Below are 57,504 nucleotides of genomic sequence, written 5' to 3'. Positions count from 1 at the left end.
CACGGCACGCTGGCGGAAGCGTGGTTGCAGGGAAATGGTGTGACGAAGACCTTGTCTCAGGCGCGCCTCGTCGAGCTGTCCGTCAAACATCAATACCCCGATGATCTGCATCAGGTTGTTGGGTCTGTCCATGCGCAGCCAGGCGGTATCGACGCAGGAGATAAATTCACTCAATGGCATCTTTGTTTCCCTACAAAATGCATTTTCGAGCTCATCAGTCATGCCGAACGGCATATTGGCATGGGGCATGTGCACGGTGAAATGACAATAAAAAGAGACGGCTTGCAATTAAACAAAACAAAACAAAAAGAGTTGTGTGGTATTCAAGCAGCCCGAGGCAGAATTATTTATTCCCCGGTTAAATAATTGGCGCGTTTCAAAAATAGATATTCAAACAAGGCGTCTTGCGAAAATTTATTATCCGCGAGGCGCCTTGAAAAAGTTTTAAACAGATTTCGGACAAGGGAGCCGATGTTTCACATAATCGAGGATCTCCTGCTCCAGCACGCTGCGTACCGGCAACAGCATCAATCCCAGATGCACTTCAAGATGCAGGGAGTCTTCGTCGAGAGTGAGCAGCCCCTGTACCCCGGAGCCGCGAAAGCGCAGTTCCGTCTCATCCTCGTTCGCCCATTCGCAGTCAAGCTGGTAGCTCTCCCCCATATCCTGGGCGATGGCTTCGGCGGCCAGTCGCGCTGCCGCCAGGCCCAGTTCATGCCGGCGGCTGACCTGAATGGTGGAAAGTGGGTTGCTGCCGCTGCGCGAGTCATAGAGGAACATGGCGAATACCTGCTGGGAAATGTTTATTGATATTAAACACATGTTCACGACAAGTGAAAGAGGTGTGCCGATAAATGGGACTCACTTAACAGAGTCGGTGGTCTGCCACTGGGCACCCGGGCTTGCCATTTATTCCCGGCCGCCGGCGCGTTACACTTTCTCTGACGCTATGGCAAAGCCACTGATTTTTCGACCCTTTGTTTATCCCCAGGCCAGAGAGCACGACATGACCCATCAGGATGACGCGAGTATCCAGGAGCGGCTCTATAGCCAGCTCAACCGGGTTGCCTCCCTGCGCGAGCAGATCCGCACCCACCCGCAAGACAAGGCGGACCGGGACAGGCTGCGCCAGTGGCAGGCTGACCGGCTGGGGCGCACCCATCAGGATCTGCTGCAAAGCGATCGTTATGGCCCGGCCGCCGAGTTCTTCCTGACTGATCTCTATGGCCCCGGGGATTGTGCCCGCCGGGATGCGGACGTGATGCGGGTGATGCCGACCGCCGAGCGTTTCTTGCCCGAGTCCGGCCTCAAGGTGCTGGCCCAGGCGATCGAGCTCGATGCCCTCTCGGAGGAGCTCGACTATCTGATGGTAGTGGCGCTGCGCCGCATCGATGGCATCGACCCCATCAGCGCGAACTATTACGCCATCGCCTATCGCGCCGTGGGGGAAAGGGCGCGGCGGGAGCAGCAGATTGCGCTGGTGGGTGAGCTTGGCGCGACTCTGGACCGACTGGCCCGAAAGCCCCTGCTCGGTACCACTCTCAAGCTGGTCTCCGGACCTGCCCATCTGGCGGGGCTGGGCGAGCTCTTTTCCTTCGTCGAGCGCGGCTATCGGGTCTGCCACCAGATGGGGCGGGCCGATGAGTTTCTGGCCACCATTGCCAGCCGCGAGACGGCGATCATGGATGCCCTGTTTGCAGGGGATGCTGACGTGCTGGCGTAAACGGAGGGATTGGCGGGCAGTTAGCGCGCTGCGCCTCTTTTCCGATAGCCAAGGCAAGAAAAAGCGGGCCAGATGGGCCCGCTGTCGTAGTTGGGTTTTTTAGATGGCCTGTGCGCCGGCAGATCAGATCACCAGCAGATCCATGAAGGTGTGGACCGGGGTGCTGGCCAGCTGCTTGCCATCCTGGCAGAGGGCGAGGATCTCCCCTACCCGCTTGGCCGGAAAACGGGTCGCCAGATTGTGGCGGAATTTCTCCACCAACAGCGGGATCCCCTCCTCACGGCGGCGGCGGTGGCCGACCGGATACTCCACCTCCACCTTGGCGGTGTGGGTACCATCCTTGAAGAACACCTGGATGGCGTTGGCAATGGAGCGCTTGTCCGCTTCAAGATATTCGCGGCTATAACGTTTGTCCTCCTGTACCACCATCTTGTCTCTCAACGCATCGATGCGAGGATCGGCGGCGATATCGTCCTCGTAATCCTCGGCGATGAGGCGACCGAAGATGAGGGGTACCGCCACCATGTACTGCAGGCAGTGATCCCGATCCGCCGGGTTGTTGAGGGCGCCCACCTTGCTGATGATGCGAATGGCCGACTCATGGGTGGTGAGCTCGATGTGGTCGATCTCATCCAGCCGCCCCTTCACCTCACCATGGAGCTTCATGGCGCACTCTACCGCGGTCTGGGCATGGAATTCGGCCGGATAGGAGATCTTGAACAGCACGTTCTCCATCACATAGCTGCCGTAGCCCTGGTGCAGGGCGAACTGGTTGCCCTTGAACAGGACGTCGTAGAAGCCCCACTTGGGGGCGCTCAGCACGCCGGGATAACCCATCTCGCCGCTCATGGTGATGAGGGCCAGGCGCACCGCACGGGACGTCGCATCCCCCGCCGCCCAGCTCTTGCGCGAACCGGCGTTCGGCGCGTGGCGATAGGTGCGCAGGCTCTGGCCATCAACCCAGGCCTGGGAGACGGCGTCGATCACCTGATCGCGCGTCCCCCCCAGCATGTGGGTCACCACGGCGGTGCTGGCTACCTTCACCAGCACCACGTGATCCAGGCCCACCCGGTTGAAGGAGTTCTCAAGCGCCAGGACACCTTGAATTTCATGGGCCTTCACCATGGCCACCAGCACATCGGCCATGGTCAGCGGCGCCTTGCCCTCGGCCACGCGGGTGCGGGAGAGCCAGTCGGCGGTGGCCAGGATCCCCCCCAGGTTGTCAGAGGGGTGTCCCCACTCGGCAGCGAGCCAGGTGTCGTTGTAGTCGAGCCAGCGGATGATGGCGCCGATATCCCAGGCCGCCTTGACCGGATCGAGGCAAAGCTGGGTGCCGGGCACCCGGGCACCAAAGGGGACGACAGTACCGGGCACTATGGGGCCCAGATGCTTGGTACACTCGGGAAAGCGCAGGGCCAGCAGGCCACAGCCCAGGGTATCCATCAGGCAGTGGCGGGCGGTGTCGAGGGCCGCCTGGCTGGTAATGGGGTGGCTGCAGACGTAATCGGCAATATCGACCAGTACCTGGTCAGGATCGGGTCTGTGGTTGACGTCGACGTTGGCGGACATCGTGATTTCCTTATCGTTGTTGTAGAGAGACAAAATGACGGGGGGCCGGACCGACGTAGTCGGCGCTCGGGCGGATGATCCGGTTGTGCTCACGCTGCTCCATCACATGGGCGCACCAGCCAGTGACCCGCGAACAGACGAAGATGGGGGTGAACAGCTTGGTCGGGATCCCCATGTAGTGATAGGCGCTGGCATGGAAGAAGTCGGCGTTGGGAAAGAGCTCTTTTTCTTCCCACATCACCTTCTCCGCCTCGCAGGAGACGCGGTAGAGACGATCATCGCCGAAGGCTTGGGCCAGCTGTTCCGCCCACCCTTTGATAATGACGTTGCGCGGATCCGAGGTGCGATAGACCGCGTGGCCAAAGCCCATGATCTTCTCCTTAGCCGCGAGTTTGGCCAGCAGCTCGCGTCTGGCCTGGGCCTCGTCCTGCCAATCCTCGATCATCGCCATGGCCGCCTCGTTGGCGCCACCGTGCAGAGGCCCACGCAGGGTGCCGATGGCGGCGGTGATGCAGGAGAACATGTCGGAGAGGGTCGAGGCGCAGACCCGGGCCGCGAAAGTAGAGGCGTTGAATTCGTGCTCGGCATAGAGGATGAGGGAAACGTGCATGACGCGCCGCTCCAGCTCGCTCGGGGCTTTCTGGTGCAACAGCGCCAGGAAGTGGCCGCCGATGCACTCCTCGTCGGTATCCAGTGGGATGCGCACCCCTTCGTGGCTGAACTTGTACCAGTAGATGAGAATGCCCGGGAAGGCCGCCAGCAGGCGATCGGCCACCTCGTGTTCATGCTCGAAGCCATCTTCCGGCTCCAGATCTCCCAGCATGGAGCAACCGGTGCGCAGCACGTCCATGGGATGGGCATCGGCGGGAATACGCTCGAGCACCTCCAGCAGCGCGGCCGGCAGGGCGCGCAGGCGACGCAGTTCGCGTTTGTACTCCTGCAGTTGCTGCTTGCTCGGCAGCTCGCCCTTGAGCAGCAGGTAGGCGACCTCCTCGAACTGGGCGTTGTCGGCCAGCTCCTTGATGTCGTAGCCGCGATAGGTGAGCCCGGTGCCGCTCTTGCCCACGGTGCAGATGCTGGTCTCCCCCGCACTCTGTCCGCGCAGGCCGGCGCCGCCCAACGGTTTTTGCTGTCCCATTGCCTCTTCCTCCTAGTCCCTGGATGTGAACAGACGATCCAGTGTCTGTTCGTAGTGGTGATAACCGAGGAAGTCGTAGAGCGACTCCCGGGTCTGCATGGTCTCCACGACGGCGCGTTGGTGGCCATCCTGGCGAATGTGTTGATAGACGTTGAGAGCCGCCTGATTGGCGGCGCGATTGGCACTCAAGGGGTAGAGCACCATGTCGACCCCGTGGGCGGCGAGCTGCGCTTTATCAAACAGCTCGGTTTTGCCGAACTCGGTCATGTTGGCCAGGATCGGTACCCCGGCCGTCTGCTTGAAGAGATCGTACTGGCCAAGCTCTGTCACCGCCTCGGCGAAGATCATGTCGGCCCCGGCGGCCACGTAGGCGGCTGCGCGCTCCAACGCTGAGCCAATCCCCTCCACTGCCAGTGCATCGGTGCGCGCCATGATGACGAAGTGTTCATCCTCGCGGGCATCCACCGCCGCCTTGATGCGATCGCACATCTCCTCCAGCGAGACCACCGCCTTGTTGGGTCTGTGACCACAGCGCTTCTGGGCGACCTGATCTTCCATATGGACGGCAGCCACCCCTGCCCGCTCGAAGGCCCGCACCGTGCGGGCGATGTTGAAGGCGCCGCCCCAGCCGGTGTCGATGTCCACCAGCAGTGGAACACGGGTCGCCGCCGTGATCCTTTCAGCATCGGTCAAGACGTCGTTCAGGCTGGTCATGCCAAGATCCGGCAGGCCGTAGGAGGCATTGGCCACCCCGGCACCGGAGAGATAAAGGGCCTGAAAACCGCTACGCTCGGCCATCAGCGCCATGTAGGCATTGATGGTTCCGACGATCTGCAGGGGGCGTTCATTGGCGAGGGCGGTGCGAAAACGCAGGCCCGCCGAGGGGGGCAAACTGGACATCATGACTCCTTTCATCTGTCTGGTTAACTCATCTAATATCACGTTTACGTTAACGTCAATCATACTTTCGTGGCAGACCCGCGTCAGGCAAGACAGATGACGGCTTTTAAGGTAAATTTCACCAATTCCTTCAACAGGTTGAATCGTATGATGGAGCCCGGTTCCGTGATCGTTTGCCCGGCGTGTGACTTGCTCATTCAGCGCAAGGCACTGCCGCTGCGTCGCCATGCCCACTGCCCGCGCTGTCACCAGCATCTCTACGGCCGTTACGCCTTTCGCCCCTCGCAACTGATGGCGCTCACCATCACGGGTTTCATGCTGCTTCCCTCCGCTTTTTTTGAACCCCTGCTCTACCTGCGCCTCGCAGGCGTCAATTCGGACGCCAACCTGCTGCGGGGGATCATGGTGCTGTTTGAAGAGGGAGAGCTCTGGGTCGCCAGTCTGGTGCTCTGGTGCGCCGTGCTGGCGCCGGTGGGGTTGCTTGGGGGGATCTTTGCTCTCGCCTCCGGGCTCGCCAAGCGCTGGCATCTCCTGGCGCCGACCTTGAAGGCAGTGGAGGTGTTTCGCCATTGGGCCATGCTGGAGGTCTACATCGTCAGCCTCCTGGTGGCCCTGTTCAAACTGGTCGATATCGCCGATGTGCGCCTCGGCGGCGGTTTGCTGAGCCTTGGCATCCTGATGCTGCTCAACATGACCCTGCTTATCCTGTTTGATCCCGCCCCCTACTGGGAACGTATTCCTCTCAAGGAGCCGCAACGTGACCAGCGCCCGTGAACTGGGACTGTGCCGCTGCCACACCTGCGGCCTGCTGGTGCGCTATCAGGTCGGTAGCGTTTGCCCACGTTGCGCCAGCAAATTGCAGGTGCGGATACCCCGTTCCCTGGCCTGGTCATGGGGCTTTCTGGCGCTCGCCACCTTCATGTTGCTGCCCGCCAACCTCTTACCCATCACCCATTTTTACAACAAGGGGTTGCTGCAGTCCGACACCATCTTCAGCGGCATTATGGCCCTCTATCGCAGCAAGATGGGGGGCATTGCCACCATAGTGCTGACCGCCAGTATCCTGGTGCCGGTGGGCAAGATCCTGGGGCTGGGCTGGATCTGCTGGCAGTTGCAACGCAGCAAGCCGGTGCGTCGCAAGCGGCAGCTGTTGATGTACCGGGTGATCGATTTCATCGGCCGCTGGTCGATGCTGGATCTGTTCGTCATCTCCCTGATGGTCGCTCTGGTGGATCGCGGCGTCATGCTTAGCGTACGAGCCGGCCCCGGTGCCACGGCCTTTGCCGGGGTGGTGGTACTGACCATGATGTCGGCCCGCATGCTCGATACCCGCTTGCTGTGGGACAAAGCGGCCCGTTGAATCATTCTCTGTGTTTAGTCGATGCGCTGTCGAAGGCAGCCAATAAGGAGTCACTATGATCGGGGCTGAACCCGTCATTGAAAAGCGTCGCTGGTTATCGCCGGTCTGGTTGTTACCCCTCATTGCCCTGCTGCTGGCAGGCGGCTTTCTCTATCAGCAGATAGCGAGCCGGGGCCAGCTTATCCAGATCAACTTTGCCCAAGGCAACGGCATCCTGCCCGGCAAGACCCAGATCCGCTATCAGGGGGTTGCCGTCGGCGTGGTGCAGGAGCTGGAGCTGGCCGAAGATGGTCGCAAGATTGCAGTCATGGCCAAGATAGAGAGCAGCGCCCGCTCGCTAATCCGCAAGGGCTCCGATTTCTGGCTGGTGAGCCCGAAGGCGTCCCTCACCGAGATCTCGGGCCTCGATACCCTGGTCTCCGGCAACTACATCAACTTGCAACCGGGGCGCGAGAGCAACCCGTTTGAAGATACCTTCGATGCTCTGGAAGGCCCTCCCCCGGGCTATCAGGCGCAGGGGCGCATGCTGCACCTGACCGCGGATTCGCTGGGCTCGGTAGGCATTGGCTCCAAGCTCTATTTTCGTGGTATCGAGGTGGGCAGCGTCATCAACACCCGCCTCGGCCAGGACAACCAGAATGTGTTGCTGGATCTGGTGATCGAGCCCCGTTTCGAGCACCTCATCAAGGCCGATACCCGCTTTTGGAACATCAGCGGCATCAAGGGCTCCTTCAGCCTTGCCGGCGTTAATGTTGAAGCTGGCAGCCTGACCTCCATCCTGAGCGGCGGCATCGCTTTTGATTCACCAAAAACCTCACCTGAGGCTGAAGCGGGACAAATCTTCACCCTCTTCAAGGGACTGAATGAAGCAGCCCGGGGGACACGCATCGCCATCAATGCGGGGGACCTGCCAGTCAAGGAGGGGATGCCCATTCTCTTCGAAGGGATCGAGATTGGCCGCATCGACCCGATTATCCTGACCGACAAGGGGCGGGACGTGACGGCGCTGATCAACCCGGAGCAGGCCTGGCGGATCACCGACAAGAGCAAGCTGGTCTGGGAGAGTGCGGCGCTCTCCCCCACCGGGGTCAAGCATGCGGATCGCCTGCTGGCGGGCCCGGCGATTCGTCTCGATTATGTAGCGGGCAACCAGGTCGAGCAGATGACGCTCACCGACCGAGCCCCCCAGACGGGGACCCGCATCAGCCTACAGGCCGACGATCTGGCCGGGCTCAATCAGGATGCACCTATCTGGTACAAGGGGTTGCAGGTGGGCCGCATCAACCAGCTCATCCTCGACAAGCAAGGCAATGCCAGCGTCGAGCTGATGATCCAGCCCGAGTACCAGCACCTGCTGGCTCGCGCCCGCTTCTACCGGGCGGCGCCGTTGCAGATCGCTGCTGACTTGAGTGGCATCAAGGTCGAAACCAGTCCGGCCAGTGCCTGGCTCGGCGGCGGCATCAAGCTGGTGCAGGCTGCCAGTGGTGAGCGGATCAACCGCCTCTATCCCAGCCAGGAGCTGGCGCTGCTCGGTAGCCAGGATGCCAAGCCGCAGCGCTGGTTGCTCAAGGCCGCCCAGGCAGATGGCATCGGCATCGGCACGCCTGTGCACTATCTGGGGCTGGCAGCAGGCAAGGTCACACAGTTGCGGGCCATCGACGAAGGAGTCGAAATAGCGCTCGAGATCGACGGTGTCTATGCGCCTCTGCTGGCGAAGCAGCCGCAATTTTGGAAAAAGGCAGCGGTCGATGCCAGAGTCGGGGTCGATGGCGTCAAGGTGAAGGTCGGCAATCTTGCGACCCTGCTGCGCGGCGCCATCGAGTTTGATCTGCTGGGCACAGGTCGCAGCAGCCATCAGTTGTTTGACAGCAAGGAGCAGGCCACCGCCAGGGTACGGCCACTCACCTTGGTTGCCGAGAGCAACCCAGGCCTTGGAGTGGGCAGCCCGATCCGCTATCGCGGTGTCGAGATCGGCAAGATTGAACAGATCGAACTGGAACCTGCGCTGGGTCAGGTGATCTTCAAGGCGCAGCTGGATGGCCAGTATGCCGAACGCTTCCTGCAATCCGGGGCTCGTTTCACTCTGGTACAGGCCAAGCTGGGTCTGGGGGGGGTGAATCATCTCGATACCCTGATCAAGGGCGCCTTCGTGGAGGCCTTGCCCGGCAAAGGGGCAGGCAAGGAACGCTTCCCGCTGAGCCAGACTGATCCCGTGGGACTGGCCTTGACCCTCAAGAGTCCGTCAGTCAATGGCCTGAGCGTCGGCAGCCCCCTGCTGTTTCGCAAAATGGTGGTCGGTAGCGTGACCAAGGTCGCTCTGGCCCGTGATGGCAGCGAGGTGCTGATCGATGTGAACGTCAACAAAGAGTATGCCCATTTGGTGCGAGCTCACTCACGTTTCTGGAACGTCTCCGGCGTCAAAGCCGACATCGGTCTGACCGGCGGCACCATAGAGGTGGAAACGGTGCAGAGCCTGCTGGCCGGTGGCATTGCCTTCAACACTCCGGAGCGGGACATGGGGCCGACCGTCAAGGCAGGCCACCGCTATCCGCTCTACGCCAAGGCGGAAAAAGAGTGGCTTGAGTGGAGCCCCAGGATCCAACCCTGAGCGCCTCCTCTTTTTAACCACAAACCTTGACCACAAGCCCGGCGCTCTGCGCCGGGCTTGTTATTTTTCCTGGCACCAGCGTTCAGGATCTCACTGGGCATGTGGTAAAATGCGCCCCTTTTTCAGGTCTGACGAGACGGCGCCGTGCACGACAATACCTACCTTCCCGATCATTTTTTACGTCATATCGCGGCCATCATGCCGGCTCACCTCGCCATGGAGGAGTTCGTAGCCAGCTGTCGGCGGCCACTGCGGCGCAGTATCCGGGTCAATACCCTGAAGATCTCCGTGTCTGACTTTGTGGCCAAAATGGCCCCCCTTGGCTGGCAACTCGATGCAGTGCCCTGGTGTGACACCGGTTTCTGGCTGACCCGGGCCGATGAAACCGTTCCTCTTGGCAACACGGCGGAACATCTGAGCGGTCTCTTCTATATCCAGGAAGCGAGTTCCATGCTGCCGGTGACGGCGCTCTTTGCCAGCGACAAGATCAAAACCGACGGCATGTTGCTCGATGCTGCCGCCGCCCCCGGCTCCAAGACCACCCAGATCGCCGCGCTGATGAACAACCAGGGGATGCTGGTTGCCAATGAGTACTCCAGCAGTCGACTCAAAGTATTGAGTGCCAATATCCAGCGCTGCGGCGTCACCAATGTGGGCATGACCCATTTCGATGCCAAGGTATTTGGCCAGTGGTTGCCGGAGACCTTCGATGCTATTTTGCTCGATGCCCCCTGCTCCGGTGAGGGCACGGTGCGCAAAGACGAGGATGCCCTGCGCAACTGGAGCCTGGAGAGCATCGAGGAGATCGCGGCGGTGCAAGCCGGCTTGCTGGAGAGCGCCTTCCATGCCCTCAAGCCCGGCGGTGTACTGGTCTACTCCACCTGCACATTGAGTCAGCAGGAGAACCAGGCCATCTGCCAATCCCTGCTGGACAAGTTTGGCGATGCCTTGAGCTTTGACTCGCTGGCGAGCCTCTTCCCCGGGGCCGAGCAGGCATGCACAGCGGAAGGATACCTGCACGTTTGGCCCCAGATCTTCGACAGTGAAGGATTTTTCGTCGCCAGATTGCGCAAGCACCACTCAGTGCCCAACACCATGTTCAAGCCGGGCAAACTCGGCAAATTCCCCTTCTCGCCGCTGCCGGCCAAGGAGGTGGATCCCATGGCACGCGACATCGCAGCCACGTTTGGTGTGGCGCTGCAGGGACAGTTATTTGGCCGCAATGACGAGATCTGGTGCTTCCCCGCGCTGTTCGAACAGGTTCAGGGCAAGCTGCGCTTCGATCGCATTGGCTTCAAATTGGCAGAGACCTTCAAGAAAGGATATCGCCTCACCCACGAATGGGCCCTGGCCCATGGTGACCTGGCAACCCGGGGATTTGTCGAGCTCGACAGTACCAATGCGCGGGAGTTCATGATGGGACGGGATGTCTGGCCCGAGCAGGAGGCTGGCGCCGGCGAGGTGATCGTCCGTTACCAGGGACATACCCTGGGGATGGGGAAATGGGTCGGCAGCCGGGTCAAGAATGCCCTGCCCCGCGAGCTGGTGCGAGATACCAATCTGTTTGCCGAATGACCACAGGTTAGAAAGGGTTGGGCTCCGCCTCTGTTCGAGTCTGGAAAACCCACACTTCGGTTGAACTTTTCGTCGGATCTTGAAAAGCCGGGTTCATTGTCTAAGCTTAAGGCAATCCGAACACCAGTTAGCGCACGGCTCTGCAAGGAGCCAATTCCCCTATGCCAGGTACAAGGAATTGGTACCTGGCTTTTTTTATATCTGATGTTTCCCCTTCCCTGCTACTCGACTGGCTCGAGCAAGGGTTCCTCGACCGGGGGTGGCGATGACAAGATCTCATGCTGATAGAGCAGATCGATCGCCTGCTCTATCAGGGAAGCCTGACTGTCTTCAAGATGAATGCCCAATTCATGCAAACGTGCGGCGTGGCGATTGCTGATCCAACACTGCAGACGGGTATGACTTTCCTGTTTGCGCTTCACATGTTGGCGCTGACGCTCTGCATTATCGAGGGCCGAATTCTCTTTCGTTTCCTGACTCATAAGTGCTACAAACTTTAATTACCAACCTTGTTATCTCTCACCTTCAATACCGACAAGGTATGGACAAGAGAAACTCCCCGCTCCCCCGCTCGAAATGGGGGCCTTGTATAAGCGCGATAAATATACCACCAGATCAAAGAGATATCATTTAACATAAAATAGTGAGTGACGCTGTAATGATTACAGCAATCCATCAAGCGCATGGTCGGAGAACTTGTTTGCATCGTCGAAGTACTCCTGCAAGGTACGCATGTCTTTGTGGCGAGTCACTTCGATGATCTTGTTCATGGGTTTGCCTGCGGTCACCGCCGAGGTAATAAAGCCTCGGCGCAAACTGTGACCACTGACATAGAGATCATCAATGGCCTGGCCAGTACGACGCTTGATCATCAGGTTGATGCCTTGCGGACCGAGCGGTTCCTCCGTGAGTTGCCCCCAACGGTTCATCCGGCGAAACAGTGCCCCCTCCTTGATACGGCTTTTTTCCAACCAGCGCTGTAGTCCCGAAACCGGACAATATTGTTTGCCTGGCACCAGGGCTATTTCGGTTTCGTGCAGTTGATGTTTGCTGGGTTTGAGACGAAGCCTTATCCCCTGCCCCACAAAATCCAGGTCGTTGACTTCAATTCGTGCGGCTTCCGATCGGCGCAATGCGCCACTGAACATCAGCAGCAACAAGGTATGGTCACGAAGGCCCGCCAGGGTTGAGGTGTCGATCCCGCTCAGCACTCTGGCCAGAGGTTGCAAGGTCAGGGCGCCAGTTTTGCGCTTTCGGTTGTCACCCAGCCGCACTATGCCGCGCATCATCTCCTTGATTTCGGGATGTTCGGTTGGCATAGGGTGAATGCCTTTTTGCTTGAAGGCGTAGCGGATCCCTGCCAGTCGTCTCACCAGAGTAGCCGGCTTGCGCGGCTCGCCATTGCGTAGCTCCCCCTTACCCTCTTCCTTATCCAGCCATACCCAGTCGGCCAATACCCCATCGGCCTGATCCGCCAAAAAGTTCATGATGTCGTGATGGGTTGTTTGCAGTGGATCGAGCCCATGCAACTGGCACCAGAATACGAAGATGCGGGTATCCGCCTGATAGGCATTGAGTGTGGAATCAGCCTTGGCACTGCGTAGAAATCGCCTGGCCCGGCTATTTAACTGGGCATCGAAGACGGTTTGCAGTGACTGATGTGCGGGGTTTGAAAAAGTAGGGTAAGACACGTAACGCTATGATTCTATGTAAAGTTTCGAAAGATCTTACAGGATCTTCAAGATCCTTCAAGTATCGATAATGAATATTATCGATACTTAAGAGACTTCATTTAACGAAACAAACCCCGAGGGCAATCCTTTATTTTTTAAGACACTTGTTAACTCGTTTAGCAACAACATTGGCATGAAGAAATATCTTTTGTAAGAGATAACGCATGGAGCACATGAAAATTTGAATATCAAGGTTTCTGAAGTTTAAAGAAAATGCCCCACTTTTGCGGGGCATTTTGTGACTAAGGTTTGGCCAGTTTGAACAATTCGAAGAAATTCCGGCTAGTGGCTTCTGCCAATTCGGCCAGGGGGATCTGACGCAAATCTGCAATAAACTGGGCGACATCTCGTACAAACGCGGGTTCGTTCTCCCTCCCCCGATGGGGCACGGGGGCAAGATAGGGTGAGTCCGTTTCGACCAGCAGTCGCTCCAGAGGCAGCGCCTTGACCACGGCTTGCAAGGCAGATGCATTCTTGAAGGTCGCAATACCCGATATGGAGATATAAAAACCCATCGCCATGGCGGCCTCGGCCATTTCCAGGGATTCGGTGAAACAGTGCAGTACGCCGCCCACCTGATCTGCCTCCTCTTCACGCATGATCTGCAGCGTATCTTCTTGGGCATCACGGGTATGGATGATGAGTGGCTTGTTCAGGGCGCGCGCTACCCGGATATGTTCACGGAACGAAGCTTGCTGCACCGCCTTGTTTTCCGGCGAATAAAAATAGTCGAGTCCGGTTTCACCGATAGCAACGACACGAGGATCGGCGGCCTGGCGCAGCAGGAGATCGGCATCGACACCCGGCTCCTGATTAAGCGGATGCACCCCACAGGACGCAAACACCTGGGAATAAGGCGCAATCGCTGCCATCATGGTTGGAAACTGCGCCTGGGTGACGCTCACACACAAAAAATATCCCACATCCAGCTTCGCCGCCTTGGCCAGGACATCTGCCATATCGGTTTGCTTGCTGCCATAGCTGAGGCGGTCAAGATGACAGTGGGAATCAACGAGTAACATAAACAACCTTTCTTTTCAGATCTATAACCAGCGGCTGAGCCAGTTCATCAGATGGATGGTGGGATTGGAAAGCTGTCCCGGCTGACAAGCAGCCTTGAGGGCGACCAGCTGCTGCTCCGCGTCGAGCAGTTTTTCGCTGGAGTGTTGCTCGGCCAGCTGTCCACTGAGCGCCGCCAGATCCGGCATCGCCAATTGATGATGGCCACAGCCAGCCTGGATTTTTAGAGCATCACATATAAAGAGCTGCAACCAGTGTAAGCGGACCTGTGTCTCCTGACCCAGTTGTGAGCAGAGTACGGTTGCCTTGCTCGGCGCCTTGCCGAGGGCCACGAAGTGCTCCAACAATTCGCGACGGGCGCCATCCTGTTGCTGCTCGATATAGTCGAGTACCCGCAACGGTGCCCCCTGACAGATCCGCACCTGAGCCAGGGTCGCCTGATGCCCCTGCTCCGCCAGCCAGCGCACCGTCTCCCCTTCAGCGGGTAATTGACAGACATGCTTGTGGCAACGACTCAATATGGTGGGCAACAATCGGGAAACCTGGGAAGCGATGAGCAGCAGCAAGCTGTCGCCGGCCGGTTCTTCCAGCGTTTTCAGCAGAGCATTGGCCGCCGATTCCGTCATCCGCTCCGCATCAGGAATGATCACCACCTTGCCACGCCCCAGCTGGGCAGACCCCTGCAGCCGGTTGCAAATATCGCGAATGGCCTCGACCCCGATGGTTTTCCCCTCACGGGATACCTGACCCAGATCCGGGTGATTGCCCTTGTCAAACAGCTGGCAGGAGTGACAATGACAGCAGGGCTCTCCCCGATCCGGTTGCTGACAGAGGTGAAGGCGGGCCAGGCGTTCCGCCAGCTGCTCCTTGCCAAGACTGGGATCGCCCAGCAACAACCAGGCATGACCCAGCCGCCCACTGGCGGCTGTCTGGCTCAGGGCCTGCCAGTCGGGGATCAACCAGGGATACATAAATGCGTGTCCAGCGCGCTTTCGATGGCGGCTTTTACCTGATCCGGAGTCTGCTCTGCATCGATCACCACAATGGAATCATCTTTGGCCGCGAGCTCAAGGTAACGGTGGCGGGTACGTTCAAAAAAGCAGAGTTGTTCGAGCTCGATGCGATCCAGCTCACCGCGATGACGGGCCCGCTGTAAACCAACGGCAGGATCGATATCGAGATAGAGAGTCAGATCCGGTTTGAAGTCACCGAGCACCGCTTGCTTGATGGCACCAATCAAGTGGGCGTCGATGCCGCGGCCGCCCCCCTGATAGGCCTGGGAGGAGAGATCGTGGCGATCCCCCACTACCCAGATCCCCTCGGCCAGCGCCGGCTTGATGCGGGTTTCCACCAGTTGTACCCGGGAGGCATACATCAGCAGCAGCTCGGCCTCGATGGTCAACCGCTCGTCATGCACCTCCTTGACGATGGCCCGCATCCGCTCGGCCAGCGGCGTGCCACCCGGTTCGCGGGTGCACTCGATGCGGTCGATGCCATGGTTATGCAGATAATCGGTGACATAACGCACCGCGGAGCTCTTCCCTGCCCCTTCCAATCCTTCGATCACGATAAATTTAGACATTAGGACTTCTTCAATATGTATTCACGAACCGCCCGATTGTGTTCATCGAGGGTCTTGGAAAAATGGTGGGCACCGCCCCCCTTGGCGACAAAATAGAGATAATCGGTCGACTTGGGATTGAGGGCTGCCTCAATGGAGGCCTTGCCAGGCATGGCGATGGGGGTGGGCGGCAAGCCGTCGATCACATAGGTGTTATACGGGTTCTTGTCGGTCAGATCGCTGCGGCGGATATTGCCATCGTAGCGATCCTTCACCCCGTAGATCACAGTGGGATCGGTCTGCAGCTTCATGCCAAGACGCAACCGGTTGACGAAGACAGAGGCAATTTGTGCCCGCTCCTCTGGTTTGCCGGTCTCCTTCTCGATGATGGAGGCCATGATCAACGCTTCATAAGGGGTTTTGTAAGGCAGGTTGGCCTGACGTTTTTCCCAGCTCTGCTGCAGGAAGGCTTCCATATCCTGATGCGCCCGCCGCAAGATGGAAAGATCGCTGGCATGGGTGGTATAGGCATAGGTTTCCGGCAGGAACCACCCTTCCAGCTTACCATTTTCAATGCCAAGCTCGCGGGCCAGTTCGTCCTCGGATTGCTCCACCGTCAGACGCTCCAGATAAGGGGCGCTAGAGAGCTGCTTTTGCCAGTCCTCGAAACGGGAGCCTTCGACAAAGGTCAGACTGAAATGAAACTCTTTGCCTGAGGCAAACAGGGAGAGCGTCTCCTTGAGCGGGGCTCCCTCCTTGATTTCATAGGTACCTGATTTGATTGCGACCAGTTCGGGATGACCCCGCAACCAGAGCCGCACCGCCCAAGGGCTGGTTCCCCCCTCCCCCAATTCGGCGATCAGACGAGCGGCATGGGCCCCTTTCTCCACCGTAAAGAGCCGGGTCGGCCCCTTGTTGGTAAGCGTCTCCACTTGTTGCCACTTGTAGTGCACATAACCCCCGGCGGCGGCCACTGTCAGGGCCGCCCCCGCGAGCAGGGTGTAAAGCCGATTAAACTTCAATGACCAAACGCTCCTGTAAACGACGACTCAATACTGCTGCGGGATAGCGAAACTCTTCAATGCCGTTGACCGGCACCACTCCCATCAGGGTGTTGGTGAGCCACACTTCTTCCGCTTGTCGCAGTGACTCCAGCGGAGCCTCTACCACACGCAACTCAATACTCATCTGTTTCAACATCATCATGATCTTGCGCCGCATGATGCCATCGACACCGCCACGGGCCAGATCGGGCGTGAACACCGTCTTACCCCGACGCCAAAACAGATTGGCACTGACCCCTTCCACCAGACAATCCCTGCTGTTCAGCACTACTCCTTCGACTGCACCGCGACTGACTAGTTCGCTTTTAAGCAACACTTGTTCCAGTCTATTCAAGGTCTTGAGACCGGCCAGCATGGGAGCATCGCCAATCCGTTGCCGGCATACCAGCATCTCGATCCCGCTTTGTTGCCATTCGCTGTAATGTTGCGGGAAAGGCGCAAGGGAGAGGATCCGGGTGGGATGCCGGCAGTCACTGCCATCATAACCACGCCCACCTTCGCCACGTGTCAGGACAACTTTGGCCACACACTCTGCTTGTTCGGCCACGAGCGAATCGAGTTCCTCTGCCAGCAGCTCCCAATCCGGGTCTGTGATCCCCAGACGGAGGTTAGCTTGCTGCAGTCTGGCCAGATGGGCAGGCCACTCCAGCACTCGACCATTCCTGACCGCCATGGTAGTGAAATGGCCATCTCCATAGGCAAGACCGCGATCCTTGGCCGAGATGGCATCGACATTCATTCCATTGATAAGCAAGGGATCCCTCCGATAAAAAAGGCCCGATACCGTCAGTATCGGGCCCCTGTCATTGCCCTTCGGCAAATTATACGCGTTTGAAGATCAGTGAACCATTAGTACCGCCAAAACCGAAGGAGTTGGAGAGGGCGTACTCGAAGTTCCCCGGCTTGGCCACGTGAGGAACCAGATCCAGGTCACACTCCTCATCCGGGTTATCCAGGTTGATGGTCGGCGGCGCGATCTGATCGCGCAGGGCCAGAACGGTAATGATGGCCTCAATGGCGCCCGCAGCACCCAACAGGTGACCGGTCATGGACTTGGTGGAGCTGATCATCAGGGACTTGGCATGCTCGCCAAATACCTCTTTCATGCCACGCAATTCGGCAACATCGCCCAGCGGAGTGGAGGTGCCGTGCGCGTTGATGTAACCGATCTGCTCGGGGGCGATCCCGGCATCCTTGATGGCGTTCTTCATGGCGCGAGCACCACCATTGCCATCAGCGGGAGGCGCTGTCATGTGGTAGGCATCGCCACTCATGCCAAAGCCAACCAGCTCGCCATAGATCTTGGCGCCACGGGCCTTGGCATGTTCGTACTCTTCCAGCACCAGTACACCGGCACCGTCACCCAGCACGAAACCATCGCGATCCTTGTCCCACGGACGGCTCGCCTTCTGCGGCTCGTCGTTGCGGTTGGAGAGCGCCTTGGCTGCGGCAAAGCCGCCCATCCCCATCGGGGTGGAAGCCTTCTCGGCACCACCGGCGACCATCACGTCCGCATCGCCGTAGGCGATCATGCGACCGGCCATGCCGATGGCATGAGTGCCCGTGGTACAGGCAGTGGTCACGGCGATGTTGGGGCCCTGCATGCCTTTCATGATGGAAAGATGACCGGACACCATATTGATGATGGTGGACGGCACGAAAAAGGGGCTTAGCTTGCGGGGGCCGCCGTTGACCAGGCTGCTGTGGTTCTGTTCAATCAGACCCAGGCCACCGATGCCGGAGCCGATGGCCACGCCGACACGCTCGGCATTCTCTTCGTTGATAACAAGGCCAGAATCATCCAGTGCCTGGATACCGGCGGCCACGCCGTATTGAATGAAGAGATCCATCTTGCGAGCTTCTTTACGGTTGATACCGTACTGCTCTGGATCAAAATCTTTGACCTGGCCAGCGAAACGGGTTGCAAACTCGCTGGCATCAAAGTGTTCGATGGGGGAAATGCCGCTCTGCCCGTTGAGCAGGGCTTGCCAGCTGGATTCAGCAGTGTTGCCCACCGGGGAAAGCATCCCCAAGCCGGTCACCACGACTCTGCGTTTTGACACTGAGGTAGTCTCCGAGAGGTATTTTGAAAGGGAACAAATATAAAAGAAGCGGCCCTTGGGCCGCTTCCTTCAGAACAGGAAATTATTCCTGATTAGCGGTGATGTAGTCGATAGCCGCTTGAACAGTGGTGATCTTCTCGGCTTCTTCATCAGGAATTTCGGTATCGAATTCTTCTTCCAGCGCCATTACCAGTTCAACGGTATCCAAAGAGTCAGCGCCCAGGTCGTCGACGAAGGAGGCAGCGTTCTTAACGTCTTCCTCTTTAACACCCAGTTGTTCGATGATGATTTTCTTTACGCGTTCTTCGATGTTGCTCATGACCTGAATTTTCCTTTAAAAATACGCTATTGCGTCTGGTTGGGGTAGTTTATTCAATTGCCGTGAGTTTGCAAGTAGCTTGCCGCTGGTCAAACCACGAAATGTGCCAAACTTCGGCGTACTATCGCAAATTTGAACAGATCTCACGACAAATTGATTACACCATGTACATCCCGCCATTAACATGCAGGGTTTCACCAGTGATATAGGCGGCATCGTCAGATGCCAAGAATACCACAGCGGCGGCAATTTCTTTTGGATCACCCAAACGGGCGGCAGGTACCTGGTTCATGATGCCTGCGCGTTGCTCCTCATTCAGGGCTCGGGTCATGTCGGTTTCGATGAAACCGGGCGCAACCGCGTTCACTGTGATGCCACGGGATGCCACTTCCCGCGCCAGTGATTTGGTGAAGCCCACCAGGCCGGCCTTGGCGGCGGCATAGTTGACCTGACCGGCATTACCCATGGTTCCCACAACGGAACCGATGCTGATGATGCGACCATGGCGCTTTTTCATCATGGCACGCAATACCGGCTTGCTCAGACGGTATAGGGAGGTGAGATTGGTGTCGATGATCTCGTTCCACTCGTCATCCTTCATCCGCATCAACAGGTTGTCACGAGTGATCCCCGCGTTGTTGATCAGGATATCGATGTCGCCAAAGCGTTCCTTGATGGCCGCGAAGACGCCTTCGATGGATTCCTGGCTGGTCACATTCAGTGCCATGCCGCAACCCTGCTCACCCAGATAGGCGCTGATCGCCTCGGCGCCGCTCTCGCTGGTCGCCGTACCGACTACTTTCGCACCACGGGCTGCAAAAGTTTCAGCAATTGCACGACCGATGCCACGACTGGCACCGGTGACCAACACAACCTTATCGGTAAAGCTCATTACTTGCTCCTGTTTATTTGGACTGGGCCAGCGCCTGCTCGAAAGAGGCGGCATCGTTGGCATGGATACCTTCCACGCGCTTGTCGATGCGCTTGGCGAGCCCGGTCAATACCTTGCCCGGACCCATCTCGATCTCGAGGGAGATCCCCTCATTGGCCATCCGCTCCACAGTCTCGGTCCAACGTACCGGGCTGAACAGCTGACGCACCAGGGCTTGTTTGATGGCGACCGGATCCTGTTCGCAGGATACGTCGACATTATTGATGACCGCGATGCTCGGAACCTTGATCTCGATCCCGTCCAGCGCAGCGGCCAGTTTTTCGGCGGCCGGTTTCATCAGGGCGCAGTGGGATGGCACGGAGACCGGTAGCGGCAGCGCACGCTTGGCACCAGACTCTTTCATCAGCACGTTGGCACGCTCGACGGCCTCCTTGTGGCCGGCGATCACCACCTGACCCGGAGAGTTGAAGTTGACCGGAGAAACCACCTGCCCCTCTGCCGCTTTTTCGCAGTTGGCGGCGATGGCGTCGTTGTCCAGGCCGATGATGGCGGCCATGGCACCGGTGCCTTCCGGCACGGCTTCCTGCATGGCCAGACCACGCAGCTCGACCAGTTTGACCGCGTCGGTAAAGGTCAGTGCGCCACTGCACACCAGGGCGGAATATTCGCCCAGACTGTGGCCTGCCATCACGGCAGGAGCTGCCCCACCCTGCTGTTGCCACAGGCGCCACAGAGCGACGGACGCGGTCAGCAGGGCTGGCTGGGTACGCCAGGTTTTGTTCAGCTCTTCGGCCGGACCTTCCATCACCAGGGCAAACAGATCGTAACCCAGCACCTGGCTCGCCTCGGCGAAGGTTTCCTTGATCACGGCGTGTTGTTCGGCCAGCTCGGCCAGCATGCCAACAGACTGGGAACCTTGTCCCGGGAAGGCAATGGCAAATTGGGTCATCGTTGATTCCTTTTAGCTAAGACAAAAATGAAATCGGTTACGGGATGTCGCCAAGGGCATCCCGCAGAAGATCAGAGGCGAACCAGCGCCGAGCCCCAGGCAAAACCGCCGCCGAAGGCTTCCAGCAAGACCAGTTGGCCCGGCTTGATGCGACCGTCCCTGACCCCTTCATCGAAAGCGATGGGAACGGAGGCGGCAGAGGTGTTGCCGTGCTTGTCGAGGGTCAGTACCACCTTGTCGAGGCTCATGCCAAGCTTCTTGGCAGTGGCGCTGATGATACGGAAGTTGGCCTGATGGGGAACCAGCCAGTCCAGCTCGCTCGGCTCAACGCCAGCGGCAGCCAGCGTCTCGGTGACGATCTCGCTCAAACGCGTCACCGCGACCTTGAACACATCGTTGCCTTTCATATACATGTAGGCTTCAAGCTCGGCGCCCGGCATGCCACGACGGGGGTGGGGCAATTTGAGCAGGTCGCCATAGCGGCCATCGGCATGCAGATGGGTGGAGAGGATGCCGGGGGTTTCGCTGGCACCAATCACCACGGCCCCTGCCCCATCACCAAACAGGATGATGGTGCCACGATCTTCGGGATCGCACATGCGGGACAGCACATCGGCCCCAACCACCAGTACATGGCGAGCGGCACCGGATTTGACGAATTGATCGGCAATGGAAAGCGCGTAGGTGAAACCGGCGCAGGCGGCCGCTACATCGAATGCGGGAATGCCCGGCACGCCGAGCAGGCCCTGCAGCTCGCACGCTGCCGCGGGAAAGGCGTTTTCGGCACTGGTGGTTGCCAGCACTATCATGTCGAGATCGGCGGCGGTCAGACCTGCCGCGTCCAGGGCGCGCAAGGCGGCCTGGTAGGAGAGAGTCGCAACCGTTTCATCGGCGCCGGCGATGCGGCGCTCACGGATCCCGGTGCGTTCCACAATCCACTCATCACTGGTCTCAACCATCTGCTCGAGATCGGCGTTGGTGCGCACAGAACTCGGCAGATAGCTGCCAGTACCCAGAATTTTGCTATGCATAGAGTTCTTATAGGTCCCTGTCGGAGAAGACAGCTTCAAGGCGATCTGCTATTTGCAGTGGGAGTTGATGTTTGGCCTCTTGTGCGGCCAGCAGGATCGCATTACACAGGGCGCGTCGTTCGGCCCGCCCATGACTTTTTACCACAATGCCGCGCAATCCTAACAGACTTGCGCCGTTATACTGGTCGGGGTTCAGGTAAGAAAAACGCCGTTTGAACAGAAATCCTGCGATCCGGCCAATAAAAGTACGCTTCTTGCGGGGATATCCTGCCAGTTCGGCCATCATCCTCACTACCCCTTCCGCCGTTTTGAGGGCAACATTGCCGACAAACCCGTCGCAGACAATGACGTCGCTATCGCCGCTGAAGATGCGATCTCCCTCGACAAAGCCGACATAGTTGAGGGCGGAGCACTGACGAAGCAACTCGGCGCTGTGGCGCACCAGATCGTTCCCCTTGATCTCCTCCTCGCCAATATTGAGCAAGGCAACCCGGGGGGCAGCCATGCCCTCGACCTTCTCGGCCACCACAGACCCCATCACCGCGAATTGCAGCAAGGTGTCGGCATCGCAACTGACATTGGCCCCCAGATCCAGCATCACAGTACGTTTGCCACTCAAGGTAGGCAGTGCCTTGATGAGGGCTGGACGGTCGACGCCGGGTAGGGATTTGAGCACGCACTTGGCCATGGCCATCAGGGCACCGGTGTTGCCGGCACTGACGCAGGCATCGGCTTCGCCGGATTTCACCAGATTAAGTACGACCCGCATAGAGGAGTCTTTCAGGGTACGCAGCGCCACGATCGGCTTGTCGCCCATTCCTACGATCTGGGAGGCATGCACGAAACGAACGCGGGGATGATTCAGCAAGCCATGTTGCTGCAGCAGTGAGGAGGTCTGGTGTTGCTCACCGACCAGAATAAGTTTTAGCTGGGGTAAAAGAGACAGTGCCTGCACGGCGGCAGGCACTGTTTCCGAGGGGCCAATATCTCCCCCCATGATGTCTAGCGCGACAGTTTGCGTAGACAAAGGCAATCCTTAAGCGATTACCTTTTTACCGCGGTAGAAACCATCGGCAGTCACGTGGTGACGACGATGGGTTTCGCCACTGGTCTGATCAACAGTCAGGGCAGCGGTGGTCAGCGCATCGTGGGAACGACGCATGCCACGCTTGGCACGGGTTTTACGGTTCTGTTGTACGGCCATTGTAGGCTAACTCCTAAATTCACTTACGTTTAAGCTCTTCAAGAACTGCAAAGGGATTCGGCCGCTCATCAGCAGGTTCGATTTCACCCCAGGTCATCTCCATGTTGCCTCGCGGGCACGCATCTAAAGAATGCATGGCCACTTGAGGCAACGAGAGGATGAGTTCATCCTCCAAGATTTGATGAAGATCTATCTCGCCGTTTTCGTCCAACTCAATGGGCTCATAAGCTTCCGGCAGTTCTTCCTCGTTTGTTCTCTCGAACAGCGGAGTGTAGATAAATTCAGCTTCACAGAGATGTTCGAAAATCTCCCCGCAACGTTGGCAAACCAGGTCAACCTTGGCATGGGCAGTGCCTTTCATAACGGTCAACTTCTGGACATCTTTGCCAAAGTGCAGTGATACCTCGATATCACTCTGCAAGCCAGCGGTTGATTCCTCCAGCCTGGGCATCTGCGACTTTTCCACTATCCCGACATAATCGAGTAGCTTCGAGGCACTACGGACTGGATCAACCTTAACGGGCAACTTCACCTTTTGCATAGGGCGCGAATAATATAGGTCTAACAACTGATAGTCAAAGGAAAAAGTCCTTACCGCCGATGATTTTAACCTCACAAGTCCCTAGAATGCCGGTACTCGTTCTCATCGGTACCTGATTATGCCACAGAATCTGATCCTCGCCTCAACTTCTCGTTACCGCAAAGCCTTGCTGGAGAAGCTCGGCCTCCCCTTCGAATGTATTGCCCCCGAGGTGGATGAATCCCCCCTGCCCCGTGAAACCGCCGAAGCGCTGGTGGCTCGCCTTGCCCACACCAAGGCCGCAGCCATCGCCAATCGAGTTGATCATGGCTTGATCATCGGTTCTGATCAGGTGTGTGTATGCGATGGTCGTATCCTCGGTAAACCGGGTACAGTTGACAGCGCCGTTGCCCAACTGATGGCGGCGCAGGGACGCAGTGTTACCTTCTACACCGGACTCTGCGTACTGGATGCCGCTTCCGGCCGCGCCGAACAATTGGTAGAGCCCTTTACCGTCCATTTTCGTACTCTGAGCGAGGATGCCATCCGGCGTTATGTGGAGGCCGAGATGCCACTCGACTGTGCCGGCAGCTTCAAGTGCGAAGGAATGGGAATAGTGCTGTTCAAAGGTCTGGAGGGACGCGATCCCAATGCGCTGATCGGCCTGCCGCTGATCGGCCTGATCGAGCTGCTAGAGCGCCACGGTCTTGCCCTCCCCTGACCTCATGACTCGGCATAAAATGCCACAAAATAAAACGGGAGCCCAGGCTCCCGTTTTTTGATCAGTGACGACTCGAAAAGAGCGAGCCGGATATTGGCATCAGCGAGGCAACCCGTTCAGGAAGGTGTCGAGCTCGGGGGAAAGCGGCGCCTCGACTTGCATCTCGCGGCCATCGGCCGGATGGGTAAAGGTCAGCTTCCAGGCATGCAAAAAGAGTCGTTTCAGCCCTTGGCTGCGCATTTTCTCGTCAAACGCGGCTTCTCCATACTTATCATCACAGGCGATCGGGTGACCGGCATGCAGGGTATGGACACGGATCTGGTGGGTACGACCGGTGATCGGACTGCACTCGACCAGGGTCGCCTCGGCGAATTGACGCACGATCCGAAAACGGGTTTCCGATGGCTTGCCATCGGCACTGACCCGCACCACCCGCTCGCCAGATTGCAACTCATTTTTGCGCAGCGGCGCATTCACCACCCTGACATGTGACTGCCACTGGCCACGTACCAGTGCCAGATACTGTTTGCGCATGGTCTTGACCCGCAGCTGTTCGTGCAGACTGCGCAGGGCACTGCGCTTCTTGGCGACCAGGAGCACACCTGAGGTATCGCGATCGAGACGATGCACCAGCTCGAGGAAACGGGCTTCGGGGCGCAGCGCGCGCAGCCCTTCAATCACGCCGAAACTGAGGCCACTGCCGCCATGCACCGCCATACCGGAAGGCTTGTTCAGTACGATCATGGCATCGTCTTCAAACAGGATCTGACTCTCGAGGCGCTGGATAACCCCAAGGTTGGCCGAGGGCAGCTCATTTTTTTCGGCCACACGCACAGGGGGCACCCGCACTTCGTCGCCCGCGCAGAGTTTGTACTCCGGTTTGATGCGCTTTTTGTTTACCCGCACTTCGCCTTTGCGAAGGATGCGATAGATCAGGCTCTTGGGGACGCCCTTTAGCTGAGTCTTGAGAAAATTGTCGATGCGCTGCCCGTCATGCTCAGCTTCGATGGTGAGCAGCTGCACTTGTTGATGTATCTGTGTCATGGCGCGGATTTTAACACTGCCTGAGCCCCTTGGCTGCATGGTTTGTTGAAAAATGGCGCCTTGCTATAAAAGAGGTTTAAATGGGATAATAAACAAGGTTTTGTCATTGTGTTCAAGCCTTGTACTAAGTGGCCAAAAAGTATGCCACCCAATCCCGAAACACCGTGTATACAAGAACATGTCGGTTCCCGGGTGCGAGGTACAACGCATGGAGAACACAAACATCACCTTTAATTTGTCTCCACTGCGGCATCCGTAACGTCCCTTCTCGAGAAGTGATGACCAGAGCGCCCTCAGTTTGCGCCTCATGCATACCCCAACCGGGAGGTTGCCCCAGTATGCTGAAGACCCGAGGCCGGCGCCGGCAGGACCCAGGTGGAGGAAATCAAAATGACACAATAATGAGAACTCAATGAAAAGAATGCTGATCAACGCAACTCAAGAAGAGGAGTTGCGCGTAGCGCTGGTTGACGGACAACAGCTCTACGATTTGGATATTGAAAGTCCGGGCCACGAGCAGAAGAAAGCGAACATTTACAAGGGCAAGATCACCCGCGTAGAACCCAGTCTCGAAGCTGCTTTTGTCGACTACGGCGCCGAGCGTCACGGTTTCCTGCCTCTCAAGGAGATCGCCCGCAATTACTTCCCCTCCGGTTACTCCTATCAGGGTCGTCCCAACATCAAAGAAGTGGTCCGTGAAGGTCAGGAAGTTATCGTCCAGATCGACAAGGAAGAGCGCGGCACCAAGGGGGCAGCCCTCACTACTTTCATCAGCCTGGCCGGTAGCTACCTGGTACTGATGCCGAACAACCCCCGCGCCGGTGGTATCTCCCGTCGTATCGAGGGTGACGAGCGGACCGAGCTGAAAGAAGCCCTGAGCGGACTGACTGTGCCGGATGGCATGGGCCTCATCGTGCGCACCGCAGGTGTGGGCAAGTCCCCGGAAGAGCTGGAGTGGGATCTGAACGTTCTGCTCAACCACTGGGATTCCATTCACAAGGCCTCGCAACAGCGTGCCGCTCCCGTGCTGATCCACCAGGAAAGCAACGTGATTGTGCGCGCCATTCGTGACTACCTGCGTCGCGATGTAGGCGAGATCCTGATCGACAACCCGGTGATTTTCGAGCGTGCCAAGGCTCACATCGAGCTGGTTCGCCCCGATTTTCTCAATCGTGTGAAGCTGTACAAGGGTGAAGTTGCCCTGTTCAACCACTTCCAGATCGAGAGCCAAATCGAGTCTGCCTTCCAGCGTGAAGTGCGTCTGCCCTCCGGTGGCAGCATCGTCATCGATCCGACTGAAGCACTGACTTCCATCGATATCAACTCCTCCCGCGCAACCAAGGGTGGTGATATCGAAGAGACCGCTCTACAGACCAACCTGGAAGCAGCCGACGAGATTGCTCGCCAGCTGCGCCTGCGTGACCTGGGTGGCCTCATCGTCATCGACTTCATCGACATGACTCCGGTTCGCCATCAGCGCGAAGTGGAGAATCGTCTGCGTGAAGCCGTACATCAGGACCGTGCCCGCATCCAGCTGGGCCGTATCTCCCGTTTCGGTCTGCTCGAGATGTCTCGTCAGCGTTTGCGACCCTCCCTCAACGAGTCCAGCAGCCACATCTGCCCCCGTTGCCAGGGCCAGGGCGTGATCCGCGACAACGAGTCACTGGCTCTGTCCATCCTTCGCCTCATCGAAGAAGAGGCGATGAAGGACAACACCGAGCAAGTGCATGCTCAGGTGCCGGTTGATGTCGCCGCCTATCTGCTCAACGAGAAGCGCAGCTCCATCGCCAGCCTGGAGCAGCGTAACGATGTTCGCGTCTACATCATTCCGAATCAGCATCTGGAAACGCCGCACTATGAAGTGACGCGCATCCGCCAGAGCGAGATCCCGGAAGGGGCCAGCTACGAGCTGAAAACCGAAATTGCCAAGCCGGTCTATCAGCCCAAACAGGCTCAGGTGATCGAACGCGAGCAGCCGCTGCTGCAAGGCTTTGCCCAGCCGACTCCGCCAGCGCCTGTCGCCCAGCCGCAAGCGGCCGCGACCGTGGCGACTCCAGCACAGGGCAGTAGCTTCTTCAGCAAGCTGTTCAAAGGGATCGCAGGTCTGTTTGGTAGCGAACCCGCTCCTGCAGATGTGAAAGCGCCTGCCGAGAAAGCGGCCGCTGGTCGTGAGGCGCGCAAGGAAGAGGGTCATCGTCACCAGCGTGAAGAGGGCCGTGGCCGTGGTCAGCGTGGCCGTCGTGATGACAACCGCGGTAACCGCAGCAATGCAGATGCGTCCGAGAAGCGTGACAACGCCGGCCGTGACAATCGCGAAGGAAGCGAAAACCGTAACCGTCGTCCCCGCAAGGAGCGTGAACCGCGTCAGGATCGTGAAGTACGCACTGAACAGCGTATGGAACGTGAACCTCGCGAGCCGCGTCAGGAACGCGAACAGCGTGAGTCTCGTGCTCCCCGCCAGCCTCGTGCCCCCCGCGAACCGCGCGCGGAAGTGATGGTTGACGCCGTAGAGACCGCAGCCGTTGCCGCTGAACCGCGTCAGGAAAAAGAGCAGAAAGTGGCCGAGCGCCGCGAACGTCGTCAACTGCGCAAGCAGATCCGTGTCGATGTTGCTGCCGCTGACACCCCTGCCCTGCCGGTTGAGGAAGTTCAGGCCGCTGCCGTGGAAACAAATGTTGCCCACGAGCAGGATGAGCAGGCCGAAGGCCAGCGTCGTTCCCGCCGCACTCCGCGCAACCAGCGCATTGAAGGCCAGCGTCGCAAACGCATCAACGAAGAGGCTCGTAGCCAGCGTGATGAAGAGCCGCAGGCCGAAGTGACAATGACTGCAGCGGCCCAATCCGATGCAGCCCAGGTCAAAGTGGAAGAGCCTGCAGTACCGGTGATCACTATTCCGAGCGCCGAAGCTGTTGCCACAGCCCTTCAGGCCTCTGCCGCGCTGACCGAGCATGTGGTCGTTGAAACCATCGCGGAAGAAGCTGCCGACAAGGTGGAAGCCACTGTTGCTGACACTCAAGCAGAAACAACTGAAGTTGTTGTAGATGCAGCCCCTGCGACCATCGCCATCGAAGCCTCCCCCGAGGTCGAGAGCGTAAGCGTGGTTGAGGCTATAGAAACCGCAGAGGTTGCAGAGCCGGTTATCGCAGCCGAGCCAGTGGCTCCTGTGGTGAACGAAGTTGTCGCACCTGTTGTCACCACAACCGAAGAGGTTGCTATGGAAGAAGCGGAACCTGCTACGACCATCACCAAGCAGGTTATGCACGGTGCTGGTTTGCTGGCGCGCGCCCGCAAGGCATCTGCGCCGATGGCTACTCCGGCCGAAGCCCCTGCCCTGCCTGCCCGCGAGCCAGTTGATTACCCGCCGCTGGTCCGCAGTGAGGTCAGCAGCTCAGGTCGCCATGGTGGCAGCACCGCTGCCGTCAACGCGGCTTCCTGCCCGGCTGGTCGTCCGTAATCGCTTAATCAGCAAGCCTGATTTGCAAAGAGCCACTCCCAGGAGTGGCTCTTTTTATTTGTCGCACAGTTAACTTTAGCCAAATATCAGTTTTCTCCTGTTGGATACGGTACCAGCCACCTGCTTTGATTTGATCATCCAAGTACTACTGCGCCGGAGCCTTCGGCACCAGGCTCCCCTTTCCCATCCCTCAGCTCTTCACTATTACCCTCATCATCTTGCCAATCGCCTCCGACTCTTTACTGCCTGGCCTTGTTAGAGAGTATTGAGGTTTCAGATCTGGGTTTAAGATATTGTCATCAACATTTAGTTTGTTGGCATATATAGAGGTTCTTATCGACACATCTCTGTTCTCGGCCCCCCTTTCAAATCAACAACATGGCTGATGATGGATGATAACTAGTGGCGAGTTTCAATGAGTAGTCCAGTGCATCTCCTATCGATGAATTTGGGCCATTGATATGAGATAACAAACACGGAGATGGCTCGGCAGGAACATCATCTAGCCCTTCAAGTATCGACTCTTCGTTACATACCGCCGTCACGCATACAGAACGAACTGTGCCGCTCGTTCAGCCTCTGCCGACAAGGCAATCTATTTTCGTCGCTAACCAACTCACCTCACAACATTCCTGTGACCATTCAAGTCTTATCCTATGATTTCATTTCCCTTGCCTTATCACCATCGTGAAAAGCTTGGAAATTAGGAGTCCCCTCTTGTCGTCAAGTAAAAGCAATCTGACAACAAAGCCCATGAAAAGCAGTCTTCGCTTTCAGAGGGTCAAGGCATCGACTGCTCTCAAGCTGCGGACAAGAAAAAAGGGCCCGCAGGCCCTTTTATAAAATTACGTTGCTGTTCAACCAAACAAATGATTGCTGATAATGAACAGACCACCGGAGAGCAACATAGTCAGCGGTAGGGTCAGCACCCAGGCCATCAGGATGGTCTTGATGGTCTGGCTCTGCAGGCCGGACTTGTTCGCCACCATGGTGCCCGCAACCGCAGAAGAAAGGATATGCGTAGTGGATACCGGCATGCCGGTCAAGCTGGCGACCCCGATGGAGCTGGCTGCGGTGATCTGGGCCGCAATACCCTGGCTGTAGGTCATGCCGGAAGAACCAATCTTCTCCCCCACGGTGTGAACGATGCGGCGCCAGCCCACCATGGTGCCGCACCCCAGCGCCAGCGCGATGGAGACGATGACCCAGGTCGGCGCGTATTCGGCGGTCGCGGTCAGATCCTTGCGCCACTTGGCCAGATCGGTCAGCTCCTTGGCCGGCAGCGGCAATTTGGAGACCTTGCGAGCAGTATCGTCGATACAAAGCAGCAGACGGCGCACTTCACGGCGATCACTCGGACTCAGTTGATCGTAAGTACGCACGGCGTCTAGGCGAGTATCCAGCGTCGCCATCGCCTGCAAGGCACTGTCGGCAGAGCAGTGAGTCAACAGCTCTTCCTTGCTGGCTGCCGGCGCCGAGAAGTTGATCACCTCACTCAGCGCCGCCTGATTGCGCTGATAGATCTCCATGATGCGATGATTGGCATCCTGGGTGCGATCCAGGTCATAGGCGCGGCTGTTCATGTCCAGCGCGAAGTAGGCCGGCGCCATGCAGATGAGCACTAGCATCACCAAACCGATCCCTTTCTGACCATCGTTGGAGCCATGTACAAAGCTCACCCCCATGGCCGACGCAACCAGAGTGAGACGAGCCCAGAATGGCGGGTGCTTTTTGCCATCCACCAGCTGACGCTCTTCCGGCGTTTTATGGATCTTGTTGCTGGTCCAGATACGCTTCATTGCCAGCAGCAACAGGGCCGCGACGATAAAACCGATGGTTGGAGAGATGATGAGGGAGAGCATGATGTCGATGGCCTTGCCCACGTTGATCCCCTGGGTCACCGGTTTATGGCTGATCCAGGCATAGGCGCCGCCAACTCCGAGAATGGAGCCAATCAAGGTGTGGGAGCTGGATGCCGGGATCCCGAAGAACCAGGTGCCCAGGTTCCACACGATGGCGGAAAACAGCAAGGAAAACACCATGATCAATCCCTGGGTGGAATCCATCCCGAGCAGGAGATCGATGGGCAGCAAGTGAACGATGGCGTAAGCCACCCCCAGGCCACCAAACATGACACCAAAGAAGTTGAAGATCCCGGAGGCCACAACCGCCAGATGAGCGGGCATTGCCTTGGTATAGATCACCGTTGCTACCGCATTGGCGGTATCGTGAAAGCCGTTGATAAATTCATAGGCCAGCACAAAAAAAACGGCCAATACCAAACCAATTGACCACCACAAACCCAAACCACTGAACATTTCAAACATAAAAAAAAGCCTGTTTATGAGTTGCGGCGGATTATGCCAGATGGCGGCCAACGCCATAGCCACCCATGAAATATTTCAGCCATAAAAAAAAAGAGCATTTTTCATCAGTACAGCTTACGTACAGGTTCCATACGGCCTGTCGAGGATTAATTAAATTAACCAATCATTGCTTAAAACGCGTTTTTTCATGTGCTTTCTAATTACAAAAACGCTTTTTTTACTATTTATAAATCCCAAAACGACCTAATCAAGGTCATAAAACGCACTGCAAAACATCTTTTGTCGCTGGCCATGCCTCCTTTGATGACTCCTCATTCCCATGGTTGCCGACAGACGGATACAAAAAAGGAGCACTGAGTGCTCCTTTTCATGTTATCTGCCGCCACCTCAATCCTGGTTGATACGGCTCGCAACGGCGCCCTGCTGGCTCTTGTACTTGGCGTTTTCCCGCTTGTTATAGGGACGTGCCGCAGTCCCCGAGAGCATCTCGAAGTTCAGCGCGCCGATCTTCATCTTGGGACGCAGTGCCAGCGGCAGCTTGCCGCCGTTGTAGAACTCCAGCACGATGCGGCCGGACCAGCCCGGGTCGATACGGTGTGCGGTAACGTGCACCATGAGGCCAAGGCGCGCCAGGGAAGAGCGACCATCCAGCCAGCCGACGATATCCGCAGGCAGGGTAACGGATTCATAAGTCACAGCCAGTGCTAACTGGCCCGGGTGCAGATAGAAGGCTTCGCCATCCGGAATGTGGATCTCGTCGCTCATCACCCGATCGATGGCGTCGGCCATTTCACTGCTCGGGCCGCTCAAATCGATATAGGGGGCGGTGTGATCGCGAAATACCCGAAACTCGTTGCCGAGCAGCACATCGACGCTGACACCACTGATCCGCTCCACACCGGGTCTGGGTTCGATGATGATCTTGCCTTCATCCAGATGACGTTCGATATCGGTATCACAAAGACGCATTGGGCGACTCTCCTGACAAATTATTCATTTAAAAAAGCCGGGTATCACCCGGCTTGTTTCATCTTAACCAATCAACATGTGGCGGATACGCGCCTTGAGCATGTCGATCGCGATACGGTTCTTGCCGCCACGGGGCACAATCACATCGGCATACTGCTTGGAAGGCTCGATAAACTGCAGGAACATGGGGCGCACGGTTTTCTGGTACTGCTTGAGTACGGAATCCATGGTACGGCCACGCTCCTGCACGTCACGCACCAGACGGCGCAGCAGGCAGATATCCAGCGGGGTATCCATGAAGATGGAGGCATCCATCAAATCGCGCAGACGGCTGTCGGTCAGCAGCAGGATCCCTTCCAAAATGATCACCTTGCGCGGCGCAAAGCGGGTCACTTCACTCATCCGTGTGTGCTCGGAGTAGGAATATTGCGGGATCTCGACTCCCTCCCCCTTGAGCAGAGAACCCAGGTGCTCTACCAGCAGGCTGTGATCCATGGAGCTGGGATGGTCATAGTTGGTTTTGACCCGCTCTTCCATGGTCAGGTGGGATTGATCCTTGTAGTAGCAATCCTCGGAGATGACACCGATTTCCCCAGCCCCCAGCTCAGCCACCAGCTCTTCATAAATGGTCTGGGCGATAAGACTTTTACCGGACGCAGACGCGCCCGCAATACCGATGATCACACACGAATGTTGAGTATCAGACATGACAAATACCTAAAAGAGAAGAGCTGTGGGGATGATTTAAACCGATCCATTATATGAAAAAGGGTGGGCCATGCCCACCCTCAATTCCTTTTCAAGCTATCGACAGCCGATTAATCACCCAGCGCCCGGGTGTAGAGGGGGGTCGCAATCGGTTTTGCGCTGAAAAAGAGTTCAGCCCCTACCCTGCGGGCCAGCTTCAGATAGGCCTGAGCCAGGGTGCCTTCCGGCGCACCGAACACGGTCGGACAGCCGTCATCCATATGCTGGCGAATGTCGATGTGCAGCGGCATCTGGCCAAGCAGCGCCACATGATACTGCTCCGCCATCTTCTGGCCACCGCCGGTGCCAAACAGCGGTTCGTGATGACCGCAAGCGCTGCAGACGTGGTAGCTCATGTTCTCTATGATGCCGAGCACGGGTACATCGACTTTGTTGAACATGGCCACCCCCTTGCGCGCATCGGCCAGCGCCACATCCTGCGGTGTGGTGACGATCACCGCCCCCGAGGTGGGAACCTGCTGGGCCATGGTGAGCTGGATGTCGCCGGTGCCTGGCGGCATGTCCACTACCAGATAATCCACTTCGCCCCAGCGGGTTTCACCCAGGATCTGCGCCAGCGCCTTGCTTGCCATGGGGCCGCGCCAGATGGTGGCGTCCTGCTCGGCAACCAGATAGCCGATGCTGTTGCTCTTGAGGCCGCACGCCATGACCGGCTCCATCATCTTGCCATCATGGCTGACGGGGCGCTCCTTGAGGGTACCCATCATGGTTGGGATGGAGGGGCCATAGATATCCGCATCCAGAATGGCGATCCGCGCCCCCTCCTTTTGCAGTGCCAGCGCCAGGTTGACGGCGGTGGTGGACTTGCCCACCCCCCCCTTGCCGGAGGCGACAACGATGATGTTGCGAATGCCCTGCACCGCCGCCAGACCCTGGGCCCGCGGCATGCTGGCGACGTCTATCTCCAGCTGCCAGTCGATGCGGGAGACCCCGGTCGCCGTGCGCAGCCTGGCGTCGAAGTCCTCCTTGAGCTGCTCAAGCAGCGAGAGACCGGCAAAGGGCAGCACCAGCCGAATGGTGAGCCCCTGATCTTCATGGATGATCTCGCGCACGAAGCCGGCATCGACCAGATCCTTGTGCCAGCCGGCAGGCTTAAATTCGGCGAGGATCTGTTTTACTGAATCAATCACCATTAACTCCTCATTATCTCGTCATTATCTTGAGGTGAACGGTTACCGCACACAAATCAGTGGCTTGCCTGCCGCGCTCAACACGGCGTCCACCGGGCGGGGCAGCGCCACAACCCTAGGCAGGCTACCCCCAATTCGGGTAACATGCACGGCACTGTATCATCCCAACAAGCACATCAAGAACGTATTATGGCAACTGATCCTCGTACAATGCTGGTAACCTGCGCCCTTCCCTATGCCAATGGCTCCATTCACCTTGGCCACATGCTGGAACACATCCAGGCCGATATCTGGGTTCGTTATCAGCGAATGCGCGGTCATCAGGTCCACTTCATCTGTGCCGATGATGCCCACGGCACCCCGATCATGCTCAAGGCGCAGCAGATGGGGATCACCCCGGAAGAGATGATTGCGGCGGTTTCCCAGGAGCACCAGGCCGATTTCGCCGGCTTCAACATCAGCTTCGACAACTATCACTCCACCCACAGCGAAGAGAACCGCGAGCTGGCGAGCCTCATCTATACCCGTCTCAAAGAGGCCGGCAAGATCAGCAGCCGCACCATCTCCCAACTATTCGATCCGGAAAAGGCCATGTTCCTGCCGGACCGCTTCGTCAAGGGCACCTGCCCCAAGTGCAAGTCTCCGGATCAATACGGTGACAACTGCGACAGTTGCGGCGCCACCTATAGCCCGACTGAACTGATTGACCCGAAATCCGCCGTCTCCGGCGCGACCCCGGTGATGAAGGATTCCGAGCACTTCTTCTTCGACCTGCCCCAGTTCGAAGCTTGGCTGGCCGGCTGGGTCCGTGGCTCCGGTGCCATCCAGGAAGAGATGGCCAACAAGATGCAAGAGTGGTTCGAAAGCGGCCTGCAGCAGTGGGACATCACCCGCGACGCCCCCTACTTCGGGTTCGAAATTCCGGGCGCCCCTGGCAAATACTTCTACGTTTGGCTGGATGCCCCCATCGGCTATATGGCGTCGTTCAAGAATCTGTGCAACAAGCGCGGCGACATCGATTTTGACAGCTACTGGAAAGCGGATTCCGACGCCGAGCTCTACCACTTCATCGGCAAGGACATCGCCTACTTCCACTGCCTGTTCTGGCCGTCCATGCTGGAAGGGGCGGGTTTCCGCAAGCCGACCAAGGTCAACGTACACGGCTATGTGACCGTCAACGGCGCCAAGATGTCCAAGTCCAAGGGCACCTTCATCAAGGCTTCCACCTACCTGAACCACTTGGATCCGGAGTGCCTGCGCTACTACTACGCCGCCAAGCTCAACAGCCGCATCGACGATCTGGACTTGAACCTTGAAGACTTCGTGCAGCGCGTCAACGCCGACGTGGTCAACAAGCTGGTCAACCTCGCCTCCCGTAACGCCGGCTTTATCGCCAAGCGCTTCGGCGGCAAACTGGCCGCCACCTGTGCCGAGCCCGAACTCTATGCCGAGTTCGCCAACGCCCGCGCCGCCATCAGCGATGCCTACGAGAGCCGCGAATTCAGCCGCGCCATCCGCGAGATCATGGCCCTGGCTGACAAGGCCAACCGCTATGTGGACGACAAGGCCCCCTGGGTCATCGCCAAGCAGGAAGGGGCAGATGCCGAGCTGCAAGCGGTCTGCTCCGTCGGTATCAACCTGTTCCGCGTGCTGATGGCTTACTTGAAGCCCGTCATGCCGCAGCTGGCCGAGCGCGCCGAAGCTTTCCTGGGTGAGACCCTGACCTGGGACGGCATCGCCGCCCCGCTGGTCGACCACACCGTCGCCCCGTTCAAGGCGCTGTTCTCCCGCATCGAGCCGGCCAAGATTGAAGCCATGATCGAAGCCTCCAAGGAGGATCTGGCCAAGGAGCAGGCGCCGAAAGTGACCGGCCCGCTGGTTGATGACCCCATCAACGAGACCATCACCTATGACGACTTCGCCAAGGTGGACCTGCGCGTGGCGCTGATCAAGAAGGCCGAAGCGGTGCCGGAAGCAGACAAGCTGCTGAAACTGCAGCTCGACATCGGCGGCGAAACCCGCCAGGTGTTCGCCGGCATCAAGTCCGCCTACAACCCCGAAGATCTGGAAGGCAAGCTGACCGTGATGGTGGCCAACCTGGCCCCGCGCAAGATGCGCTTTGGCATGTCCGAAGGCATGGTGCTGGCTGCCGGCCCCGGCGGCAAGGATCTCTGGATCCTGGAGCCCCAGGAAGGCGCCCAGCCCGGCATGCGCGTCAAGTAGGCGCAATTTCACATCCCATTCAAAGAGAGGCCCCTGGCCTCTCTTTTTTCATGCCCGCGCCGCTGCGCCAAGGGTTAACAAGAAGACTTGCCCTCCTTCCTCGCGGATGGTTGTCGCCATCGTGCAATTTGCCTAGACTGGCGGTTCTCGTCGGGTCATCGACCCGTCATTCATCACGGCAAGGAGTAAGCATGATCACCTTATATGGAACCCCTGTCAGCCGGGCACTGCGCGTCTCCTGGTTGCTGGAAGAGCTGGGTATCGAGTGGCAGTTCCAGTTTCTCGACTTTGCCAAGGGGGAAAACCGCAGCGACTGGTTTTTGACCCTCAACCCGAGTGGCAAGATGCCGGTGATCAAGGATGGGGAGTTCGTGTTGACCGAATCTGCCGCCATCATGCAGTACCTGGCCGAGGTATACGGGCCAGAGTGGCTGCCAGAGAGAGGGACGCAGGCCTCGGCGCTGCACGCCCAGTGGGTCAGTTTCATCACCTGCGAGCTGGAGCAGCCGCTGTGGACTATCGGCAAGCACCGCTTCGCCCTGCCCGAGACCCAGCGCCTGACGGCCATCTTCCCCACCGCCAAGTGGGAGTTTGACAAGGCGGCTGCCATTGCCGAATCCTGGGTACCAGAGCAGGGTTACCTGCTGGGTGAGCAGGTAACCATCGCGGATCTGCTGCTGGCCCATACCCTGATGTGGGCCACCCGCTTCGAGCAGACCATTCCGCCCAAGCTGGCGGCCTATCGGGATCGCCTGGCCAAGCGCCCCGCCCTGCAGGCGGTGCTCGCCAAGACCCAGGCCATCGCCGACGCCGCACAGGCCAAATAATGCAAACAAAAGCGGGAGCCCACGGGGCTCCCGCTTCCTTTTCGTCGATCTCAATTGGTATGAAAACCCTGTCCCTTGGGCGGCGGCGCCTCTTCATACTCCATCCGGGTCACCCTGGCGGTACGCGGGCCATGCTCCAGCCAGCCCAGCATCATCTGTACCCCCTGCGTTGGACCACAGATCAGGATCTCCACCGAGCCATCTTCCAGGTTGTAGGCATGCCCTCGCAGGCCCAGTTGCAGGGCACGCTCGCGAGTGAAATAGCGAAACCCGACGCCCTGAACCTGTCCCCACACCCGAATGACAAACGATTGCTCTCCCATTTCTCACACCTTCTGCTTAAGGAATTGGCTGCCAAGACGATAATGTGCGCGACACTCTCTCTTCTGCAGGATGCAGCTCCATTATGAAAGAAGTTAAATTCCGTTGGGTTGACCGCTATCTCATTCACCTGACCATTGGTGAAAAATTCTACGTCTCGTTCTGGCTCCCACTGCTGATCATTGCCTTTCTCAGCTGGTACATGCTGGCCAGCAGTCATGAGCAGGAGATCCAGCTCAGGGTTCAGCAACTGCAGGAACGGGTCGAAACGGTGGCCCAGCTGGTAAGCCAGCAACCCGGCCTCGCCCTGCCCGCCAATCTGCGTCTGGAGGCGCAAGGCAGCGCCGGCCTGCAGCAACAGGGGGAGCACTACCGGTTCAGCGCTGCAGCGGGCCAGGCGGGCTACGTCACCGGCCAGCTCGATGTCAGCAATCTATCCATGTGGGATGATCAGGGCTCAACTCTGATCCTCATCGCCGTCCTCGCAGTCCTGATGGCCCTGGTCATCCACTATATGATGACCTTTGTTTCCGGCGCCCTCTACTCCACCAACAAGGCGTTGCAGACCGTCGCCGACGGGGACCTCACCTTTCGTCTTAACTTCTTCCCGGTGCGGGACGAATTCTCGGTGCTGGCGGGCAGCATAGACCGCTTCACCGACCGTCAGCACAAGATAGTCAAACTGGTAGAAGAGTCCGCCGAGGCGCTGACCCTGGCCGCCGACGAGTTTCGCGAGCACGCCGGCGAAGGGGAAGCCATGGCCCGCGCCCAGCGCCTGCACATGGATTCCCTCGCCACCGCCATGGAGCAGATGTCCGCTGCCATCCGGGAAGTGGCTCGCAACGCCAACGACACCCTGCAACAAACTCGCCAGTCCAGCGAAGAGGCGGCCAACGGTGCCGAGCGGGTGGCCCGTACCATAGAGGCTATTCGCACCCTGGCCGACGAGATTGGCAACGCCTCCGGCGCGGTGGAGCGGCTGACTCACAACGCCAATCGCATCAACGAAGTGGTCAACGTCATCAACGCCATCTCCCAGCAGACCAACCTGCTGGCACTCAATGCCGCCATCGAGGCCGCCCGCGCCGGCGAGCAGGGGCGCGGTTTTGCGGTAGTCGCCGACGAGGTGCGCACCCTCGCCAGCCGCACTCAGCAGGCGACTGTGGAGATCCAGCAGATGATTGAAGAGCTGCAGGCCGGCACCGGGGCGCTGAACGACATCATGGAGAAGACCGTCGGTCGCGCCGCCAGCAGCCAGCAGCTGATCAGCGAAGTGGGGCTGGATATCGAAAAATTGAGCAACCACAGCGATGCGGTGCTGGAGATGAGCACCCAGATCGCCACCTCCAGCGAGGAGCAGAGCTCGGTGGCCGCCGAGATCACTCACAACCTGGATCAGGTGCGCCACGAGGCGGCGCAGGTGGAGGAGTCCGCCAGCGCCTCGGTGGCGGGCACCCAGGGACTGAAAGCCACCGCCAGCGAACTGACCCAGGCCCTCAAGGGGATCAAGATCTGATTGCGCATTTCGCCAGATCAGGCCGGAGGACGTAAATGCGCCGGGTCGTTTGAGTTTTACCTGCGGGCCACATAGAATGTGGCCCCTTTTATTTCTACCATCGGCAACTACCCATGAGCGCTTCCATCTATCTCGTCAAAGGCCGCGAAAAATCCCTGCTGCGTCGCCATCCCTGGATCTTCTCCAAGGGGATCGAGCGGGTTCAGGGCAACCCCATCGACGGCGACACCGTCGAGATCTACTCAAACGATGGCAAGTGGCTCGCCCGTGGCGCCTGGTCCGGCAGCTCCCAGATCCGCGCCCGGGTCTGGACCTTCGACAAGGACGAGACCATCGATCTCGACTTCTTTATCCGCCGCCTCTCCTATGCCCAGGAGTCCCGCGATCCACTGATCAAGCGCCAGGGTCTCACCGGCTATCGCCTGTGCGCCGCCGAGTCCGACGGCCTGCCGGGTCTGACCATCGATCGTTACGCCGATTTTCTGGTGTGCCAGATCCTCTCCGCCGGTGCCGAGTTCCAGCGTGACCTCATCACCCAGGCCCTGCGCACCCTCTACCCAGAGTGCAGCATCTATGAGCGCTCCGATGTGGCGGTACGCAAGAAGGAAGGTCTGAAAGAGCGCACCGGCGTGATTTACGGCGAGACTCCGAACGAACCCGTGATGATCGAGGAGAACGGCGGCGTCAAGATCCTGGTGGACATCCGCAACGGCCACAAGACCGGCTTCTATCTGGATCAGCGTGACAACCGTCAGGCAGCCGCCAAGTACACCGAAGGCAAGCGGGTGCTCAACTGCTTCTGCTACACCGGCGGTTTTGGCGTCTATGCCCTCAAAGGCGGCGCCAAGGAGGTGGTCAACGTGGATCTCTCCCAGAACGCACTGGACATCGCCCGCCAGAACGCCGAGCTGAACGGCCTGGACACCAGCAATACCCAGTTCGTGCGTCACGACGTGTTCAAGCTGCTGCGCGAATACCGCGAGAAAGGCGAGAAGTTCGACGTCATCGTGCTGGATCCACCCAAGTTTGCCGAGAGCAAGGCCCAGTTGCTGGGTGCCTGCCGCGGCTACAAGGACATCAACATGTTGGCGTTCCAGCTGCTGGCGCCGGGCGGCGTGCTGCTCACCTACTCCTGCTCCGGCCTGATGGAGCAGAGCCTGTTCCAGAAGATCGTCGCCGATGCGGCCCTCGATGCCGGTCGCGATGCCCAGATCCTGGAGCTGCTCTCCCAGGCCTCCGATCACCCCATCGGTACCGCCTATCCGGAAGGCTTCTACCTCAAGGGGCTGGTGGTGCGCGCCCGCTGATCGGCAAGCTCCCTCCCCTTTTGATCAATCAGGCCCTATTGCGGGCCTGATTTTTTTGCCGCGCCCTTGTCGTTGGTGCTGTGGCCCGCCCCCTCTCCTTTCACCTTCTCGCCCCGCTTGGCCCCTGTCATCCTTTGCTGCCTGTTTTTGCACAATAAGTGCACATTCATGACTTTGGTCACACTCGTATGACTCTCTTTCTCGTAACGTAAGCCAGCCTGAGGCGATCCTGCGCCCGGGACCAGCCCCATCAGGACTGAGGGGTCGGCACAACAACAAAAATCGATGTCAGGCCAAGCTGAACATCACAAGGGATAACGTCATGAATCAATCATTGCCGCTGTTGACACCGCTGCGGGGCATCGCTGCCCTGATGGTGGTGCTGTTCCACGCCCGTCTGTTGCTCTTTCCCCAGTGGATGGAGTCGATAGCTGGGGTCACCCGACTCATCGAGAATGGCTATCTCTGGGTCGATCTCTTCTTTATCCTGAGCGGGCTGGTGCTGGCCCATGTCTACGGTGAGGCCTTCACCGCCCCCCGCCGCACCGTCAGCTATGGCCGCTTTCTCTGGCTGCGACTGACCCGGGTCTACCCCCTCTATGTTGTAACCCTGGTGCTGCTGGTAGGCTGGGAGCTTTACAAGGCGCAGCACGGAGTGGGCTTCTACGGCGGCCCCCTGTTCAAGATGTGGGAGTGGGAAGGAATGCCTCCGTTTGGTTCCCCCTTTACCCCGGCCGAGGCGCTGCCAAGTGCACTCTTGCTGCTGCAGGTAGTGACGGATCAGGGGCTGACCTGGAACTTCGCCGCCTGGTCCCTGAGCGTGGAGTGGATAAGCTATCTGTTGTTCCCGCTGCTCATTCCGCTCGCGGTCACCCGCAGCCGCTGGAGTCACCTCTCCCCCTTGCTTGCCCTGACGGTGCTGGCCTTTATCGTGCATAGCCGGGGGACGCTGGATGTCACCAGCGGGGCACTGGCGGTCGGTCGTGGAGTAAGTGAATTCGTGCTCGGCCTCTGGTTGCTGCCCAGGGTCAAGGCAGCGCGGAGTTTGTCCATGATGCAACGGGATCTGCCACTGCTTATCGCCTTCCTGCTGCCCTTCGTGCTGCTGCAGTTCACCATGACGCCGAAACTGACCCTGCTGCTGATCTGCGCCTACGTGCTGCTTATCTGGATTGCCGCCTCTCAAGGGAAGCGCCAAAGCCCGCTGCTGCACCTGCTCGATAACCGCCTCACCAACTGGCTGGGGGATCTCTCCTACTCCATCTATCTGCTCCATGCCTTGGTGTTGCTGACCGGTTGTGAGCTGATCCACTACCTGGCGCCAGAATTGACCGAGTGGTGGTATGCCCAGACCAATCCACTGCTGGGAGTGGTGGCGATCCTGTTGATGCTGGCGGTGTTGATCGCGCTCTCGGCGGTGAGCTATCACCTCTTTGAGCGGCCGCTGCAGCGGCGCCTGCGCCGCGTTGGTCAGGCGCGCCAACCGGCATTGGAGCGGGCGGGATGATAGCGCCCCTCGGATGGGCCAGGCCGGTTAACTTAGCTCGTCCAGACTGTTCATGACCCAGGCACTGGGATGCTGGCCAAACCCGAGGCGGGGGTAATAATCCACCGCTTGTGGGGCGGCCAGCAGGATCAACTTACAACCCGGTTGCAGCTGCAGGAAGGTCTCGCGGATCAATGCCTTGCCAATCCCCAGCCCTTGCACCGCCTCGGCCACCGCCAGATCAGAGAGATAGCAACAGTAACAGAAATCGGTCACCGAGCGGGCCACCCCTACCAGTTCCTCTCCCTGCCAGGCGGTCACCAGCAGACCGGCGTTATCCAGCATGCCCTGAATGGTCGACAAATTCTCCGTGGGGCGCCTGGCGCCCAATGTGGTCTTCTCCAGCAACTGGACGAAGGCTTCTGGCGTGATGGGGTGGTTGACTCGCAGTGTCGTGTTCACCTGAACTCCTTGTAATGTGCCCTTTATGACCCATTTCTCCCGATAACGGGGCCAATTGTCCAGCAATTGGTCGTTTTGGCCATGAATTCCTGTTCGAACCTGCGGGGCCGATTGTGGCATAATACCCCGTCCTGTGGCCCTTGACGGGGCTACGCTGGCGCATCTGGTCGCCCCCTTTCCCCGTCCGGCTTGGCAGCCCTGCGTGACTGCCTGCGGCGCCGCCTTTGATGGCAGCCAAGGCCACCCGTTTTTTGCGGTTCATTCCGCCCGTTTATCAAGGCGCCCCACCGGAGCGCCTGCACAAGCAAGGGGGTAAGTATGTCTTCCATTCGTCTGACCCAATACAGCCACGGCGCTGGCTGTGGCTGCAAAATCTCTCCCAAGGTGCTCGATACCATTCTCAAGAGCCAGATCCCGGGCTTCAACGATCCGACCCTTATCGTCGGCAACAGCAGCAAGGATGACGCGGCCGTGGTCGATATCGGCAACGGTCAGGGCATTGTCTCCACCACCGACTTCTTCATGCCCATCGTCGATGATCCCTTCACCTTTGGCCGCATCGCCGCGACCAACGCCATCAGTGACATCTACGCCATGGGCGGCAGGCCCATCGTCGCCATCGCCATCCTCGGCTGGCCCATCAACACCCTGCCCGCCGAAGTGGCCCAACAGGTGATCGACGGCGGTCGTCAGGTGTGTCACGAGGCAGGGATTTCACTGGCCGGCGGCCACAGCATCGACGCCCCGGAGCCCATCTTCGGCCTGGCGGTGACCGGTATCGTGCCGCTCGATGCCATCAAGCAGAACGACACCGCCAAGGTGGGTGACACCCTCTATCTGACCAAACCCCTTGGCATCGGCATTCTCACCACTGCCCAGAAGAAGAGCAAGCTCAAGCCCGAGCACGAGCAACTGGCCCCCAACGCCATGTGCACCCTCAACAAGATTGGCCAGCAATTCGCCGCGCTGCCGGGGGTCCACGCCATGACTGACGTGACCGGTTTTGGTCTGGCCGGCCATCTGCTGGAGATGTGCGAAGGCTCAAGGGTCAGCGCCCGCCTCGACTTCAAGGCGCTGCCGCTGCTGGACGAAGTAGATTACTACCTGAGTGAGGGTTGCGTGCCGGGCGGTACCCTGCGCAACCACGACTCTTACGGCCACAAGCTCGACGCCATGGACGATCGCACCCGCAACATCCTGTGCGATCCGCAGACCAGTGGCGGCCTGCTGGTGGCCGTAGGCAAGGAGAGCGAGGAAGCCCTGCTCGCCATCGCCCGTGACGCCGGCCTCTCCCTCTCACCCATCGGCGAGATCAAGGCTCTGGAAGGCAAGCGCTTTATCGAGGTTATCCAATGAGCGGATTGCCGCTGATCACCGACTACGCCCGGGTCTTTCTGGACGACGTCCCCCTGATTGACCTGCGCGCCCCCATCGAGTTCAAGGAGGGGGCCTTCCCCTGTGCCACCAACCTGCCCTTGATGACGGACGATGAGCGCGCCCAGGTGGGGACCTGTTACAAGAAGCAGGGTCAGGCCGCCGCCATCGAGCTTGGTCACAAGCTGGTGGGGGGAACGGTACGTGCCGAGCGCATCGAAGGCTGGCTGGCGCAATTGCGCCAGCAGCCAGATGCCCTGCTCTACTGCTTTCGCGGCGGCCTGCGCTCGCAAACCGTACAACAGTGGCTCCATGAGGCCGGGGTGACCCGTCCCCGCATCGCCGGAGGCTACAAGGAGCTGCGCCGCTTCCTGATTGATACCCAGGACAGGGCCTCCGCCGAGTGTCACTGGAGCGTGCTGACCGGCATGACCGGCTCCGGCAAGACCCATATGCTGGATCAGGTGACCCAGGCGGTGGATCTGGAGGGCCATGCCCACCACAGGGGGTCGTCGTTTGGCCAGTTGCCGGGGGGCCAGCCCAGCAACATCAATTTTGAAAACAACCTGGCCATTGAGCTGCTCAAGCGTCGTCACCACGGCGAGCAAGCGTTCGTGGTGGAAGACGAGAGCCGCCTTATCGGTCGCTGCTGCCTGCCGCTCTCTCTCTATGAGACCATGTGCCAGGCACCGCTGGTGGTGGTGGATGTGCCGCAACACGAGCGCGCCGAGCAGATCCGCGAGGATTATGTGCATGATCTCTGGCTGCGTTATCAGGCCATGTATGGCAATGAAGAGGGCTGGCCCCTGTTTGCCGCCTACCTGACCGACGCCCTGGCCCGCCTCAAGCGCCGCCTGGGGGATCAGGCCCACCGCGAGCTGGATCAGCTGATGCAAACGGCCCTTGAAGAGCAAAGCCGCAGCGGTGATACCGAGCTGCATCTGGCCTGGATCACCCTGCTGCTGACCCGCTACTACGATCCCATGTATCTCTACCAGCTTGGCAACAAGCAGGAGCGCATCGTGTTTCGGGGCGACAAGCAGGCCTGTCTCGACTATTTTGCCGAGCAGCACGCCAACCAGGCTATCTGATCCGGCCCTTATCAGCAAGCGCTGCAAGAGGAATTCCCATGTTGAAATTCGAGGTGATCCCGGTCACCCAGTTCGCCCAGAACTGCTCCCTCATCTGGTGTGACGAGACCAATGAGGCGGCCCTTGTCGATCCAGGTGGCGAAGCGGATAAACTGTTGGCCGCCATCGCCAAGCGGGGGCTGACCCTGACTCACATCCTGCTGACCCACGGTCATCTGGATCACGTGGGCGCCGCCGCAGAGTTGCGGGAGAGAACCGGCGTCACTATCACCGGCCCCCACCATGAAGATGCCTTCTGGCTCGACATGCTGCCCCAGCAGAGCCAGATGTTCGGATTTGCCCATACCCCCGCCTTCGCCCCCGACCGCTGGCTCGAACAGGGTGACAAGGTACAGGTGGGCAAGTGCGAGCTGGACGTCTACTTCTGCCCCGGCCACACCCCTGGCCATATCGTGCTGCTCAGCCAATCCGAGCGGCTCGCCTGGGTCGGTGACGTGCTCTTTGCCGGCAGCATTGGCCGTACCGACTTCCCGCGCGGGGATCACGGGACGCTGATCAAGTCGATCACCGAAACCCTGCTGCCGCTGGGTGACGAGATCGTCTTCATTCCGGGTCATGGCCCCAGCTCCACCTTCGGCCGCGAGAAGGTGAGCAACCCCTACCTGACCCAGCCTATCTGGTAATAAAAAGGCAGCGGCATGGGCCGCTGCCTCTCTTCTCTTTCTCTTTGCTTCTTCGCTGTCATTTTGCAGTTAACTGGCACCTTTTCCGCCGCTGCATCCTGCTTTTTGCCCATTGCCATCGATTGCCGCCAAGAGAGGCCGCTATCCGGGCGGGGCAACCACGAGCTCAACTCTGCCTTCAAGAGCAGAAAACAAAAATCCCCACCCGGGGGTGAGGATTTTTCAGGCCGCCAAGCGTTGGCTTACTGCTCCAGCAGATGACCTACCAGCTCATGACGCCACCCTTGCAGCAGCATGGGCTTGTCGGCGCGGGCCCGCTCTTCGTCGCTCATTCGCCAGCTCCAGGTGAAATACTGGTGGATGATCTTCTTGCTGGCGATCAGCTCGGGCGGAATATTGCTGGCTTTGGCCTTCTCGTCCACCAGGGCCTTGATGCGCTTGAGCTCCGCCTTGTACTTGGGGAAGTCCACCAGACGGCGAATGGGCTCGGGCCAGCTGTCGGGATCGCTCTGCTGGGCCTTGGCGACGATATCCAGCATCCGCTTGCCGTGGATCTTGATCTCGATGGGCGAGAGCCCCAGTTCGTTGAGATCGCGAAGGGACGCGGGCCGACGCTCCGCCACCTTGAACAGATGCAGCTCTTTGACCACGAAGTTGAGGGCGAGATCCCGGCGTACCGCCTCCTGCTGACGCCAGGCGGCCAGCTCGCGCAGGATCGCCAGTTCGCGGCGACCCAGTTGCCAGGCGTTGACGATCTCGAGATAGGCCTGACGGGGATCGTTGCCCTGGGTCTTGCGGGCGGAGTGGTTCTGGCACTCCTGCTCGAACCAGGGGAATTTGCCACTTTCACGCAGCTTGCTCATCACCTTGTCGTAGAGGGGCATCAGGTAGAACACATCGGCCGCCGCGTATTCGAGCTGGCGGTCTGTCAGCGGGCGAGCCAGCCAGTCGGTACGGGCCTGATCCTTCTCAAGGGCCACGCCGAGGAATTCATTGACCAGGGCGCCAAAGCCCACCGAGACGCCATAGCCCAGAAAGGCGGCCGCCAGCTGGGTATCGTGCATCTGGTTCGGCAAATGACCGGCCTCGTGCTGGATAAGCTCGAGATCCTCGCCGGAGGCATGCAGGATGGCGATCTGCCCTTCCCGACCGAGCCGCCGCCAGAGCGGGGCGAGATCCAGGGTGAGCGGATCGAGCAGCGCCAGCTGTTTGCCGTCGTAAATTTGAAACAGGCCCAGTTGAGGGTAATAGGTGCGGGTGCGAACGAATTCAGTATCGATGGCCAGGGGAACGTCGGCCAGAGAAGCGAGATACTGCTCCAGTTCGGCTTGCTGTGAAATGAATTGATAGTGCATCTTTGCCTGCAAGTTTTCAGGGCCAAAAGAAAAAACCGTGGGATGTCCCACGGTTTTGCATCACTGCGCTGCCTAGCCAAGGGGCCTGGCGACGCCGGTTACTGCTTGGCAATCTCTTCGTCGCGCAGCACGCGGCGCAGGATCTTGCCCACATTGGTCTTGGGAAGTTCGTCGCGAAATTCTACCAGTTTCGGCACCTTATAGGCAGTCAGATGTTTGCGGCAGTGGGCAATAATCTCGTCTTCCTGCAGTTTTGCATCTTTCCTGACCACGAAGATCTTCACCAGCTCGCCGGAGACATTGTGCGGCACGCCGACGGCCGCCACTTCCAGCACTTTCGGGTGCAGCGCCACCACGTCTTCAATTTCATTCGGGTAGACGTTGAAACCGGAGACCAGGATCATGTCCTTCTTGCGATCGACGATCTTGAAGAAGCCCTGCTCGTCGCACACGGCAATGTCGCCGGTACAGAGCCAGCCATCCTGCATCACCTCGGCGGTGGCCTCGGGACGCTGCCAGTAACCGCTCATCACCTGCGGGCCGCGCACCTGCATCTCGCCCGGGGTGCCAAATTCGGTGATCACCTGACCGTTGTCATCCACCAGACGGATATCGGTGGAGCAGACCGGCAGACCGATGGAGCCGTTGTAATCGCTCAGATCATACGGGCAGACGCTCACCAGCGGCGAACACTCGGTCAGGCCATAACCTTCCAGCAGCGGAGTATCGGTCAGCGTCTTCCACTTCTCGGCCACCGCCCGCTGCACCGCCATGCCGCCGCCGATGGTCAGCTTGAGCTTGGTAAAGTCCATGCCCTGGAACTCGTCGTTGTTGACCAGTGCATTGAACAGGGTGTTCACCCCGGTGATGCAGGTGAAGGGGTACTTCTTGATCTCTTTGACAAAGCCCGGGATGTCGCGCGGGTTGCTGATAAGCAAGTTGTAACCACCAAGGCGCATGAACAGCAGGCAGTTCACGGTGAGCGCGAAGACGTGGTAGAGCGGCAGCGCGGTGACCACGAACTCCTTGCCCCGCTCCAGCATGGGGCCGTAGACGCCGAGGCACTGCTCGACGTTGGCAATCATGTTGCGGTGGGTCAACATGGCCCCCTTGGAGAGGCCTGTGGTGCCGCCGGTGTACTGCAGGAAGGCAAGATCGTCGTTGGTTATCTCGGGTTTGATGTACTGCAGGTAACGCCCCTTGGAGAGGGCCTGGCGCATGGTGCTGGCGTGGGGCAGATTGTATTTGGGCACCAGCTTCTTGACGTATTTCACCACGAAGTTGACCAGGGTCCCCTTGGCCAGCCCCAGGTTGTCCCCCATCCGGGTCAGGATGACGTGCTTGATCGGGGTGTCATAGACCACTTTTTCCAGGGTATGGGCGAAGTTGGAGACGATGACGATGGCCTTGGCGCCCGAGTCATTGAGCTGGTGCTCCAGCTCCCGCGGGGTGTAGAGCGGGTTGACGTTGACCACTATCATGCCGGCACGCAGGATGCCGAACACGGCGATGGGGTACTGCAGCAGGTTCGGCATCATCACCGCCACCCGATCGCCACGGCTCAGCTTGAGCTCGTTTTGCAGGTAGGCGGCAAAGGCGCGGGACTGCTCTTCCAGTCGGCGGTAGGTAATGGTCTGCCCCATGTTGACGAAGGCGGGCTGGTCGGCGAACTGGTTTACCGATTCTTCAAACATATCGACCAGGGAGCTGTATTGGTCTGGATTGATCTCGGCCGGAACCCCTTCCGGATAACGCTTCAGCCAGACTTTTTCCACGAACTTCTCCTGCATAACTAGCACCTGTGCGCTCACTGTGTTGCCTCCGTCCCTGTTCACTGCAATTTCAATCAACTGTTTTAAGCTCATACTCTAACGCCGCCCATATTTACATAGGGCAACATCAATTAACAGCACATTAACAATGAAAAAGTGTGAGGGGGAAAACAAACCTGGAATTATTGAAAGCCGCTGATTCTACCGAATTTCGCAGAAATTTTCGATACAAACAGCGGTCTTGGCACAATTTTCCATATGAAAATGGTGATTTCCCGCCAGCAGGACCCGCTCTATCTCTCTGAAAGCATCCTGACGCGACTGCCATTGTGCCTGCAGGCTGGCAAAGCCCTGCTCCCCCTGAATGAAGAGCACGGGCGCGCGGATTGCCCCCATCAGCGCCCTGGCCTGCCCCTCGCTCATGCGAAGGGGCGAGAGATCCCGCAACCTAGGGTCGCTGCGCCAGTGCCAGCGGCCATCTTGCTTCACCAGCTGGCGCTCGCAGATAAGGCGCGCCGCGGCCAAAGAGATGTCCGCCACCTTGCAGCGGGCGGCCACCGCATCGTCGATGGACGCAAAACCCTGGGAGGCACGCTCGCGGGTACGGCTGCGGTTGACAATGGCGCGTTTGAGCTGGGCTGGCACCTCTTCATCAGGCTGACTCAGCGGCCCCAATCCCTCCAGCATGATGAGGCGCGTCACCTGTTCGGGAAACACCCCGGCATAGGCCGAGGCGATCAGCGCCCCGAGGGAGTGACCAAGCAAGGTGAACCTGTTCCAGCCAGCAGCCTGGGTGATCTGGTAGAGATCGTCCAGCCAATCGACGAAGACATAGGGGGTCTGCTTGTGATCCGAGTGACCATGCCCCGGCAGATCGACGCAGATGAGGTGAAAGGCATCAAGATGAGGGGCGAGAGGCAGAAAGCTGGCACTGTTGTCGAGCCAGCCATGCAGGGCCACCAGCAGCGGCTTGCCCTGCTGGCCATTGTCGAGCAGGGCCACCCGGCGACCGTCCGCCAGGGTGAGAAAACGCTCCTGCAGGCTGTCAATCATGTTCACCCCTAGCGGCGCAGCGGCCGTCTCGGCCAGAAGGGATCATAGAAGGGGTCGTAGAAGTAAGGGTCCATATAGCGGATCTCCACCTCCTTGACCGGCGGCCACAGCTTGCTGCCCGTCACCTTGAGCACCGGGAAGCGATACTTGTGCTCGCCAATCTGGCCGTCCACCGGCTTGTCCGTGGTCCCCAGCACCGTCAGGCTGCGCCCCTTGGCATAGAGGGTCGGGTCGACAAAGCCCTTCATGACTGCCAAAAAACGCCCCGGACTCTGCTCGGTCTGCTCCGGTATCCCGTTGGATTTAAGCGGCAGATAGACCACCTCGATAACGCTCTGATCCGCCTTGTTGTGCACCGCGGCAATCACCCCGCTCCAGCGGGCAGGCTTGCCCTCCAGTGCCAGCGCGGGCTGATAGGCCACCAGCTGATTTTCAGGCTCATAGGCCAGCTCTTTGGGCACAGAGCTACAGGCTCCGAGCAGCAACACAGCCGCCCCCATCACCATCGCACGCTTGAACATGTCACTCTCCTTTTCAGATCGTCAGTTCCCGCGCCGACCAGTGCCAACTGCACCGGCCGGCAGGGGATGTTCATCGATTGGTAGCAAGGGTGGCACCACGGCCATTGCCTACCCTGCCCTTACTCGCGACCCGGCAGCTTCTTCCAGGTCACCTTGTCGCGCAAGTAAACCGGGGTCGCCTTCTCCACAGCCACCGCCTCGCCCGCCAGCCAGGCGGTGCGTGCCAGGGGCAGCATGTCTTCTGCTGCCGGGAAGCGCACCTTGCTCCCCATCCGCTCGTCGGCAAGCCCTGCGAGGGTGTCACCATAGGTTTCAAAGCCGGTGCCGACGCAAGTCACCTGGTCTGCCAGCTTGCCACGACTTGCCACCAGGGCGGCGGGATCGCTCACCACTTCCTCACCTACCAACTGCATGCGACTATCGCGCCATTCATAGTGACCGAAGTAAACCTCGTTCATCCGCGCATCGATGGCGGTCAGCACATGCTCGGCCCCGTCCAGACGATGAGCCCCCTGCGCCATGGCCGCCAGGGTGGAGATGCCGATAAGCGGCACACCGGCGCCAAAGGCCAGCCCCTGGGCGACCCCGATGCCGATCCGCACACCGGTAAAGGAGCCCGGGCCACGGCCGAAAGCGATGGCATCCAGCTCGCTCAAACTTATCCCGGCTTCCTCCAACAGAGCCTGAACCATGGGCAAAATCTTGCGGGTGTGATCCCGCGGCGCCTCTTCCCAACGGGAAAACACCTTGTCGCCCACCAGCAAGGCGGCAGAGCAGGCTTCGGTGGCGGTATCAACGGCCAGGATCTTCAACTCGTTCATGCGTTCCAATCTCGATTACATTCAGTCAATGTCATTACCGACCGGCAAACAGTGCCGATCTGTTGTTCAAACAGGTTCAATCACGCTAACAGGGCCCGCAGACCCGACGCGCTGCCAGCAAGCGCCCAAGGGATATACCCCGAGCGCGAGGCCTCAGCCCAACTCAGCACAAAGAGTTCGTCCCGGCTGCGTCATACCTTGGCGCCAAAGAAATCCCCCAGCATGGCCAACTCCCGAGTACGGGGAATGGTGGGCAGACTCTTGATAAAAGTGGCGCCGTAGGGCTTGTTGACCATGCGCGGATCACAGATCACCAGTACCCCATGATCACTGCGATCACGAATAAGCCGCCCCACCCCCTGTTTCAGGGCAATCACCGCCTTGGGCAGCTGGAGTTCGGCAAAGGGATCGCCCCCCTTGAGCTTGCAATCATCGACCCGCGCCTTGAGCAGCGGATCGTCAGGGCTGGCAAACGGCAGCTTGTCGATGATAACACAGGAGAGCGCAGCCCCTCGCACGTCGATCCCCTCCCAGAAGCTGCTGGTAGCCACCAGCACGGCGCGGCCATTTTCCACGAACTCCTTGAGCAGCCGCTGCTTGTTGTCCTCCCCCTGCAACAGCACGGTGCGGCCGATCTCCCGGCGCAGCACCTCGGCCACCTGACGCATCACCTGATGACTGGTGCAAAGAAAGAAACAGCCCCCCGGGGTCTTGTTGATAAGGGGGATCATCAGGTTGGCCAACTGTTCGCCCCGACCAAAGGCGTTGGGCTCGGGCAGATAGCGGGGCACGCACAGGCGCGCCTGCTCACCGTAATCGAACGGGCTGTCCAGAATAAGCTCGGCGCTGCCGGCCAGGCCCAGCTCGGCCACGAAGTGATCGAAGCGCTGATCAACCGTCAGGGTGGCGGAGGTGAACACCCAGGCCACCTCGGGCCTTTGCACCTCGGCCCCGAAACGCTCGGCCACCGAGAGCGGGGTCAGGTTGAGGGAAAAATGGAGCCGCGAGCAGTCATACCAGTAGGAAAAACCGGTCTGGTTCACCGCCAGCACCTCGCCAAGGCGAGTGCGCAGCTCGCAGATCCGCTCGAAGGCGTGATCCAGCTGCTCGCCCCGCCCCAGCGCCAGTTTCAACACCTCGTAACAGAGCCCGATGGCATCGTTGAGGCGAGCCAGCGCCTGTCCCCAGAGGGGCTGGCGCAGCATGTCGCGGGTATTGCCGCGCCCGCCATCCACCCCGAAGGCGAGGCGCAAGTCCTGGCTCGCGATGGCGAGCCGATCCGCCGCCTTGCCAAGCTGGGCCATATCGTGGGCTTCGGCCCGATAGGCAAGCTGGATATCCTGCGCCAGATCCTGGATGGTGCGGCTGCCCACCGACTTGCCGAAGTAGTTGGTGGCGATCTCGGGCAACTGGTGCGCCTCGTCAAACACATAGACCTGCGCCTGCGGCACCAGCTCGCCAAATCCCGTGTCTTTCACCGCCAGATCGGCGAAGAAGAGGTGATGGTTGATCACCACCACCTGGGCGTCCATGGCGCGGCGCCGGGCGATGACCAGGTGGCAATCGTCGTAATAGGGGCAGTCACGCCCCAGACAGTTGTCGTTGGTGCTGGTGACGTGGGCGAGGATCTCGGCGTTTTCCTGCAGTCCCGGAATATCTCCCACATCGCCGTTGTCGGTGGCAGTGGACCAGGACTTCACCTTGACCAGATCATTGAGGATCTCAGGCTTTTGCAGATGGGATTCGCTCAAGAGCCGGTTCATCCGCTCGATACACAGGTAGTTGCTGCGCCCTTTGAGCAGTGCCACCGGCGGGGTGTAAGAGAGCGCTTCAGTGATGGTAGGCAAGTCTCGATAGAAGAGCTGCTCCTGCAGGTTTTTGGAGCCCGTACTGATCACCACCCGCTTGCCGGATTCCAGCGCCGGTACCAGATAGGCGTAGGTCTTGCCGGTGCCTGTCCCCGCCTCCACCAGCAGACGGCCGCCACTCTTGATGGCACGGGCCACCGCCTCGGCCATCTCCAGTTGCGGAGCGCGGGCTTTGAAACCGTCGATATGGTTGGCCAGAGGGCCGTCTGGCTTGAACAGGGTCTGGATGGTCAAAAGGGAGTCCCGCAGCAAAAGGGGGCATTATGCCAAAAGCGCGGCGAAAGCGGGACTGATTCTGCGCTCAGACGAAGAGATCGATCTGATGCTCGGGATCGGGCTTGTGATCGTCCTCCTCCGACGTTGGCTGATCATGCTTGGCCGAGGGGTACGGCTGCTGGCGCTGCTGGGAGTCGCTGTTATCAGTGCCGGTCTTGCGCAGCTGATGCTTTTGGCTGATCTGGGTCACTTCCCGCTTGATCTCTTCGCTGCCAGGCGTGGCGGGCGCCCGGGGCAAGATGGGGAACAAGAGGTCCTGGCTGGGCATGATGTCGACTCCTGCTAGGGGTTATTGTCTAGTTATCGACCAGAAAACCGTTTTCTCAATTTTAATCGATCAAATCACAATTTCGGGTTGCTTTTTCTGTCAAGGCAGGTAGTTTAAATCAGGCGTCAATTACGACATCTTATTTGTAAAGGATTGATTACATGCAGTTCACCACCCTGAAGACTCATCACCACCATCATCATCCCGAATAGTCTTTCAGGAGGTTGACTGCTGGAAGACACTTAACTGGTGACTTCCAAAAGGACCGCAAGATTCATAAACCCTCGGAAGCACCCACTTCCGAGGGTTTTTTCGTTTTTGACTAGAAGGAAATCGAGCAAATGGAAACACAACGTCTACGTATCGCCATGCAAAAGTCCGGTCGTCTGAGCCAGGACTCCCAGGCCCTGTTCAAGAGCTGCGGCCTCAAGATTAACCTGCGCGAGCAACGCCTTATCGCCCATGTCGAAAACATGCCCATCGACATCCTGCGGGTGCGTGATGACGATATCCCGGGACTGGTGATGGAAGGGGTGGTCGACCTTGGCATCATTGGCGAGAACGTGCTGGAGGAGGTGCAGCTCATTCGCGCCGCGCAGGGGCTGCCGGCCGAGGTCAAGACCCTCAAGCAGCTCGATTTTGGCGGCTGCCGCCTTTCCCTGGCCGTACCGGACGACGTTAACTACACCGGACCACAGAGTCTCGCTGGCAAGCGCATCGCCACCTCCTACCCGGGGCTGCTCGGTCGCTTCTTCGCCGAACGAGATATTCCCTTCAAGAGCGTGATGCTGGGCGGCTCGGTGGAAGTGGCGCCGCGCGCAGGCCTGGCCGATGCCATCTGCGATCTGGTCTCCACCGGCGCGACCCTGGAGGCCAACGGTTTGAAAGAGGTGGAGGTGATCTACCGCTCCAAGGCGGTACTGGTACAGGCCCCCAACCCCTTGTCTGATGCCAAACAGAAGCTTATCGACAAGCTGCTGCCCCGCATTCAGGGGATGCAGCAGGCCCGCGAGAGCAAGTACATCATGCTGCACGCCCCCAAGGACAAACTCGATGCCATCACCAGTCTGCTGCCGGGGGCCGAGCGCCCCACCATCATGCAGCTGGCGGGCGAGACCAATCAGGTGGCGCTGCATGTCGTCTCCAGCGAAACCCTGTTCTGGGAAACCATGGAGCAGCTCAAGGCCCTCGGCGCCAGCTCCATCCTGGTGCTGCCCATCGAAAAAATGATGGAATAAGGAAGGGATATCATGCAGACCCTGATCTGGAAGACCCTCTCCCCCGCCCAGCAGGCCGACGTGCTGACCCGGCCCGCCCTGAGTGACGAAGCCGATATCGGCGCCGTGGTGCGGGATATCATCAGCGCAGTACGCAGCCGGGGCGATGAAGCCCTGCGCGAGCTGAGCCAGCGCTTCGAACGTGCCCCGCGCCAGCAACTGCAGGTAAGCAACGCCGAAATCGAGGCCGCCTGCGAGCGCCTCGATGACGACATCAAGGGCGCCATCGAGGCGGCCATCGCCAACATTCGCACCTTCCATGCCGCGCAAGCGCAACCCGTGGTGCGGGTGGAAACCCAGCCCGGGGTGGTGTGCGAGCTGCGCACCCAGCCCATCAGCCGGGTCGGCCTCTACGTGCCGGGTGGCAGCGCGCCGCTCCCCTCCACCGTGATGATGCTGGCCATTCCGGCAGCGATCGCCGGTTGCCGTGAAGTGGTGCTCTGCACCCCGTCCCCGGCCAGCGACGAGATCCTGTTTGCCGCCCGTGCCTGCGGGGTCGAGAAGATGTTCGCCATCGGCGGTGCCCAGGCCATCGCCGCCATGGCTTACGGCACCGAAAGCATTCCCAAGGTGGACAAGATCTTCGGCCCGGGCAACGCCTATGTGACCGAAGCCAAGGGGCAGGTGTCGCGCGACTGGCGCGGCGCCGCCATCGACATGCCCGCCGGCCCCTCCGAGGTACTGGTGATCGCCGACGAGAGCGCCAACCCGACCTTCGTGGCGGCGGATCTGCTCTCCCAGGCCGAGCACGGCCCCGACAGCCAGGTGGTGCTGGTGACCACCTCGCCCCTGCTGGCCGATGCCATCGGCGCCGAGATCAAGGGCCAACTGGCCAAGCTCACTCGCCGCGACATCGCCGCCAAGGCGCTGGGTTCAAGCCTGGTGATCCTCTGCGATAACCTGGATGAAGCCTGCGCCATCTCCAACGCCTATGCACCGGAGCACCTTATCGTGCAGACCCGTGCCCCCCGCGAGCTGCTGGACCGACTCGAGAATGCCGGCTCCATCTTCCTTGGGGCATGGACACCGGAATCCGTCGGGGATTACGCCAGCGGCACCAACCACACCCTGCCCACCTACGGCTATGCCCGCACCTGCTCCAGCCTGGGACTGGCGGACTACCAGCGCCGCTACACGGTGCAGGAGCTAAGCGAGAGCGGCATCCGCGGCCTTGGCCCCATCGTCGAGCGCATCGCCCAGGCCGAGGGGCTCGATGGCCACAAAAATGCCGTCACCCTGAGATTGCAGGCCCTCGCGGGTGCCGTCCAAACCGGTTCACAGCAAAAGGATTTGTCATGAGCATTGCCAATCTGGCTCGCCGCGTGGTGCGTGCCCTCACCCCTTACCAATCTGCCCGCCGCATCGGTGGCAAGGGCCACGTCTGGCTCAACGCCAACGAGGCCCCGCAGGCCTATCCGTTTACCGTCGAGGGGAGCCGTCTCAACCGCTATCCCGAGCCCCAACCAACCGAAGTGGTCAACGGCTACGCCGCCTATGCGGGAGTGAGTCCCACTCAGGTGCTGGTAAGCCGCGGCGCCGATGAGGCCATCGAGCTCTTGATCCGCACCTTCTGCGAAGCGGGACAGGATCAGATCCTCATCTGCCCGCCCACCTACGGCATGTACGCCATCAGCGCCGAGACCTGTGGCGTGGGGATTGTCGAGCAGCCCTTGACGCCTGCGCGCCAGCCGGACTGGCCCGCCATCGCCGATCGCCTCGGCGACGTGAACCTGGTGTTTCTCTGCTCCCCCAACAACCCCACCGGGGATCTGGTGGGCCGCGATGGGCTTATCGCCCTGCTGGAGAAGGCCCGGGATCGCGCCATCGTGGTGGTGGACGAGGCCTATATCGAGTTCTGTCCCGAGGCTTCCGTGGTAGATCTGCTGACCCGTTTCCCCAACCTGGTGGTGACCCGCACCCTCTCCAAGGCCTTTGCCCTGGCGGGGATCCGCTGCGGCTTTACGCTGGCAAGCCCCGAGGTGATCGCCATGCTGGCCAAGGTGATCGCCCCCTATCCCATCCCGGAGCCCATCGCCCAGATTGCGGTTCAGGCTCTCTCCCCCATGGGGCTGACACTGATGTCGGAGCGGGTATTGGAGCTCAACAAGCAAAAGGCACAGCTCAAAACCGAACTGGCCACTTTGTCATGCGTAAAAGAGGTGTTCGAGGACAAGGGCAACTTCGTGCTGGTGCGCTTTGTGGATGGCGCCAGCGTGTTTGCCGCCATGAAGGCCGCCGGCATCATACTGCGGGATTTCTCGACCAAACCCGGCCTTGATAACAGCATTCGCATCACCATCGGCTATCAGGGCGAGATGGACGCCGTGCTGGCCGTGCTGCGTGATCTGCCCTCTCCCATTTTGTAAGACAAGGATGTAGCGATGAAGACCCCGTTTTTGTTTATCGACCGCGACGGTACCCTGATTGAAGAGCCGGTGACCGACAAGCAGGTGGACAGCCTCGCCAAGCTGCGCTTCGAGCCCATGGTGATCCCGGTGCTGCGCGAGCTGCAGGCCGCCGGTTACGTACTGGTGATGGTGACCAACCAGGATGGGCTGGGCACCGCCAGCCTGCCGCTGGAGAACTTCCAGCCGCCCCACGATCTGATGATGCACCTCTTTGAATCGCAAGGGGTGAGCTGGGAAAAAGTGCTGATCTGCCCCCACTTCCCCACCGACGGTTGCAGTTGCCGCAAGCCCCACCTTGGCCTGGTGAAGGAGTATCTCGCCTCGGGCCGCATCGACTTTGCCAACTCCTTCGTGATTGGCGATCGCCAGACCGATCTGCAGCTCGCCGAGAACATGGGCATTGGCGGTATTCGCTACCACCCGCAAGATCACAACTGGCTTGCCATCCGTGATCAGCTGCTCTCCAGAGGGCGGGTTGCCGAGGTGGAGCGCTATACCAAGGAGACCCGCATCCAGGTGGCAGTGGATTTAGACAAGAGCGGCGGCAACCAGATTGAAACCGGCATTGGCTTTTTTGATCACATGCTCGATCAGATAGCGACCCACGCAGGTTTTCGCCTCAAGCTCAAGGTGAGCGGCGATCTGCACATCGACGATCACCACACGGTGGAAGACGTCGGCCTCGCGCTCGGCCAAGTGCTGCGCCAGGCCCTTGGCAACAAGCGCGGCATCGGCCGCTTCGGCTTCGTGCTGGCGATGGATGAGGTACAGGCGGTCATCGATGGCCGGCCGCGTGCGGATGAAGAGACCCCGCTCACCGAGCAGGAGGTCGCCACCGCGCTGGATTTAAGCGGTCGCCCCTACTTCGTATTCGATTGCCCGAGCGGTTTTGGCCGCGACAGCGTGGGCGAGATGGCCACCGAGATGGTGCCCCACTTCTTTCGCTCCCTCTC

General features: G+C 59.3%; 53 protein-coding genes and 1 other annotated feature (2 of these 54 cut by a window edge). Of the genes, 19 read left to right on the top strand and 34 right to left on the bottom strand.

What is annotated here, in order from left to right; all coding sequences use genetic code 11:
- Positions 1–180, bottom strand: partial view of a wax ester/triacylglycerol synthase family O-acyltransferase gene (locus ACB028_RS09380; RefSeq protein ID WP_371144130.1) — the 5' end (the start) only. 1,248 nt of this gene lie to the left of the window's left edge; 180 of the gene's 1,428 nt are visible here — the first part of the coding sequence; its start codon is at positions 178–180; the stop codon falls past the left edge of the window.
- A gap of 264 nt (positions 181–444) precedes the next feature.
- A complete protein-coding gene (locus tag ACB028_RS09375; RefSeq protein WP_201977631.1) occupies positions 445–822 on the bottom strand; it encodes a polyhydroxyalkanoic acid system family protein in 378 nt (125 codons plus the stop codon).
- A 184-nt stretch (positions 823–1,006) separates the two neighbouring features.
- On the opposite strand from ACB028_RS09375, the gene ACB028_RS09370 reads away from it, so the two are divergent.
- A complete protein-coding gene (locus ACB028_RS09370; RefSeq protein WP_371144129.1) occupies positions 1,007–1,723 on the top strand; it encodes a hypothetical protein in 717 nt (238 codons plus the stop codon).
- A 123-nt stretch (positions 1,724–1,846) separates the two neighbouring features.
- Here ACB028_RS09370 and ACB028_RS09365 read toward each other — a convergent pair whose 3' ends face one another.
- Genes ACB028_RS09365 through prpB form a run of 3 tightly spaced genes read right to left on the bottom strand, consistent with a single transcriptional unit; the run spans position 1,847 to position 5,330 of the window.
- Positions 1,847–3,292: a bifunctional 2-methylcitrate dehydratase/aconitate hydratase gene (locus ACB028_RS09365; RefSeq protein ID WP_371144128.1), complete on the bottom strand. Its 1,446-nt coding sequence runs from the start codon at positions 3,290–3,292 to the stop codon at positions 1,847–1,849.
- A gap of 10 nt (positions 3,293–3,302) precedes the next feature.
- The gene (gene prpC, locus ACB028_RS09360; RefSeq protein ID WP_042069398.1) at positions 3,303–4,430 is read right to left on the bottom strand and encodes a 2-methylcitrate synthase; all 1,128 of its coding nucleotides are present in this window, start codon (positions 4,428–4,430) and stop codon (positions 3,303–3,305) included.
- Positions 4,431–4,442: 12 nt separating this feature from the next.
- Positions 4,443–5,330, bottom strand: a complete 888-nt coding sequence (gene prpB / locus ACB028_RS09355) for a methylisocitrate lyase (protein ID WP_371144127.1) — start codon at positions 5,328–5,330, stop codon at positions 4,443–4,445.
- 147 nt (positions 5,331–5,477) lie between these two features.
- On the opposite strand from prpB, the gene ACB028_RS09350 reads away from it, so the two are divergent.
- From ACB028_RS09350 to rsmF, 4 genes are all read left to right on the top strand, one after another.
- Positions 5,478–6,104, top strand: a complete 627-nt coding sequence (locus ACB028_RS09350; RefSeq protein WP_042026236.1) for a paraquat-inducible protein A — start codon at positions 5,478–5,480, stop codon at positions 6,102–6,104.
- Entirely contained in the window at positions 6,088–6,690 is a 603-nt protein-coding gene (locus tag ACB028_RS09345; RefSeq protein ID WP_026458124.1) for a paraquat-inducible protein A, read from the top strand. The genes ACB028_RS09350 and ACB028_RS09345 overlap by 17 nt, the downstream gene beginning before the upstream one ends.
- A gap of 55 nt (positions 6,691–6,745) precedes the next feature.
- Positions 6,746–9,298: an MlaD family protein gene (locus ACB028_RS09340; protein WP_371144126.1), complete on the top strand. Its 2,553-nt coding sequence runs from the start codon at positions 6,746–6,748 to the stop codon at positions 9,296–9,298.
- A 144-nt stretch (positions 9,299–9,442) separates the two neighbouring features.
- On the top strand, positions 9,443–10,873 hold the full coding sequence (rsmF, locus tag ACB028_RS09335) for a 16S rRNA (cytosine(1407)-C(5))-methyltransferase RsmF (protein ID WP_338612361.1): 1,431 nt from the start codon (positions 9,443–9,445) through the stop codon (positions 10,871–10,873).
- Between the two features lie 221 nt (positions 10,874–11,094).
- On the opposite strand, the gene ACB028_RS09330 is transcribed toward rsmF, so the two are convergent.
- The 15 genes from ACB028_RS09330 to yceD all read right to left on the bottom strand — a co-directional run bounded on the left by ACB028_RS09330 (position 11,095) and on the right by yceD (position 23,250).
- Positions 11,095–11,355: a RepB family protein gene (locus ACB028_RS09330; RefSeq protein ID WP_371144125.1), complete on the bottom strand. Its 261-nt coding sequence runs from the start codon at positions 11,353–11,355 to the stop codon at positions 11,095–11,097.
- A 180-nt stretch (positions 11,356–11,535) separates the two neighbouring features.
- Entirely contained in the window at positions 11,536–12,564 is a 1,029-nt protein-coding gene (locus ACB028_RS09325; protein ID WP_371144124.1) for a site-specific integrase, read from the bottom strand.
- A gap of 284 nt (positions 12,565–12,848) precedes the next feature.
- Positions 12,849–13,628, bottom strand: a complete 780-nt coding sequence (locus tag ACB028_RS09320) for a TatD family hydrolase (RefSeq protein ID WP_371144123.1) — start codon at positions 13,626–13,628, stop codon at positions 12,849–12,851.
- A gap of 21 nt (positions 13,629–13,649) precedes the next feature.
- The gene (gene holB, locus ACB028_RS09315) at positions 13,650–14,597 is read right to left on the bottom strand and encodes a DNA polymerase III subunit delta' (RefSeq protein WP_371144122.1); all 948 of its coding nucleotides are present in this window, start codon (positions 14,595–14,597) and stop codon (positions 13,650–13,652) included.
- Complete coding sequence (tmk, locus tag ACB028_RS09310) at positions 14,582–15,208, bottom strand: dTMP kinase (protein WP_371144121.1); 627 nt, start codon at positions 15,206–15,208, stop codon at positions 14,582–14,584. Before tmk ends, holB begins: the two co-directional genes overlap by 16 nt.
- The gene (mltG, locus tag ACB028_RS09305; protein WP_371144120.1) at positions 15,208–16,209 is read right to left on the bottom strand and encodes an endolytic transglycosylase MltG; all 1,002 of its coding nucleotides are present in this window, start codon (positions 16,207–16,209) and stop codon (positions 15,208–15,210) included. The genes tmk and mltG overlap by 1 nt, the downstream gene beginning before the upstream one ends.
- Positions 16,199–17,005, bottom strand: coding sequence for an aminodeoxychorismate lyase (pabC, locus tag ACB028_RS09300; protein ID WP_234923345.1), 807 nt, complete (start codon positions 17,003–17,005; stop codon positions 16,199–16,201). The genes mltG and pabC overlap by 11 nt, the downstream gene beginning before the upstream one ends.
- A gap of 67 nt (positions 17,006–17,072) precedes the next feature.
- Entirely contained in the window at positions 17,073–18,314 is a 1,242-nt protein-coding gene (fabF, locus tag ACB028_RS09295; RefSeq protein WP_026457724.1) for a beta-ketoacyl-ACP synthase II, read from the bottom strand.
- An 82-nt stretch (positions 18,315–18,396) separates the two neighbouring features.
- On the bottom strand, positions 18,397–18,633 hold the full coding sequence (gene acpP / locus ACB028_RS09290) for an acyl carrier protein (protein ID WP_005300909.1): 237 nt from the start codon (positions 18,631–18,633) through the stop codon (positions 18,397–18,399).
- A 157-nt stretch (positions 18,634–18,790) separates the two neighbouring features.
- Positions 18,791–19,525: a 3-oxoacyl-ACP reductase FabG gene (fabG, locus tag ACB028_RS09285; protein WP_026457725.1), complete on the bottom strand. Its 735-nt coding sequence runs from the start codon at positions 19,523–19,525 to the stop codon at positions 18,791–18,793.
- A gap of 13 nt (positions 19,526–19,538) precedes the next feature.
- Positions 19,539–20,474: an ACP S-malonyltransferase gene (fabD, locus tag ACB028_RS09280; RefSeq protein WP_371144119.1), complete on the bottom strand. Its 936-nt coding sequence runs from the start codon at positions 20,472–20,474 to the stop codon at positions 19,539–19,541.
- Positions 20,475–20,545: 71 nt separating this feature from the next.
- Entirely contained in the window at positions 20,546–21,505 is a 960-nt protein-coding gene (locus ACB028_RS09275) for a beta-ketoacyl-ACP synthase III (protein WP_124239327.1), read from the bottom strand.
- Between the two features lie 7 nt (positions 21,506–21,512).
- Entirely contained in the window at positions 21,513–22,532 is a 1,020-nt protein-coding gene (plsX, locus tag ACB028_RS09270; protein ID WP_371144118.1) for a phosphate acyltransferase PlsX, read from the bottom strand.
- A 9-nt stretch (positions 22,533–22,541) separates the two neighbouring features.
- Positions 22,542–22,709, bottom strand: coding sequence for a 50S ribosomal protein L32 (gene rpmF, locus ACB028_RS09265; protein WP_026458762.1), 168 nt, complete (start codon positions 22,707–22,709; stop codon positions 22,542–22,544).
- A 19-nt stretch (positions 22,710–22,728) separates the two neighbouring features.
- Positions 22,729–23,250 (bottom strand): 23S rRNA accumulation protein YceD, encoded by a 522-nt coding sequence (yceD, locus tag ACB028_RS09260; protein WP_042070015.1) that lies wholly within the window; start codon positions 23,248–23,250, stop codon positions 22,729–22,731.
- Between the two features lie 118 nt (positions 23,251–23,368).
- Here yceD and ACB028_RS09255 point away from each other — a divergent pair, with 118 nt between their 5' ends.
- Positions 23,369–23,950, top strand: a complete 582-nt coding sequence (locus ACB028_RS09255) for a Maf family protein (protein ID WP_342009844.1) — start codon at positions 23,369–23,371, stop codon at positions 23,948–23,950.
- Between the two features lie 99 nt (positions 23,951–24,049).
- On the opposite strand, the gene rluC is transcribed toward ACB028_RS09255, so the two are convergent.
- Positions 24,050–24,994: a 23S rRNA pseudouridine(955/2504/2580) synthase RluC gene (rluC, locus tag ACB028_RS09250; protein ID WP_201977591.1), complete on the bottom strand. Its 945-nt coding sequence runs from the start codon at positions 24,992–24,994 to the stop codon at positions 24,050–24,052.
- Between the two features lie 412 nt (positions 24,995–25,406).
- Here rluC and rne point away from each other — a divergent pair, with 412 nt between their 5' ends.
- Positions 25,407–28,448 (top strand): ribonuclease E, encoded by a 3,042-nt coding sequence (rne, locus tag ACB028_RS09245; RefSeq protein ID WP_371144117.1) that lies wholly within the window; start codon positions 25,407–25,409, stop codon positions 28,446–28,448.
- 857 nt (positions 28,449–29,305) lie between these two features.
- Here the strand turns inward: rne and ACB028_RS09240 are convergent.
- The 4 genes from ACB028_RS09240 to apbC all read right to left on the bottom strand — a co-directional run bounded on the left by ACB028_RS09240 (position 29,306) and on the right by apbC (position 33,645).
- Positions 29,306–30,775, bottom strand: coding sequence for an inorganic phosphate transporter (locus tag ACB028_RS09240; RefSeq protein WP_371144116.1), 1,470 nt, complete (start codon positions 30,773–30,775; stop codon positions 29,306–29,308).
- A gap of 387 nt (positions 30,776–31,162) precedes the next feature.
- Positions 31,163–31,744 (bottom strand): dCTP deaminase, encoded by a 582-nt coding sequence (dcd, locus tag ACB028_RS09235; RefSeq protein WP_026457951.1) that lies wholly within the window; start codon positions 31,742–31,744, stop codon positions 31,163–31,165.
- A 63-nt stretch (positions 31,745–31,807) separates the two neighbouring features.
- Positions 31,808–32,452 carry a uridine kinase gene (gene udk, locus ACB028_RS09230; protein WP_026457952.1) on the bottom strand — a complete coding sequence of 215 codons (645 nt, stop codon included), beginning with the start codon at positions 32,450–32,452 and terminating at the stop codon, positions 31,808–31,810.
- 110 nt (positions 32,453–32,562) lie between these two features.
- The gene (gene apbC / locus ACB028_RS09225; RefSeq protein ID WP_371144115.1) at positions 32,563–33,645 is read right to left on the bottom strand and encodes an iron-sulfur cluster carrier protein ApbC; all 1,083 of its coding nucleotides are present in this window, start codon (positions 33,643–33,645) and stop codon (positions 32,563–32,565) included.
- 186 nt (positions 33,646–33,831) lie between these two features.
- On the opposite strand from apbC, the gene metG reads away from it, so the two are divergent.
- Together metG and ACB028_RS09215 are read left to right on the top strand one after the other, a co-directional pair.
- The gene (metG, locus tag ACB028_RS09220; RefSeq protein WP_371144114.1) at positions 33,832–35,865 is read left to right on the top strand and encodes a methionine--tRNA ligase; all 2,034 of its coding nucleotides are present in this window, start codon (positions 33,832–33,834) and stop codon (positions 35,863–35,865) included.
- A gap of 191 nt (positions 35,866–36,056) precedes the next feature.
- Positions 36,057–36,692: a glutathione S-transferase family protein gene (locus ACB028_RS09215; RefSeq protein WP_371144113.1), complete on the top strand. Its 636-nt coding sequence runs from the start codon at positions 36,057–36,059 to the stop codon at positions 36,690–36,692.
- Positions 36,693–36,742: 50 nt separating this feature from the next.
- On the opposite strand, the gene yccX is transcribed toward ACB028_RS09215, so the two are convergent.
- Positions 36,743–37,015 carry an acylphosphatase gene (yccX, locus tag ACB028_RS09210; protein WP_026457925.1) on the bottom strand — a complete coding sequence of 91 codons (273 nt, stop codon included), beginning with the start codon at positions 37,013–37,015 and terminating at the stop codon, positions 36,743–36,745.
- Positions 37,016–37,098: 83 nt separating this feature from the next.
- Here yccX and ACB028_RS09205 point away from each other — a divergent pair, with 83 nt between their 5' ends.
- The 3 genes from ACB028_RS09205 (at position 37,099) to ACB028_RS09195 (ending at position 41,343) form a co-directional block, all read left to right on the top strand.
- Positions 37,099–38,529, top strand: a complete 1,431-nt coding sequence (locus ACB028_RS09205; protein ID WP_371144112.1) for a methyl-accepting chemotaxis protein — start codon at positions 37,099–37,101, stop codon at positions 38,527–38,529.
- A 113-nt stretch (positions 38,530–38,642) separates the two neighbouring features.
- A complete protein-coding gene (locus ACB028_RS09200) occupies positions 38,643–39,836 on the top strand; it encodes a class I SAM-dependent methyltransferase (protein ID WP_124240638.1) in 1,194 nt (397 codons plus the stop codon).
- A gap of 322 nt (positions 39,837–40,158) precedes the next feature.
- Positions 40,159–41,343: an acyltransferase family protein gene (locus tag ACB028_RS09195; RefSeq protein ID WP_371144111.1), complete on the top strand. Its 1,185-nt coding sequence runs from the start codon at positions 40,159–40,161 to the stop codon at positions 41,341–41,343.
- Between the two features lie 27 nt (positions 41,344–41,370).
- Here ACB028_RS09195 and ACB028_RS09190 read toward each other — a convergent pair whose 3' ends face one another.
- Positions 41,371–41,784, bottom strand: coding sequence for a GNAT family N-acetyltransferase (locus ACB028_RS09190; protein WP_371144110.1), 414 nt, complete (start codon positions 41,782–41,784; stop codon positions 41,371–41,373).
- A 318-nt stretch (positions 41,785–42,102) separates the two neighbouring features.
- Between ACB028_RS09190 and selD the strand changes: the two genes are divergently transcribed.
- From selD to ACB028_RS09175, 3 genes are read left to right on the top strand one after another with little or no spacing between them, the layout of a single operon-like run.
- Entirely contained in the window at positions 42,103–43,140 is a 1,038-nt protein-coding gene (gene selD / locus ACB028_RS09185; RefSeq protein WP_371144109.1) for a selenide, water dikinase SelD, read from the top strand.
- Positions 43,137–44,249, top strand: coding sequence for a tRNA 2-selenouridine(34) synthase MnmH (mnmH, locus tag ACB028_RS09180; RefSeq protein WP_371144108.1), 1,113 nt, complete (start codon positions 43,137–43,139; stop codon positions 44,247–44,249). Before selD ends, mnmH begins: the two co-directional genes overlap by 4 nt.
- A 38-nt stretch (positions 44,250–44,287) precedes the next feature.
- Positions 44,288–44,932 carry an MBL fold metallo-hydrolase gene (locus ACB028_RS09175; protein ID WP_371144107.1) on the top strand — a complete coding sequence of 215 codons (645 nt, stop codon included), beginning with the start codon at positions 44,288–44,290 and terminating at the stop codon, positions 44,930–44,932.
- Between the two features lie 242 nt (positions 44,933–45,174).
- Here the strand turns inward: ACB028_RS09175 and rnd are convergent, their stop codons facing one another.
- The 7 genes from rnd to ACB028_RS09140 all read right to left on the bottom strand — a co-directional run bounded on the left by rnd (position 45,175) and on the right by ACB028_RS09140 (position 52,866).
- Entirely contained in the window at positions 45,175–46,287 is a 1,113-nt protein-coding gene (gene rnd, locus ACB028_RS09170; protein WP_201977573.1) for a ribonuclease D, read from the bottom strand.
- A gap of 98 nt (positions 46,288–46,385) precedes the next feature.
- Positions 46,386–48,062, bottom strand: a complete 1,677-nt coding sequence (gene fadD / locus ACB028_RS09165) for a long-chain-fatty-acid--CoA ligase FadD (protein ID WP_371144169.1) — start codon at positions 48,060–48,062, stop codon at positions 46,386–46,388.
- A 198-nt stretch (positions 48,063–48,260) separates the two neighbouring features.
- Complete coding sequence (locus ACB028_RS09160; RefSeq protein WP_371144106.1) at positions 48,261–49,112, bottom strand: alpha/beta fold hydrolase; 852 nt, start codon at positions 49,110–49,112, stop codon at positions 48,261–48,263.
- 8 nt (positions 49,113–49,120) lie between these two features.
- Positions 49,121–49,633, bottom strand: a complete 513-nt coding sequence (locus ACB028_RS09155; protein WP_371144105.1) for a Slp family lipoprotein — start codon at positions 49,631–49,633, stop codon at positions 49,121–49,123.
- A gap of 119 nt (positions 49,634–49,752) precedes the next feature.
- Entirely contained in the window at positions 49,753–50,454 is a 702-nt protein-coding gene (gene tsaB, locus ACB028_RS09150; protein WP_371144104.1) for a tRNA (adenosine(37)-N6)-threonylcarbamoyltransferase complex dimerization subunit type 1 TsaB, read from the bottom strand.
- A 191-nt stretch (positions 50,455–50,645) separates the two neighbouring features.
- Positions 50,646–52,556, bottom strand: a complete 1,911-nt coding sequence (locus ACB028_RS09145; protein ID WP_371144103.1) for an ATP-dependent DNA helicase — start codon at positions 52,554–52,556, stop codon at positions 50,646–50,648.
- 67 nt (positions 52,557–52,623) lie between these two features.
- Positions 52,624–52,866 (bottom strand): hypothetical protein, encoded by a 243-nt coding sequence (locus ACB028_RS09140; protein WP_042026283.1) that lies wholly within the window; start codon positions 52,864–52,866, stop codon positions 52,624–52,626.
- A 187-nt stretch (positions 52,867–53,053) separates the two neighbouring features.
- Positions 53,054–53,178 (top strand) — a sequence feature (His leader region).
- A gap of 29 nt (positions 53,179–53,207) precedes the next feature.
- Here ACB028_RS09140 and hisG point away from each other — a divergent pair.
- The 4 genes in view from hisG to hisB are tightly spaced (at most 15 nt apart) and all read left to right on the top strand, a layout consistent with a single transcriptional unit that may run on beyond the window.
- On the top strand, positions 53,208–54,104 hold the full coding sequence (gene hisG / locus ACB028_RS09135; protein ID WP_061477578.1) for an ATP phosphoribosyltransferase: 897 nt from the start codon (positions 53,208–53,210) through the stop codon (positions 54,102–54,104).
- Positions 54,105–54,116: 12 nt separating this feature from the next.
- Positions 54,117–55,442 (top strand): histidinol dehydrogenase, encoded by a 1,326-nt coding sequence (hisD, locus tag ACB028_RS09130; protein WP_371144102.1) that lies wholly within the window; start codon positions 54,117–54,119, stop codon positions 55,440–55,442.
- Positions 55,439–56,509: a histidinol-phosphate transaminase gene (hisC, locus tag ACB028_RS09125; protein WP_371144101.1), complete on the top strand. Its 1,071-nt coding sequence runs from the start codon at positions 55,439–55,441 to the stop codon at positions 56,507–56,509. The genes hisD and hisC overlap by 4 nt, the downstream gene beginning before the upstream one ends.
- A gap of 15 nt (positions 56,510–56,524) precedes the next feature.
- Positions 56,525–57,504 carry the 5' portion of a bifunctional histidinol-phosphatase/imidazoleglycerol-phosphate dehydratase HisB gene (hisB, locus tag ACB028_RS09120; RefSeq protein WP_371144100.1) on the top strand. 151 nt of this gene lie beyond the right edge of the window, so the window shows 980 of its 1,131 coding nt (coding positions 1–980); its start codon is at positions 56,525–56,527; its stop codon lies beyond the right edge, outside the window.

It is taken from the genome of Aeromonas sp. S9(2024) (assembly GCF_041403185.1).
GTDB classification, from domain to species: Bacteria; Pseudomonadota; Gammaproteobacteria; order Enterobacterales; family Aeromonadaceae; genus Aeromonas; species Aeromonas enteropelogenes.
The sequence above is the reverse complement of the archived record's forward strand: the minus strand, read 5'-3'. Positions and strand labels throughout refer to the sequence as shown.

What these genes read in the sequence shown, in the direction of transcription:
- ACB028_RS09375 (WP_201977631.1), bottom strand. Translation starts at nt 822, where the DNA reads ATGTGTTTAATATCAATAAACATTTCCCAGCAGGTATTCGCCATGTTC.
- ACB028_RS09370 (WP_371144129.1), top strand. Translation starts at nt 1,007, where the DNA reads ATGACCCATCAGGATGACGCGAGTATCCAGGAGCGGCTCTATAGCCAG.
- ACB028_RS09365 (WP_371144128.1), bottom strand. Translation starts at nt 3,292, where the DNA reads ATGTCCGCCAACGTCGACGTCAACCACAGACCCGATCCTGACCAGGTA.
- prpC (WP_042069398.1), bottom strand. Translation starts at nt 4,430, where the DNA reads ATGGGACAGCAAAAACCGTTGGGCGGCGCCGGCCTGCGCGGACAGAGT.
- prpB (WP_371144127.1), bottom strand. Translation starts at nt 5,330, where the DNA reads ATGTCCAGTTTGCCCCCCTCGGCGGGCCTGCGTTTTCGCACCGCCCTC.
- ACB028_RS09350 (WP_042026236.1), top strand. Translation starts at nt 5,478, where the DNA reads ATGATGGAGCCCGGTTCCGTGATCGTTTGCCCGGCGTGTGACTTGCTC.
- ACB028_RS09340 (WP_371144126.1), top strand. Translation starts at nt 6,746, where the DNA reads ATGATCGGGGCTGAACCCGTCATTGAAAAGCGTCGCTGGTTATCGCCG.
- ACB028_RS09330 (WP_371144125.1), bottom strand. Translation starts at nt 11,355, where the DNA reads ATGAGTCAGGAAACGAAAGAGAATTCGGCCCTCGATAATGCAGAGCGT.
- ACB028_RS09320 (WP_371144123.1), bottom strand. Translation starts at nt 13,628, where the DNA reads ATGTTACTCGTTGATTCCCACTGTCATCTTGACCGCCTCAGCTATGGC.
- holB (WP_371144122.1), bottom strand. Translation starts at nt 14,597, where the DNA reads ATGTATCCCTGGTTGATCCCCGACTGGCAGGCCCTGAGCCAGACAGCC.
- tmk (WP_371144121.1), bottom strand. Translation starts at nt 15,208, where the DNA reads ATGTCTAAATTTATCGTGATCGAAGGATTGGAAGGGGCAGGGAAGAGC.
- acpP (WP_005300909.1), bottom strand. Translation starts at nt 18,633, where the DNA reads ATGAGCAACATCGAAGAACGCGTAAAGAAAATCATCATCGAACAACTG.
- fabG (WP_026457725.1), bottom strand. Translation starts at nt 19,525, where the DNA reads ATGAGCTTTACCGATAAGGTTGTGTTGGTCACCGGTGCCAGTCGTGGC.
- fabD (WP_371144119.1), bottom strand. Translation starts at nt 20,474, where the DNA reads ATGACCCAATTTGCCATTGCCTTCCCGGGACAAGGTTCCCAGTCTGTT.
- ACB028_RS09275 (WP_124239327.1), bottom strand. Translation starts at nt 21,505, where the DNA reads ATGCATAGCAAAATTCTGGGTACTGGCAGCTATCTGCCGAGTTCTGTG.
- rpmF (WP_026458762.1), bottom strand. Translation starts at nt 22,709, where the DNA reads ATGGCCGTACAACAGAACCGTAAAACCCGTGCCAAGCGTGGCATGCGT.
- yceD (WP_042070015.1), bottom strand. Translation starts at nt 23,250, where the DNA reads ATGCAAAAGGTGAAGTTGCCCGTTAAGGTTGATCCAGTCCGTAGTGCC.
- ACB028_RS09255 (WP_342009844.1), top strand. Translation starts at nt 23,369, where the DNA reads ATGCCACAGAATCTGATCCTCGCCTCAACTTCTCGTTACCGCAAAGCC.
- rluC (WP_201977591.1), bottom strand. Translation starts at nt 24,994, where the DNA reads ATGACACAGATACATCAACAAGTGCAGCTGCTCACCATCGAAGCTGAG.
- rne (WP_371144117.1), top strand. Translation starts at nt 25,407, where the DNA reads ATGAAAAGAATGCTGATCAACGCAACTCAAGAAGAGGAGTTGCGCGTA.
- ACB028_RS09240 (WP_371144116.1), bottom strand. Translation starts at nt 30,775, where the DNA reads ATGTTTGAAATGTTCAGTGGTTTGGGTTTGTGGTGGTCAATTGGTTTG.
- dcd (WP_026457951.1), bottom strand. Translation starts at nt 31,744, where the DNA reads ATGCGTCTTTGTGATACCGATATCGAACGTCATCTGGATGAAGGCAAG.
- udk (WP_026457952.1), bottom strand. Translation starts at nt 32,452, where the DNA reads ATGTCTGATACTCAACATTCGTGTGTGATCATCGGTATTGCGGGCGCG.
- apbC (WP_371144115.1), bottom strand. Translation starts at nt 33,645, where the DNA reads ATGGTGATTGATTCAGTAAAACAGATCCTCGCCGAATTTAAGCCTGCC.
- metG (WP_371144114.1), top strand. Translation starts at nt 33,832, where the DNA reads ATGGCAACTGATCCTCGTACAATGCTGGTAACCTGCGCCCTTCCCTAT.
- ACB028_RS09215 (WP_371144113.1), top strand. Translation starts at nt 36,057, where the DNA reads ATGATCACCTTATATGGAACCCCTGTCAGCCGGGCACTGCGCGTCTCC.
- yccX (WP_026457925.1), bottom strand. Translation starts at nt 37,015, where the DNA reads ATGGGAGAGCAATCGTTTGTCATTCGGGTGTGGGGACAGGTTCAGGGC.
- ACB028_RS09205 (WP_371144112.1), top strand. Translation starts at nt 37,099, where the DNA reads ATGAAAGAAGTTAAATTCCGTTGGGTTGACCGCTATCTCATTCACCTG.
- ACB028_RS09200 (WP_124240638.1), top strand. Translation starts at nt 38,643, where the DNA reads ATGAGCGCTTCCATCTATCTCGTCAAAGGCCGCGAAAAATCCCTGCTG.
- ACB028_RS09195 (WP_371144111.1), top strand. Translation starts at nt 40,159, where the DNA reads ATGAATCAATCATTGCCGCTGTTGACACCGCTGCGGGGCATCGCTGCC.
- selD (WP_371144109.1), top strand. Translation starts at nt 42,103, where the DNA reads ATGTCTTCCATTCGTCTGACCCAATACAGCCACGGCGCTGGCTGTGGC.
- mnmH (WP_371144108.1), top strand. Translation starts at nt 43,137, where the DNA reads ATGAGCGGATTGCCGCTGATCACCGACTACGCCCGGGTCTTTCTGGAC.
- ACB028_RS09175 (WP_371144107.1), top strand. Translation starts at nt 44,288, where the DNA reads ATGTTGAAATTCGAGGTGATCCCGGTCACCCAGTTCGCCCAGAACTGC.
- rnd (WP_201977573.1), bottom strand. Translation starts at nt 46,287, where the DNA reads ATGCACTATCAATTCATTTCACAGCAAGCCGAACTGGAGCAGTATCTC.
- ACB028_RS09160 (WP_371144106.1), bottom strand. Translation starts at nt 49,112, where the DNA reads ATGATTGACAGCCTGCAGGAGCGTTTTCTCACCCTGGCGGACGGTCGC.
- ACB028_RS09155 (WP_371144105.1), bottom strand. Translation starts at nt 49,633, where the DNA reads ATGTTCAAGCGTGCGATGGTGATGGGGGCGGCTGTGTTGCTGCTCGGA.
- tsaB (WP_371144104.1), bottom strand. Translation starts at nt 50,454, where the DNA reads ATGAACGAGTTGAAGATCCTGGCCGTTGATACCGCCACCGAAGCCTGC.
- ACB028_RS09140 (WP_042026283.1), bottom strand. Translation starts at nt 52,866, where the DNA reads ATGCCCAGCCAGGACCTCTTGTTCCCCATCTTGCCCCGGGCGCCCGCC.
- hisG (WP_061477578.1), top strand. Translation starts at nt 53,208, where the DNA reads ATGGAAACACAACGTCTACGTATCGCCATGCAAAAGTCCGGTCGTCTG.
- hisD (WP_371144102.1), top strand. Translation starts at nt 54,117, where the DNA reads ATGCAGACCCTGATCTGGAAGACCCTCTCCCCCGCCCAGCAGGCCGAC.
- hisC (WP_371144101.1), top strand. Translation starts at nt 55,439, where the DNA reads ATGAGCATTGCCAATCTGGCTCGCCGCGTGGTGCGTGCCCTCACCCCT.